General features: G+C 63.8%; 56 protein-coding genes and 1 pseudogene (1 of these 57 running past the window's edge). 26 read left to right on the plus strand and 31 right to left on the minus strand.

Features of this window, described 5'->3' with window-relative positions; genetic code table 11:
- Positions 1-73: 73 nt before the first annotated feature.
- The 6 genes from FJ418_RS05215 to FJ418_RS05240 form a co-directional block, all read right to left on the minus strand.
- On the minus strand, positions 74-1342 hold the full coding sequence (locus FJ418_RS05215; protein ID WP_140650837.1) for a multidrug effflux MFS transporter: 1269 nt from the start codon (positions 1340-1342) through the stop codon (positions 74-76).
- A gap of 158 nt (positions 1343-1500) precedes the next feature.
- Complete coding sequence (grxD, locus tag FJ418_RS05220; protein WP_140710340.1) at positions 1501-1836, minus strand: Grx4 family monothiol glutaredoxin; 336 nt, start codon at positions 1834-1836, stop codon at positions 1501-1503.
- Between the two features lie 151 nt (positions 1837-1987).
- Entirely contained in the window at positions 1988-2221 is a 234-nt protein-coding gene (locus FJ418_RS05225; RefSeq protein WP_140647507.1) for a BolA family transcriptional regulator, read from the minus strand.
- A 101-nt stretch (positions 2222-2322) separates the two neighbouring features.
- Positions 2323-2850, minus strand: a complete 528-nt coding sequence (locus tag FJ418_RS05230; protein WP_140864088.1) for a hypothetical protein — start codon at positions 2848-2850, stop codon at positions 2323-2325.
- Positions 2851-2929: 79 nt separating this feature from the next.
- Complete coding sequence (gene purL, locus FJ418_RS05235) at positions 2930-5161, minus strand: phosphoribosylformylglycinamidine synthase subunit PurL (protein ID WP_140864090.1); 2232 nt, start codon at positions 5159-5161, stop codon at positions 2930-2932.
- Between the two features lie 147 nt (positions 5162-5308).
- Positions 5309-6718 carry a PLP-dependent aminotransferase family protein gene (locus tag FJ418_RS05240; RefSeq protein WP_140864092.1) on the minus strand — a complete coding sequence of 470 codons (1410 nt, stop codon included), beginning with the start codon at positions 6716-6718 and terminating at the stop codon, positions 5309-5311.
- 91 nt (positions 6719-6809) lie between these two features.
- On the opposite strand from FJ418_RS05240, the gene FJ418_RS05245 reads away from it, so the two are divergent.
- Positions 6810-7058, plus strand: coding sequence for a DUF1127 domain-containing protein (locus FJ418_RS05245; RefSeq protein WP_140864094.1), 249 nt, complete (start codon positions 6810-6812; stop codon positions 7056-7058).
- Between the two features lie 3 nt (positions 7059-7061).
- Here the strand turns inward: FJ418_RS05245 and FJ418_RS05250 are convergent, their stop codons facing one another.
- From FJ418_RS05250 to purC, 5 genes are all read right to left on the minus strand, one after another.
- A complete protein-coding gene (locus FJ418_RS05250; RefSeq protein WP_140864096.1) occupies positions 7062-7724 on the minus strand; it encodes a Pr6Pr family membrane protein in 663 nt (220 codons plus the stop codon).
- A 7-nt stretch (positions 7725-7731) separates the two neighbouring features.
- Complete coding sequence (locus tag FJ418_RS05255) at positions 7732-8142, minus strand: hypothetical protein (protein WP_140864097.1); 411 nt, start codon at positions 8140-8142, stop codon at positions 7732-7734.
- 44 nt (positions 8143-8186) lie between these two features.
- Positions 8187-8855, minus strand: coding sequence for a phosphoribosylformylglycinamidine synthase subunit PurQ (gene purQ / locus FJ418_RS05260; protein WP_140864099.1), 669 nt, complete (start codon positions 8853-8855; stop codon positions 8187-8189).
- Between the two features lies 1 nt (position 8856).
- Positions 8857-9099 (minus strand): phosphoribosylformylglycinamidine synthase subunit PurS, encoded by a 243-nt coding sequence (gene purS / locus FJ418_RS05265; protein ID WP_140650819.1) that lies wholly within the window; start codon positions 9097-9099, stop codon positions 8857-8859.
- A gap of 64 nt (positions 9100-9163) precedes the next feature.
- Positions 9164-9958, minus strand: coding sequence for a phosphoribosylaminoimidazolesuccinocarboxamide synthase (gene purC / locus FJ418_RS05270; protein WP_040995384.1), 795 nt, complete (start codon positions 9956-9958; stop codon positions 9164-9166).
- Between the two features lie 274 nt (positions 9959-10232).
- Between purC and FJ418_RS05275 the strand changes: the two genes are divergently transcribed.
- The gene (locus FJ418_RS05275; protein ID WP_140647499.1) at positions 10233-10553 is read left to right on the plus strand and encodes a DUF1476 domain-containing protein; all 321 of its coding nucleotides are present in this window, start codon (positions 10233-10235) and stop codon (positions 10551-10553) included.
- Positions 10554-10555: 2 nt separating this feature from the next.
- On the opposite strand, the gene FJ418_RS05280 is transcribed toward FJ418_RS05275, so the two are convergent.
- Entirely contained in the window at positions 10556-10783 is a 228-nt protein-coding gene (locus FJ418_RS05280) for a hypothetical protein (protein WP_140864101.1), read from the minus strand.
- Between FJ418_RS05280 and FJ418_RS05285 the strand changes: the two genes are divergently transcribed.
- The gene (locus FJ418_RS05285) at positions 10773-11546 is read left to right on the plus strand and encodes an HpcH/HpaI aldolase/citrate lyase family protein (RefSeq protein ID WP_040981238.1); all 774 of its coding nucleotides are present in this window, start codon (positions 10773-10775) and stop codon (positions 11544-11546) included. The two genes, FJ418_RS05280 and FJ418_RS05285, sit on opposite strands and share 11 nt — an antisense overlap.
- A gap of 7 nt (positions 11547-11553) precedes the next feature.
- Here the strand turns inward: FJ418_RS05285 and FJ418_RS05290 are convergent, their stop codons facing one another.
- Positions 11554-12111, minus strand: a complete 558-nt coding sequence (locus FJ418_RS05290; RefSeq protein ID WP_140647497.1) for an alpha/beta hydrolase — start codon at positions 12109-12111, stop codon at positions 11554-11556.
- Positions 12112-12314: 203 nt separating this feature from the next.
- Here FJ418_RS05290 and FJ418_RS05295 point away from each other — a divergent pair, with 203 nt between their 5' ends.
- Positions 12315-13127: a VOC family protein gene (locus FJ418_RS05295; protein WP_140864103.1), complete on the plus strand. Its 813-nt coding sequence runs from the start codon at positions 12315-12317 to the stop codon at positions 13125-13127.
- Positions 13128-13316: 189 nt separating this feature from the next.
- Here the strand turns inward: FJ418_RS05295 and purB are convergent, their stop codons facing one another.
- Both purB and FJ418_RS05305 read right to left on the minus strand, forming a co-directional pair.
- Positions 13317-14624, minus strand: coding sequence for an adenylosuccinate lyase (gene purB / locus FJ418_RS05300; RefSeq protein ID WP_140864105.1), 1308 nt, complete (start codon positions 14622-14624; stop codon positions 13317-13319).
- 62 nt (positions 14625-14686) lie between these two features.
- A pseudogene (locus FJ418_RS05305) lies at positions 14687-15195 on the minus strand (hypothetical protein).
- Between the two features lie 200 nt (positions 15196-15395).
- Between FJ418_RS05305 and FJ418_RS05310 the strand changes: the two are divergent.
- Entirely contained in the window at positions 15396-15653 is a 258-nt protein-coding gene (locus tag FJ418_RS05310) for a DUF2171 domain-containing protein (RefSeq protein ID WP_140647493.1), read from the plus strand.
- A gap of 7 nt (positions 15654-15660) precedes the next feature.
- Here FJ418_RS05310 and FJ418_RS05315 read toward each other — a convergent pair whose 3' ends face one another.
- Together FJ418_RS05315 and FJ418_RS05320 are read right to left on the minus strand one after the other, a co-directional pair.
- Positions 15661-16677: a P1 family peptidase gene (locus FJ418_RS05315; RefSeq protein ID WP_140864107.1), complete on the minus strand. Its 1017-nt coding sequence runs from the start codon at positions 16675-16677 to the stop codon at positions 15661-15663.
- The gene (locus tag FJ418_RS05320; RefSeq protein WP_140864109.1) at positions 16677-17762 is read right to left on the minus strand and encodes an ABC transporter substrate-binding protein; all 1086 of its coding nucleotides are present in this window, start codon (positions 17760-17762) and stop codon (positions 16677-16679) included. The genes FJ418_RS05315 and FJ418_RS05320 overlap by 1 nt, the downstream gene beginning before the upstream one ends.
- Before the next feature lie 192 nt (positions 17763-17954).
- On the opposite strand from FJ418_RS05320, the gene FJ418_RS05325 reads away from it, so the two are divergent.
- The 7 genes from FJ418_RS05325 (at position 17955) to FJ418_RS05355 (ending at position 24304) form a co-directional block, all read left to right on the plus strand.
- Positions 17955-18449 carry a flavin reductase gene (locus tag FJ418_RS05325; RefSeq protein ID WP_140647490.1) on the plus strand — a complete coding sequence of 165 codons (495 nt, stop codon included), beginning with the start codon at positions 17955-17957 and terminating at the stop codon, positions 18447-18449.
- Between the two features lie 29 nt (positions 18450-18478).
- Positions 18479-19402, plus strand: a complete 924-nt coding sequence (locus FJ418_RS05330; protein ID WP_140864111.1) for a MoxR family ATPase — start codon at positions 18479-18481, stop codon at positions 19400-19402.
- Positions 19403-19407: 5 nt separating this feature from the next.
- The gene (locus FJ418_RS05335) at positions 19408-20658 is read left to right on the plus strand and encodes a VWA domain-containing protein (RefSeq protein WP_140864113.1); all 1251 of its coding nucleotides are present in this window, start codon (positions 19408-19410) and stop codon (positions 20656-20658) included.
- Between the two features lie 63 nt (positions 20659-20721).
- Positions 20722-21060 carry an XdhC family protein gene (locus FJ418_RS05340; RefSeq protein ID WP_140647488.1) on the plus strand — a complete coding sequence of 113 codons (339 nt, stop codon included), beginning with the start codon at positions 20722-20724 and terminating at the stop codon, positions 21058-21060.
- Between the two features lie 5 nt (positions 21061-21065).
- The gene (locus FJ418_RS05345; RefSeq protein WP_140864115.1) at positions 21066-21770 is read left to right on the plus strand and encodes an XdhC family protein; all 705 of its coding nucleotides are present in this window, start codon (positions 21066-21068) and stop codon (positions 21768-21770) included.
- Positions 21767-23383: a molybdopterin-binding/glycosyltransferase family 2 protein gene (locus FJ418_RS05350; RefSeq protein ID WP_140864117.1), complete on the plus strand. Its 1617-nt coding sequence runs from the start codon at positions 21767-21769 to the stop codon at positions 23381-23383. Before FJ418_RS05345 ends, FJ418_RS05350 begins: the two co-directional genes overlap by 4 nt.
- Before the next feature lie 33 nt (positions 23384-23416).
- Complete coding sequence (locus FJ418_RS05355; RefSeq protein WP_140864595.1) at positions 23417-24304, plus strand: alpha/beta fold hydrolase; 888 nt, start codon at positions 23417-23419, stop codon at positions 24302-24304.
- A 15-nt stretch (positions 24305-24319) separates the two neighbouring features.
- Here the strand turns inward: FJ418_RS05355 and FJ418_RS05360 are convergent, their stop codons facing one another.
- The gene (locus FJ418_RS05360; protein WP_140864119.1) at positions 24320-25369 is read right to left on the minus strand and encodes a DUF1176 domain-containing protein; all 1050 of its coding nucleotides are present in this window, start codon (positions 25367-25369) and stop codon (positions 24320-24322) included.
- A 141-nt stretch (positions 25370-25510) separates the two neighbouring features.
- Between FJ418_RS05360 and FJ418_RS05365 the strand changes: the two genes are divergently transcribed.
- Positions 25511-26017 carry a DUF1993 family protein gene (locus tag FJ418_RS05365; protein ID WP_140710370.1) on the plus strand — a complete coding sequence of 169 codons (507 nt, stop codon included), beginning with the start codon at positions 25511-25513 and terminating at the stop codon, positions 26015-26017.
- 55 nt (positions 26018-26072) lie between these two features.
- Here FJ418_RS05365 and FJ418_RS05370 read toward each other — a convergent pair whose 3' ends face one another.
- A complete protein-coding gene (locus FJ418_RS05370; RefSeq protein WP_095765222.1) occupies positions 26073-26237 on the minus strand; it encodes a DUF1127 domain-containing protein in 165 nt (54 codons plus the stop codon).
- A gap of 392 nt (positions 26238-26629) precedes the next feature.
- Here FJ418_RS05370 and FJ418_RS05375 point away from each other — a divergent pair, with 392 nt between their 5' ends.
- From FJ418_RS05375 to FJ418_RS05385, 3 genes are all read left to right on the plus strand, one after another.
- A complete protein-coding gene (locus tag FJ418_RS05375) occupies positions 26630-27088 on the plus strand; it encodes a hypothetical protein (protein WP_140864597.1) in 459 nt (152 codons plus the stop codon).
- Between the two features lie 116 nt (positions 27089-27204).
- Positions 27205-28272, plus strand: a complete 1068-nt coding sequence (locus FJ418_RS05380; RefSeq protein ID WP_140864121.1) for an aldo/keto reductase — start codon at positions 27205-27207, stop codon at positions 28270-28272.
- A 34-nt stretch (positions 28273-28306) separates the two neighbouring features.
- Positions 28307-29575, plus strand: a complete 1269-nt coding sequence (locus FJ418_RS05385; RefSeq protein WP_140864123.1) for a cysteine desulfurase-like protein — start codon at positions 28307-28309, stop codon at positions 29573-29575.
- 6 nt (positions 29576-29581) lie between these two features.
- Here the strand turns inward: FJ418_RS05385 and FJ418_RS05390 are convergent, their stop codons facing one another.
- From FJ418_RS05390 to FJ418_RS05410, 4 genes are all read right to left on the minus strand, one after another.
- Positions 29582-30610, minus strand: coding sequence for a histone deacetylase family protein (locus FJ418_RS05390; protein WP_140864125.1), 1029 nt, complete (start codon positions 30608-30610; stop codon positions 29582-29584).
- A 2-nt stretch (positions 30611-30612) separates the two neighbouring features.
- Positions 30613-31104, minus strand: a complete 492-nt coding sequence (locus FJ418_RS05395; RefSeq protein ID WP_140864127.1) for a GNAT family N-acetyltransferase — start codon at positions 31102-31104, stop codon at positions 30613-30615.
- A gap of 222 nt (positions 31105-31326) precedes the next feature.
- Positions 31327-32709 carry an aspartate aminotransferase family protein gene (locus FJ418_RS05405; protein ID WP_140864131.1) on the minus strand — a complete coding sequence of 461 codons (1383 nt, stop codon included), beginning with the start codon at positions 32707-32709 and terminating at the stop codon, positions 31327-31329.
- A gap of 1 nt (position 32710) precedes the next feature.
- Positions 32711-34351, minus strand: coding sequence for a N,N-dimethylformamidase beta subunit family domain-containing protein (locus FJ418_RS05410; protein ID WP_140864133.1), 1641 nt, complete (start codon positions 34349-34351; stop codon positions 32711-32713).
- Between the two features lie 294 nt (positions 34352-34645).
- On the opposite strand from FJ418_RS05410, the gene FJ418_RS05415 reads away from it, so the two are divergent.
- The 3 genes from FJ418_RS05415 to FJ418_RS05425 all read left to right on the plus strand — a co-directional run bounded on the left by FJ418_RS05415 (position 34646) and on the right by FJ418_RS05425 (position 35749).
- On the plus strand, positions 34646-34894 hold the full coding sequence (locus FJ418_RS05415) for a ParB N-terminal domain-containing protein (RefSeq protein WP_140864135.1): 249 nt from the start codon (positions 34646-34648) through the stop codon (positions 34892-34894).
- A gap of 117 nt (positions 34895-35011) precedes the next feature.
- Complete coding sequence (locus FJ418_RS05420; RefSeq protein ID WP_140659981.1) at positions 35012-35407, plus strand: GFA family protein; 396 nt, start codon at positions 35012-35014, stop codon at positions 35405-35407.
- A gap of 129 nt (positions 35408-35536) precedes the next feature.
- Complete coding sequence (locus tag FJ418_RS05425) at positions 35537-35749, plus strand: hypothetical protein (protein WP_140647475.1); 213 nt, start codon at positions 35537-35539, stop codon at positions 35747-35749.
- A 20-nt stretch (positions 35750-35769) separates the two neighbouring features.
- Here FJ418_RS05425 and FJ418_RS05430 read toward each other — a convergent pair whose 3' ends face one another.
- Positions 35770-36699 carry a hypothetical protein gene (locus tag FJ418_RS05430; protein ID WP_140864139.1) on the minus strand — a complete coding sequence of 310 codons (930 nt, stop codon included), beginning with the start codon at positions 36697-36699 and terminating at the stop codon, positions 35770-35772.
- Between the two features lie 204 nt (positions 36700-36903).
- Here FJ418_RS05430 and FJ418_RS05435 point away from each other — a divergent pair, with 204 nt between their 5' ends.
- The 3 genes from FJ418_RS05435 to FJ418_RS05445 all read left to right on the plus strand — a co-directional run bounded on the left by FJ418_RS05435 (position 36904) and on the right by FJ418_RS05445 (position 39879).
- Positions 36904-37776 carry an undecaprenyl-diphosphate phosphatase gene (locus FJ418_RS05435; RefSeq protein ID WP_140856937.1) on the plus strand — a complete coding sequence of 291 codons (873 nt, stop codon included), beginning with the start codon at positions 36904-36906 and terminating at the stop codon, positions 37774-37776.
- Positions 37777-37823: 47 nt separating this feature from the next.
- The gene (locus tag FJ418_RS05440; RefSeq protein ID WP_140864143.1) at positions 37824-38609 is read left to right on the plus strand and encodes a phosphodiester glycosidase family protein; all 786 of its coding nucleotides are present in this window, start codon (positions 37824-37826) and stop codon (positions 38607-38609) included.
- 151 nt (positions 38610-38760) lie between these two features.
- Positions 38761-39879, plus strand: a complete 1119-nt coding sequence (locus tag FJ418_RS05445) for a GH25 family lysozyme (protein WP_140864146.1) — start codon at positions 38761-38763, stop codon at positions 39877-39879.
- A gap of 280 nt (positions 39880-40159) precedes the next feature.
- On the opposite strand, the gene FJ418_RS05450 is transcribed toward FJ418_RS05445, so the two are convergent.
- The 3 genes from FJ418_RS05450 to FJ418_RS05460 all read right to left on the minus strand — a co-directional run bounded on the left by FJ418_RS05450 (position 40160) and on the right by FJ418_RS05460 (position 45109).
- On the minus strand, positions 40160-40531 hold the full coding sequence (locus FJ418_RS05450; RefSeq protein WP_140864148.1) for a VOC family protein: 372 nt from the start codon (positions 40529-40531) through the stop codon (positions 40160-40162).
- Between the two features lie 5 nt (positions 40532-40536).
- The gene (locus tag FJ418_RS05455) at positions 40537-41025 is read right to left on the minus strand and encodes a hypothetical protein (protein ID WP_140864151.1); all 489 of its coding nucleotides are present in this window, start codon (positions 41023-41025) and stop codon (positions 40537-40539) included.
- Between the two features lie 307 nt (positions 41026-41332).
- Positions 41333-45109, minus strand: a complete 3777-nt coding sequence (locus tag FJ418_RS05460; protein ID WP_140864154.1) for a vitamin B12-dependent ribonucleotide reductase — start codon at positions 45107-45109, stop codon at positions 41333-41335.
- Positions 45110-45822: 713 nt separating this feature from the next.
- Between FJ418_RS05460 and gltX the strand changes: the two genes are divergently transcribed.
- Positions 45823-47196 (plus strand): glutamate--tRNA ligase, encoded by a 1374-nt coding sequence (gene gltX, locus FJ418_RS05465; RefSeq protein WP_140864156.1) that lies wholly within the window; start codon positions 45823-45825, stop codon positions 47194-47196.
- Here the strand turns inward: gltX and FJ418_RS05470 are convergent.
- Complete coding sequence (locus FJ418_RS05470) at positions 47114-48307, minus strand: DUF2865 domain-containing protein (RefSeq protein ID WP_246682969.1); 1194 nt, start codon at positions 48305-48307, stop codon at positions 47114-47116. The two genes, gltX and FJ418_RS05470, sit on opposite strands and share 83 nt — an antisense overlap.
- A gap of 251 nt (positions 48308-48558) precedes the next feature.
- Between FJ418_RS05470 and FJ418_RS05475 the strand changes: the two genes are divergently transcribed.
- On the plus strand, positions 48559-49200 hold the full coding sequence (locus tag FJ418_RS05475; protein ID WP_246682946.1) for a DUF1287 domain-containing protein: 642 nt from the start codon (positions 48559-48561) through the stop codon (positions 49198-49200).
- 17 nt (positions 49201-49217) lie between these two features.
- Here FJ418_RS05475 and FJ418_RS05480 read toward each other — a convergent pair whose 3' ends face one another.
- Positions 49218-51542 carry an NADP-dependent malic enzyme gene (locus FJ418_RS05480; RefSeq protein WP_140648085.1) on the minus strand — a complete coding sequence of 775 codons (2325 nt, stop codon included), beginning with the start codon at positions 51540-51542 and terminating at the stop codon, positions 49218-49220.
- Positions 51543-51704: 162 nt separating this feature from the next.
- Positions 51705-52484, minus strand: coding sequence for an SDR family oxidoreductase (locus FJ418_RS05485; protein ID WP_140864161.1), 780 nt, complete (start codon positions 52482-52484; stop codon positions 51705-51707).
- Positions 52485-52605: 121 nt separating this feature from the next.
- Between FJ418_RS05485 and FJ418_RS05490 the strand changes: the two genes are divergently transcribed.
- The gene (locus FJ418_RS05490; RefSeq protein ID WP_140648087.1) at positions 52606-53436 is read left to right on the plus strand and encodes a UDP-2,3-diacylglucosamine diphosphatase; all 831 of its coding nucleotides are present in this window, start codon (positions 52606-52608) and stop codon (positions 53434-53436) included.
- 198 nt (positions 53437-53634) lie between these two features.
- Entirely contained in the window at positions 53635-54849 is a 1215-nt protein-coding gene (locus FJ418_RS05495) for an MFS transporter (RefSeq protein ID WP_140864163.1), read from the plus strand.
- On the opposite strand, the gene dgcA is transcribed toward FJ418_RS05495, so the two are convergent.
- Positions 54820-55349 carry the 3' portion of an N-acetyl-D-Glu racemase DgcA gene (gene dgcA, locus FJ418_RS05500; protein WP_140864165.1) on the minus strand. 454 nt of this gene lie beyond the right edge of the window, so only the last 530 of its 984 coding nucleotides appear in the window; the start codon falls outside the window, past its right edge; its stop codon occupies positions 54820-54822. The two genes, FJ418_RS05495 and dgcA, sit on opposite strands and share 30 nt — an antisense overlap.

A 55349-nucleotide genomic window follows, 5' to 3' on the forward strand; every position in this document is an offset into this window, starting at 1 on the left:
ACCGACCAGAGTTTCAGTGCCATCATCCATCTCGCTGCCGCCGTCATAAACTCACGATGAATCTCAACAAGCCCTAGTGCAGATCGGTGACGTGTCCCGAAACAGGGGGATTGTGGGGCTGGAACATCCTGCCCCGCTCGGCGATCAGGATCATCAGCAAAGCCGCGACCGAGACGCTGCAGAAGCCGGCGGCCAGAGGCGTGACCGTGCCGTTATAGGCCTGGCCGATCGCCGCGCCGATGAGGGCACCGAGGAAGGTCTGCATGAAGCCCAGGATGGATGCCGCCGTGCCGGCGAGCTCGCCGAGCGGCTCCATGGCCAAAGCGTTGAAATTCGCGCCCAGTCCGCCGAATGGCAGCATCGCGCCGGCAAAGAAGGTGACGAAGAGCCAGAGCGGCATCTGTATCTCCAGCGAGACCACCAGCCAGGCAAGGCTGATGCACAGGAAGATGAGCAGCGCGCCTTGCGACAGGCGGCGCATGCCAATCTGTCCGACCAACCGAGAATTGAGATAGTTGGAGAAGGCAAGCACGCCGGCGACGCCGGCAAAGATCAGCGGGAACAATTCGCCGACATGAAAGATGTCGATGTAGATCTGCTGCGCCGAACTGATGAAGCCGAACATGGCGGCGAAAATGAACGTGCTGGCGAAAGCGTAGCAAAGCGTGAGCCGGTTGGTGAGCACGATGCGGAAGCCGCTGACGACGGAGCTTACCGTCAGCGGCCGGCGATATTCCGGATGCAGCGTCTCCGGCAGGCGCAGCAGAGCCCAGGTCGAAACGATCAGCGCGCCGATAGCCATGGTCACGAAAATCCAGTGCCAACTGGCGAACAGCATGACGAACTGGCCGATGCCGGGCGCGATGACAGGGATGGCCATGAACACCATGAAGATCAGCGACATCACCTCGGCCATGCGCCGGCCTTCGAACGTGTCGCGCACGATCGAGACGGCGATGACGCGGGTCGCGGCCGCGCCGATGCCCTGTATGAGACGCCAGGTCAGCAACAGGGTGAAACTGGGAGCTATGGCGGCGGCGGCCGCAGCCACGACATAGACGACCAGGCCAAGGACCAGTGGCGCCCGGCGCCCGAAGCGATCCGAAATAGGCCCGAACAAAAGCTGCCCGCCGCCGAAGCCGAGCATATAGGCGGTGATGACATATTGGCGGTGGTTCTCGCTCTCGACGCCGAGCGAGGCGCCGATCTGCTGCAGCGCCGGCAACATGATGTCGATGGCCAAGGAGTTGAGCGCCATGAGCGCGGCGCAGAGCGCGATGAATTCCCAGCGCGGAATGGGCAAGCTGCTTGCCCGTTGCGACGCTTCTACCTGCTTGTCCACGGCAAATTCCGATCTTTCAAACGAACAGGCGCCGGCTGGCCGGCGCGCTGGTTCGTCTCATCCCCGAGACCCGGGGGTTATGTTGCCGAGGTGGGGGCGGCCCCGAGCGATGCTTGCCGGCCGGAGGGTTAGCCTCCGCGCCGGCGAGCAAAATTGAATCAGGCGGCGCCTTTGACGCTGACGCCCTTTTCGATCAGGAAGTCCTGCAACTCGCCGGCCTGGAACATTTCGCGCACGATGTCGCAGCCGCCGACGAATTCGCCCTTCACATAGAGCTGCGGGATGGTCGGCCAGTTGGAATAGTCCTTGATGCCCTGGCGCAATTCGGCCGAGTCGAGCACGTTGACGCCTTTGTAGTCGGCCCCGATGTAATCGAGGATCTGCACCACCTGGCCGGAGAAGCCGCATTGCGGGAAGCCGGGCGTGCCCTTCATGAAGAGCACGACGTCGTTGCTCTTCACTTCATTGTCGATGTAGTCGTTGATGCCGGTCATGGACGGTCCTTTCACGCCTGTGGGAGTCAGGCTGGAAACATGTCCTTCAAATAAACCCATAGGTTGGCTGAAACAAGACGTTAGCCGCGACGCCGGCCCAATGGCGCAAGGGATAACGCGATTTTGGGCTAAGCCTGAGCGGCGCCGGCGCTCAGTCGGGAATGCTGGTCTGCAGCGCCAGCGCGTGCAGCAAGCCGCCCATATTGCCCTTCAGCGCGTTGTAGACCATCTGATGCTGCTGCACACGGCTTTTGCCCCGGAAGCTCTCGGCCACGACCTCGGCCGCGTAATGATCGCCGTCGCCGGCCAGGTCGCGGATCGTCACCTTGGCGTCCGGAATGCCTTCCTTGATCAATTTTTCGATGTCGTGAGCATCCATTGCCATGGCAAAATCCTGTTTCAAGCGGGCAGGCTGTGTATGTGACTCGGGGTGAGCCTAAAGCCTTTCCAGCCCGGATTGAAGCCGTTCCGTCGGGTGATGAGGCCCTATGGGTTATCCTGGCTCGAATGAACCACACCGTCTTCGGTGATGTCATCGCGCGTCGAATAGGCGCGGCCGAGGCTGAAGACCAGCACGTAGAGCGGGAGGTTGATCAACAGGCTGACGATCGGAAGATAGCTCGTCATCCGCCATGCGGTTGAGAAGAAGGGCTGACCGTAGCCGTCGCAGGTCAAGGACGAGCCATAGTCCCAAATAGCCCCGATCAACGCGGCGATGGCGAAGAGCTTGATGCAGGTCGCGACGTGACTTGCCCGCGCCGGCTCCGGAGAAAGCCTGTTCCAGAGCACCAGGCAGACGACTGGAACGGCGTAGATCAGGGTCTGCAATATCAGCATCGGCAGCGTGCCGTTGGCCGCGGCCAGGAACTCGGCGCGGGTTTCCAGCCGCGGGCAGACCTCGCTCGATGTCGTCGACGACAGGAACAGGACGAACAGCCCGAGAAACCAGAAGAAGAACAGGAACGGCCAGAAGACGACTGCAATCAGCGCCCTGGCGGTTAAATCATGTCGCATATAAAAGGATTTATCTTTATTTTAAGCATGTCTTTTTCCCGAAACGCTGCACGCTTTCGGGAGACATGCTCTAGCCTGGTCAACTGGCCTGATCCATGAAGCGCGGGAACCAGCCCTCATGGGCGGCGGTCAGCTCGCTGACGGGGATCGGCCGGGCCTCGCCGAGCTTCAATTCACGACCGCCGGTGGTGCCGATCCAGGGCGCGAAGATGCCGAGCATGCCCTGCTCTTCGCGGATCCTGTCCCATTCGCCGCTTTGCGGGTCGATCGACAACGTCAGCAGGTAGCGCCCCTGGTCCTCGCCGAACCAGACCGGGATCGGATCGGTGCCGGTAAGCCCCGGAACGACGGCGCCGATGCCGGAGGCCATCGCCATTTCGGCGAGCGCTATCGCCAGGCCGCCGTCGGAGACGTCGTGCGCCGAGGTCACGATGCCGGAGGCGATCAGCGCGCGCACATGGTCGCCAACCCGCTTCTCATGATCGAGGTCGACCGGCGGCGGCGGGCCGTCGGCTCGACCGTGGATGTCACGCATATAGACGGACTGGCCGAGATGGCTGCCCCAGGTGGCGGGCGCGCCGACCAGCACGATCATCTGGCCTTCGGCGGCAAAGCCTATACGCGCCATCTTCGACCAGTCGGCAATCAGCCCGACGCCGCCAATGGTCGGTGTCGGCAGGATGCCGCGGCCGTTCGTCTCGTTGTAGAGCGAGACATTGCCGGAGACGATCGGGAAACCGAGAGCGCGGCAGGCATCACCGATGCCCTTAACCGCGCCGACGAACTGGCCCATGATCTCGGGCCGCTCCGGATTGCCGAAATTGAGGTTGTCGGTGGCCGCAAGCGGCAGGGCGCCGGTGGCGGTCAGGTTGCGCCAGCATTCGGCCACGGCCTGCTTGCCGCCTTCGTACGGGTCGGCCTCGCAGTAGCGCGGCGTGACGTCTGAGGAGAAGGCCAGCGCCTTGGTCGGATGACCCTCGACGCGCACGACGCCGGCGTCGCCGCCCGGAAGCTGCAGCGAATTGCCCTGGATCAGCGTGTCGTACTGCTCCCACACCCAGCGGCGCGAAGAAAGATCCGGCCCGCCCAGCATTTTCAGCAGCGCGTCGGCGACATCGGCCTTCGGCGCATCGTTCGCGGCGAGCGGCGCCAGCTTCTTCGGCTCGACCCAGGGGCGGTCATATTCCGGCGCCTGGTCGCCCAGGTCCTTGATCGGCAGGTTGGCGACCTCGTCGCCCTGATGGATGACGCGGAAGCGCAGATCGTCGGTGGTCTTGCCGACGATGGCGAAGTCGAGGCCCCATTTGCGGAAGATGGCCTCGGCTTCTTCCTCCTTTTCCGGGCGCAGCACCATCAGCATGCGCTCCTGGCTTTCCGACAGCATCATCTCATAGGCGCTCATGCGCTCTTCACGCACCGGCACCTTGTCGAGGTCGAGCTCGATGCCGAGGTCGCCCTTGGCGCCCATCTCGACGGCCGAGCAGGTGAGGCCGGCCGCGCCCATGTCCTGAATGGCGATGACGGCGCCCGACGCCATCAGCTCGAGGCAGGCTTCCAGCAGGCATTTTTCGGTAAAGGGATCGCCGACCTGCACGGTCGGACGCTTCTCCTCGATCTTGTCGTCGAATTCGGCCGAGGCCATGGTGGCGCCGCCGACGCCATCGCGCCCGGTCTTGGCGCCGAGATAGACGACCGGGAGGCCGACGCCCTTGGCCTGCGACAGGAAGATGGCGTTGGTCTTGGCGAGGCCCGCCGCGAAGGCGTTGACCAGGATGTTGCCGTTGTAGCGGGCATCGAAATTGACCTCGCCGCCGACGGTCGGCACGCCGAAGGAATTGCCGTAGCCGCCGACGCCCGAAACCACGCCGGCAACGAGATGCCGGGTCTTGGGATGATCCGGCGCGCCGAAGCGCAGCGCGTTCATGGCCGCCACCGGCCTGGCGCCCATGGTGAAGACGTCGCGCAATATGCCGCCGACGCCGGTCGCGGCGCCCTGATAGGGCTCGATGTAGGACGGGTGGTTGTGGCTCTCCATCTTGAAGACCACGCAGTCGCCGTCGCCGATATCGACCACGCCGGCATTCTCGCCCGGACCCTGGATGACCCGCGGGCCGCTGGTCGGCAGCGTGCGCAGCCATTTCTTCGAGGATTTGTAGGAGCAGTGCTCGTTCCACATCGCAGAGAAGATGCCGAGCTCGGTGAAGCTTGGTTCGCGGCCGACCAGATCGAGGATGCGCTGGTATTCGTCGGGCTTCAGCCCATGCGCGGCGACGAGCTCGGGGGTGATCGGCACGGAATTGGAAATAGTCATGAGCGGCGATTTTTGTCCGTGGGAGAGGGGGCTTCCTTGAGTCTCCTCTTATCGCAAGCTTTCGCGCGATACACCCCACCGGATGACGAAAAACGCCGGAAAACTGCCTATGCGGCGATGCCCAGGGGTCTGGGCTTGCCGGCTTGATCAGGAAAAACTGTCGTAGCCGGCGCGGCCTTCGTCGAGCAGGCGGCGGATGACGGCGACGCCGCCGGCGACATCCTCGCGCCGCCTCGGCTGCGAAATACCGAAGCGCACGCCGTGGAAGACCTGCTCGGAACGGCCGGCCTTGAATTCGTCCTCGTCGTCGATGAGCAGGCCATGTTCGAGACAGGCTTTCTTGAAGGTGCCGGACAGCCATGGGTCGGGCAAGGTGAGCCAGACGAAGGGCACTTTGTCGTGCGACCTGAAGGCGAAGCCGGCCAAGGTCTCGCGCACGATCGCGATGCGAGCGCCGAATTCGGCGATGCTGCGCCGGCGGATGTCGCCAGCCTGGCCGGACAGCACCAGCCGCGCATTCACCTCGGCCAGCAGGAAGGGCATGCCGCCGGTCATCATCTTGTGGGCGACGCGGATGCGATGGCGATAGGCAGGCGGGCACGACAGCCAGCCGCCGCGAAGGCCGGCAGCCACGGATTTCGACAGGCCGCCGGCGACGATGGTGCGCTCAGGCGCGTATTCGGCCATCAGCGGCGTCGGGTCTCCGGTTAAGCCGCCGTAAAGATCGTCTTCTATGAGGACGACATTGTACTCACGCGCGATCCGCGCGATCGCCTCGCGGCGCGACGCCGGCAAGATGGCCAGCGTCGGGTTCTGCGCCGTCGGCATCAGAAAGATCATTTTCGGGTGCTTTTGCGCGCAGACCCGCTCGAAATCCTCGGGATCGATGCCTTCGTCATCCGATGCCACCAGCGCCGTGCGGCGCCCGATCAGGCCGGCGCTGCGGGAAATCTGCGAATAGGTGAGGTGCTCGAAGACGACATAGTCGCCGGGCATGGTCAGCGCCGCGATCGCCGCCATGACCGCGGCGTGGGTGCCCAGCGTCGGCACGATCGAATCGGGCGAGGGGCGGAAGGCATTGCGCGCCAGCCAGCGGCTGCCCGCCTCATACCAGCGTTCGGGAAAATCCCGCGTATAGCTCGAAATGTCGTGCGGATGCTCCAGCGCCGTGCGCGCCAGCATGTCGGCGATCACCGCGCCCTGGCCGACATCGGGCGCGGCGGTGCTGTCGAAACGCAGCTTGCCGCTTGGCGCGTCGATGAAGCGCGTGCCTTGCAAGCCTGGTTCGACATCGGGTTTCGGGGTCTCCGTCCGCTGGCCGAGCACATAGGTGCCGCGACCAACCTCGCCGCTCACCAGACCGCGCTCGCGCAGCAGTTGATAGGCCCTGCCGATGGTGCCGACCGTCGTGCCGATGTCATAGGCGAGGTCGCGCTGCGGCGGCAGTTTTGCACCGGCATCGATGACGCCCTTGTCGATATCTGACTCAATGCTGTCAGCAAGACGCTGATAGAGCGGACCGGAGCCAGAGGAAAGATCGGGGAGCCAATTTGTCATGGTGACAATTTTCTATATTGCACCGCGCGATGAGTCAATCCATATCGAGCTGGCGATTGGAAAGGTGCAATCGAGACAAGGTAGAACGGAAATGGATACAATCGAGACAATTCGCTACGCTCGCCCGACTGTTGGCGCGCAGTCCGAGCCCTTGGCCCATCGCGGCTTCGTCGATCGCCTGGTGGTTGTGCTCCGTTCCATCGCGAGGCAGATCGACCGCATGCTCGAACGTCGGCGCGGCCGCCTTGCGCTGCTCGAGATGACGGACGAGCAGCTCAAGGATATCGGCGTCTCGCGCTGCGACGCCCATCGCGAAGGCATCCGGGCGTTCTGGGAGTGATGCCTATTGGCGGCTCGATTGGATGCCGGTTGCGGGCTTTCCCCGCAACCGGCCGATGCCGTGATCGACAAGCACGGCAAGCACGCTCAATCCGATGAACAGGGCTGTGACGCCCAGGGCCGAAACGGTGACGCTGGCCCCGCCGTTCTTGGCGACATCAAGGAACGGGTAGGGCACTTCGCCGGCGAAGAGCGCGCGTATCAGCGCGTAGGCGAGATACCCCAGCGGATAGATCATCCACCAGGAGATATCGCGCCAGCGTGTGCTGCCGTCGGCGCCTGCGGTAAGCCACCACGCGACGAAGATGAATGGCGTGACGTAGTGGAGCAGGACGTCGCAGAGCAGGAACAAACCCTGCGGCTGCCAGAGCCTCGCCAGAACCGTGGCGTAGACGATGAAAACCAGAGTTATGGCCACCGCCACGCCGGCCCGCGTCCGCTGCCCGGCAAAGGCCGGAAACCAGGCATAGCCGGCGGGTGACAGCAGCGAAGCGTGCACCATCACCGCCGCGATGTTGGTCAGGATGGTGAAGAAGCTGAAATAGAAGACGATCGAGCCGAGCAAGCCACGTCCTGCGGCCATGGATGCCGGCAAGGTGATGGCGAATTGCAGGACAAGCGCAATCAGCCCGACAACCAGCCCCGCGGTCTGCAGGAACCGGCCCATCGCAACCTCAGGCGGCAGCCGCGCAGGACGGATTGCCCGCCTGCCAGCGGGCGATGTCAGAGCCGATGCGCGCGCCGAGCGGCTCATTCATCAGCGGCCCGAACACATCGACGCGGCTGGAGTTGCCCTGCGCCTGCACGACCAGCAGCGGCTTGCCGCCATAGTGCTTGGCGGGCACCAGCAGGAAGCGCGGCGTGCCGCTGTAGGAATTGAGCTCGTTCGCCATCTGGTAGGCCTTGAAGGCCGGATCCTTGCTGGCGATCCAGCATTTGTGCGCGGCGATCGCGACCTGCTCCATGGCAAGCAGAGAGGCGCTCTTGCCTGAGGGAACCGGCGTTGTCTTGGGGCTGGACTGGCAGGAAGCCAAGACGAGCCCGGCGGTGGCCAGGAGGGCAAGGCGAGCAATCGTCAGTCTCATGGTCAGTCCGCCCCCCCCCCGCGTTCCGATAGGATGTTAAAGGATCAAGCCGCGATGCCGAGCGCGCTCTCGAACAGCGCCCGCCCGTCATTGCCGCCATGCGCCGCTTCGATCAGGTTCTCGGGATGCGGCATCAGGCCGAGCACGTTGCCGTTGTCGTTGACGATGCCGGCGATGTCGTTGATCGAGCCATTGGGATTAGTGCCGTCAGCATAGCGGAACACCACCTGGCCTTCGCCTTCGAGGCGGGCCAGCGTCTCGGCATCGGCGAAGTAGTTGCCGTCATGGTGCGCGACCGGCGAGCGGATCACCTGACCCGGCTGGTAGCCGCGGGTGAACATGGTGTTGGCGTTGGCGATCTCAAGCTTCACCTGCCGGCAGACGAATTTCAGCGACGCATTGCGCATCAACGCGCCCGGCAGCAATCCCGCCTCGACCAGGATCTGGAAGCCGTTGCAGACGCCGACGACGGTCACGCCCTTGGCGGCCTTTTCGGCGACCGCACGCATCACCGGCATGCGCGCCGCGATCGCGCCGCAGCGCAGATAGTCACCGAAGGAGAAGCCGCCGGGGATGGCGATCAGATCGACATCGGGGATTTCCGTGTCGGTCTGCCAGACGGTCGCCGGCGCCTGGCCGGAAATCTTGGTCAGCGCCGCGATCATGTCGCGGTCGCGGTTGAGGCCAGGCAGGAGGACGACGGCTGATTTCATTTCAGGCAATCTCCACCGCGTAATTCTCGATCACCGTGTTCGCCAGAAGCTTGTCGCACATGGCCTTGAGGTCGGCTTCGGCCTTGGCCTTGTCGGCTCCGGTGAGCTCGATGTCGAACACCTTGCCCTGGCGCACTTGGCCGACGCCGTCGAAGCCAAGCCCGGAGAGCGCGTGCTCGATCGCCTTGCCCTGCGGGTCGAGGACGCCGTTCTTGAGGGTCACGGTGATACGGGCTTTCATCAATGCTCCTGGGCAGATCGTCGTTTGGCAAAAAAGGCCTGCCATTGTCTGGCAGGCCCGTCAGTACTTAGTGCTTCAGGCCCTTGGGCGCCTCGGAGGAAGCGACGAGCACGGGACCCGTCGGGCGCGGCGGCTCGTTCTCGTTGATGATGCCGAGACGGCGGGCAACTTCCTGATAGGCTTCGACTAGGCCGCCCATGTCGCGGCGGAAACGGTCCTTGTCGAGCTTGTCCTGTGTGGCGACGTCCCATAGCCGGCAGGAATCCGGCGAGATCTCGTCGGCGACGACGATGCGCATCATGTCGCCCTCGAACAGTCGGCCGCATTCGATCTTGAAGTCGACGAGCTGGATGCCGACGCCGAGGAACAGGCCGGAGAGAAAGTCGTTGACGCGGATGGCCAAGGCCATGATGTCGTCGATTTCCTGCGGGCTTGCCCAGCCGAAGGCGGTGATGTGCTCTTCCGACACCATCGGGTCGTCGAGCGCGTCGGCCTTGTAGTAGAATTCGATGATCGAGCGCGGCAGCACCGTGCCTTCCTCGATGCCGAGACGCTTGGACAGCGAGCCGGCGGCGACGTTGCGCACCACGACCTCGAGCGGAATGATCTCGACTTCCTTGATCAGCTGCTCGCGCATGTTGAGCCGGCGGATGAAATGGGTCGGGATGCCCATCCGGTTCAAGTGGTTGAAGATGTGCTCGGAAATGCGGTTGTTGAGCACGCCCTTGCCATCGACCACCTCATGCTTCTTCTTGTTGAAGGCGGTGGCATCGTCCTTGAAAAACTGGATCAGCGTCCCCGGCTCAGGTCCCTCATAGAGGATCTTGGCCTTGCCTTCGTAGATGCGGCGGCGATTTTTCATCTGATTTTTTCTCTGGATCTCCGGGCAGGCGGCAAGTGACCAGTTCCTGTCCGTTTGCCTAAGTTAGTATGGCGAAGGCGGCGTTCAATGCCGGTGTTATCGCAATCGTCCTGTTTGCTCAATCGGCAAATCCCGCGAATCAACCGCTTTCGGAACCGAAATGCCGCAGCGCAGCATGCGACGAAGCATATTGACCGGCTCGCGGCCTTTTGGTTTGTGCTTGCCCATCACACATATTCATCGCCAAGCGAATCGGATTGATCGGAGGGACGTCATGAGCAGCATGAAAGACCGCGAAGAGGGCTTCGAGCGCAAATTCGCCTTCGACGAGGAACTTCGCTTCAAGGCCGCGGCGCGCCGCAACAAGGCGCTGGGGCTGTGGGCAGCCGAGAAACTCGGCAAATCCGGCGCCGATGCCGAAGCCTATGCCAAGGAAGTGGTGGTCTCCGATATCGAGGAAGCGGGCGACCATGATGTCTTCCGCAAGATCCGCAAGGATTTCGATGCCGCCGGCGTCGCTCAGTCCGACCACCAGATCCGCCGCACCATGGACGAGCTGATGGCGCAGGCGATCGAGCAGATCAAGAACAGCTGAGGCTATGTGGGCATGATGTCGCCGGAAAACCGCTTCACGCCTTTCGCCATCATGCCTATCTCTTTGTTTTTACGCAATTCCGGACGGAAAACCGTTACACACTTTTCCTGGAATTTGCTCTGACTGGACCAATCGACCGCCCGGCCAAACCGGGCGGTTTTTCTTTGCCTTAGCGTCGTTTCCAGCTGAAACTGCGGATTGTTAACAAGGAAAGTTCCGATGTCGCTCAAGTCCCGCCTGGCCGCCGACGAAACGCTGTTCACCGCATGGTCGGGCGTGCCGGATGCGCTGACGGTCGAGATCATCGCCAAGCAGGGTTTCGATGCGGTCACCCTCGACATGCAGCATGGCGGCCATCACGAGGACAGCGTGCTGCGCGGCCTGGTGCCGGTGCTGGCCGCCAACAAGCCGGCGCTGGTGCGCATTCCGGTCGGGCGCTTCGACATGGCGAGCCGCGCGCTCGATTTCGGGGCCGAGGCGGTGATCGCGCCGATGGTGAACTCCGTGGCCGATGCAAGGCAGTTCGCCGCCGCGATGAAATACCCGCCGCTGGGCGAGCGTTCCTGGGGGCCGACCTATGCCTTCCCGCGCCACGGCAAGGGCGACCATGCCGAATGGCTGCGCGATACGAACCAGCGCACCATGGCTTTCGCGATGGTCGAAACGCGGGCGGCCCTCGAGGCGCTGGACGGTATTCTGGATACGCCCGGCATCGACGGCATCTTCGTCGGCCCGTCGGATTTCTCGATCGCCTGGTCGAACGGCGCCACCGTCAGTTCGACGCTGGAAAGCATGATGGAGACGGTCGCGTCGATCGCCGAGCGGACACGCAAGGCCGGCAAGCATGCCGCGATCTATGTCATCGAACCGGCGATCGCCGGGCGCGTCGTTTCGATGGGCTTCCGGCTGCTCGCCATGGGCTCGGACCACACGCTGATTTCACTCGGCGCGAAGACGCTGCTGAAGAGCATGCGGGATTCGATCGGCTCCTAGACGCCGATTAGGGTTCTTTCAGTTCCGTCAGAAACTTGGCGAAAGTCATCGAACCCTCGGGCCAGGGGCCGAAGCCCGCGTCGTGGTTGAGATGGCCGGCCTCACCGGCGTCGATGAAGAGCGATCCCCAGGCGGCGGCAATGTCCTCGGCGACCTCGAAAGCGCAGAACGGATCGTTGCGGCTGGCGATCACGATGGACGGAAAGGGCAGCGGATCGCGCGAATAAGGGCCAAAGGTCATCAGATGTTTCGGCCTGATTTCCGGATTGGAGACATCCGGCGGCGCGACGAAGAAGGCGCCCGCGACCGGCTTCTTGAATTGCGAGATGGCCTGCACCGCGGCCGCGACGCCAAGCGAGTGCGCTACGAGAACCACCGGCCGCTCGGCCTCGTTGACGGCGTTCGCTACGCTCGCCGTCCAGTCCTCGCGCACGGGCTTGGTCCATTCCGCCTGCTCGACACGGCGCGCCGTCGACAGTTTCGACTGCCAGCGGGTCTGCCAATGCTCGGGACCGGAATTGGTGTAGCCCGGCACGATCAGAATATCTGCATCTTTGACTTTCATGGCGCGGATGTAGCGAGCGGTCTTCTCGCCTGCAACCCTCATTGCATTTCGACCGAATGCACTTTTGTGAACACCTTGTTCGATTCTTGCTGTCTTGTGTGAACGATTGTAATCGACGAGTTGGAAGAGGAAGAAGGAACAAGAGCTGGCGGCTTTGAAAATCCCATCCCATATCGGGAAGCGTCGTCCGAACGGAGAGTTTGATGAGCGAACTGCCTTTTGCCGCGACCACCCCGGTCAGCGTTTCGCGTGTCGGGTTGAAGGTGCGAGACGCTGAAAGCCTGGCGGCCTATTACCGGGCCGTTGTCGGCCTGCAGGAACTGAGCCGCGCCGATGGCGCGATCACGCTCGGCGCGGCCAACCGGCCATTGCTGGTGCTGGAGCAGGATTCTTCGGCCAAGCCCGACGATCCGCGCGGCGCCGGGCTCTTCCACACTGCTTTCCTTTTGCCATCGCGCGCCGATCTTGGCCGCTGGATCAGCCACGCCGCCGCCAACCGCATCGGTATCGAGGGCGCGTCCGACCATCTGGTCAGCGAGGCGCTTTACCTGACCGACCCGGAGGGCAACGGCATCGAGATCTATGCGGACCGCCGCCCGCAAGACTGGAAGTGGAACGGCGACAAGATCGCCATGGCGACCGAGCGGCTGAACCTGCCGGCAGTGGTGGGCAGCGTGCCGGCGGGCGATGCGGGCTGGCAAGGCGCGCCGGAAAACACCATTGTCGGCCATGTGCATCTGCGCGTCGGCCGGCCGGACGATGCGGAGGCCTGGTGGCATGACCAGTTCGGCTTCGACACCGTCGCCAAATATGGCGGCCAGGCGGTGTTCCTGTCGTCCGGCCATTACCACCATCATATCGGCGCCAATGCCTGGCAGAGCGCCGGCGCCGGCCGCCGCGACCCCTCCCGCTCGGGCCTCACCTGGGTCGAGATGCGCTCGGACAATGTGAAGGAAGAGACGAGCCGAGAGGACCCGTGGGGCACGGTGATCAGGACTGTGCCTGGGAAGGCTTGATCGGGCGTCGGTGACAGCGTCTTCCTCCCCGTCACTATACGGGGGGAAATGCCCGGCAGGGCAATGAGGGGCAGCGCCGGCGTCAGGATGTTTCACGACAGACGGGTGCGATAGTCACCGAAGTCGGCGCCGCCCCTCATCCGCCCTTCGGGCACCTTCTCCCCGTATAGAGACGGGGCGAAGGAAAGATCAAGCTTCCCCGAACACCCGCTTGAAGATCGTCTCGACATGCTTGGTGTGATAGCCGAGATCGAATTTTTCGCGGATCTCGGCTTCGGAGAGCGCCGCCGTCACGTCCTTGTCGGCCAGCAGTTCCTCGAGGAAATCGGCGCCGTGTTCCCAGACCTTCATGGCGTTGCGCTGCACCAGGCGGTAGGAGTCCTCGCGCGACAGGCCGGCCTGGGTCAGCGCCAGAAGCACACGTTGGGAGTGCACAAGCCCGCGGAACCTGTTGAGGTTCTTCTCCATGTTCTCGGGGTAGACGAGCAGCTTGTCGACGACGCCGGTCAGGCGCGCCAGCGCGAAGTCCAGCGTCACCGTCGCGTCCGGCCCGATCATACGCTCGACCGAGGAATGCGAAATGTCGCGCTCGTGCCAGAGCGCCACGTCTTCCATGGCCGGCAGCGCCATGGAACGCACCATGCGGGCAAGGCCGGTGAGGTTTTCGGTCAGCACCGGGTTGCGCTTGTGCGGCATCGCCGACGAGCCCTTCTGCCCCGGCGAGAAATACTCTTCCGCTTCCAGCACCTCGGTGCGCTGCAGATGGCGGATCTCGACGGCAAGGCGTTCGACCGAGGAGGCGATGACGCCGAGCGTTGCAAAGAACATGGCGTGGCGGTCGCGCGGGATGACCTGGGTCGACACCGGCTCCGGCTTCAGCCCAAGCTTTGCCGCCACATGCTCTTCGACATAAGGCTCGATGTTGGCGAAAGTGCCGACCGCGCCGGAAATGGCGCAGGTGGCGATGTCTTCCCGCGCATGCACCAGCCGCTCGCGGCAGCGCGAGAATTCGGCATAGGCCTGCGCCAGCTTGACGCCGAAGGTGGTCGGCTCGGCATGGATGCCGTGGCTGCGGCCGATGGTGACGGTGTCCTTGTGCTCGAAAGCACGGCGCTTCAGCGCCGCGAGCAGGGCGTCGATGTCGGCAAGCAGGATGTCGCTGGCCCGCGTCAACTGCACGGCAAGACAGGTGTCGAGCACGTCCGACGACGTCATGCCCTGGTGGATGAAGCGGGCATCCGGTCCGACGAATTCGGCAAGATGGGTCAGGAAAGCGATGACGTCATGCTTGGTCACGCGCTCGATCTCGTCGATCTTGGCGACGTCGAATTTGGCCGCGCCGCCTTTCTCCCAGATGGTCCTTGCCGCTTCCTTCGGAATGACGCCTAACTCGGCCAGCGCATCGCAGGCATGCGCCTCGATCTCGAACCAGATGCGGAAGCGGGTTTCGGGCGACCAGATGGCGACCATTTCCGGCCGGGAATAGCGAGGGATCATCCGTTTTTTGAGTCCTGATGGGAAAAGCGTTGGCCGCGTCCTAACAGAGGCGGGCCCGATGCTCAACGCCGCTGCCGCGCAAACCAGATACTTGCCGCGACAAGCGCTGCAAAACCCAGCGGAAAATAGAGCCGCATGCCGAGCACGACGAACTGGTAGAGCGCGGTCAGCATGGTGAAGGCGAATTCGAACGCCCAGGTCGGCGTGAACGCCGACGCGTGCCATTCGGCATAGTAGGAGCGATATTGCAGCGCGAACAGGCGAGCGTTGCCGCTAGAAGCGACACGAATGCCGCGGCGAAGGCTGTTTCCCAAAGACGGCCGCGAGAAACCAGTCTGGCCAGCGTCAATCCAACCGGGAAGGCAAGCACGCCGCCAAGACCATAAAGCAGCGCCACGAAACGGATGCTGTCGGGCGTCTCCCAGGCGGCCAGCAGAAGATTTGCCAGCGCACTCGCACCCATGGCGGCGCCCCAGAGCAAAGTTCCAACAACAGCCTCGCTTGCCGACGGAGCGGCGGCGCGCAACCGATCCGTGAGACCGTGGCGCAAGGGAACTTGCTGCAGCGGCATCATGGGCGGCAAGCCGTATCGCGCGTCGGGTGGCCGGGCAGGCTGGGCGTCATCTGCATGACATCTGTCTCATCAGCGTCATGCGTATCACGCCATGGTGAACGAGACGTGCCGTGCGATGCATCCAATCCGGCGTTCATTTGTTATTGTCGGCCGTCTCGCATCCGAAAGGGCAAATCGCCATCCAGTGGAGGACCAGCATGAGCACCGACATCAGCAAGATACGCGGACATATGGAAGTGATCGGCGCCGATGGCGTCCATATCGGCACCGTCGACAAGGTCGAGGGTGACCGGATCAAGCTGACCAGGGCTGACAGCGGCATGGGCTCGCACAAGGGCCATCACCACTACATTTCGCTTGCCCTGGTCGCGGAGATCGACGGGCAGAAGGTATGGCTCTCCGCGAATTCCGATGTTGCGGTCACCTTCGAGGAAGAGAAATCCGATCCGACTTGATTAGCCGTCAACGCGACGACCAGACCGGAAACAGGTCGCCGTTCGCGGGTGTCGCGGCATATACGCCGCGGCTGATCGCGCGCGCCATGGTCGCGCCGGCCGCCGCGAACAGGTCGATCGCGGCGTCGGCGCCGAGTTCGATGCCGCTCGTGCCGGTCGCCAGCGCAAACACCAGATCGCCGTCGGCCGGCGTATGCGTCGGCCAGATGGCGCGGGCGAAGCCGTCATGCGCCGAAATCGCCAGCCGCTTGGCCGCGGCCTTGGTCATGACGGCGTCCGTGGCGATGACGGCGATGGTGGTGCTGGCGGCTTCCCCATGCCCGCCGACGCGCCTGTCGCGGTATTTCAGCAGGATCTTCCTGGCCTCTTCGGGCATCGGCGCGGGATAACCCAGGCCGCCGAACTCGTCGCCGATCTCGAAGGGTGCTGCCCAAAAATGGCGGCTGCGGCCGACCGTCGCCGAGCCGGTCGGGTTGACGGCGGCGAGGGCGCCAATGGTGACGCCGCTGTCGAGCACAGTCGAGGCGGAGCCCAGCCCGCCTTTCAGCCCCGAGGTCAGCGCGCCGGTGCCGGCGCCAGCCGTGCCGATTTCGAAATCCACTGTCGCCGCCTGGACAGCCTCATAGCCGAGGTCGCGATAGGGCGGATAACGGCCCCAATCCTTGTCGCCGCCATTGCGCAGGTCGAACAGGATCGCGGCCGGCACGATCGGCACGCGGAAGCCGCCCACCTCGACACCGATGTTTTTCTCGCGCAGCGCCGCTTGCACGCCGGAGGCGGCGTCGAGACCGAAGGCGGAGCCGCCGGACAGGACGACGGCATGGATCGTCGCGATCGAATTCTGCGGCTCGAGCAGATCGGTCTCGCGCGTGCCCGGCGCGCCGCCCAGCACCTGGAAGCCGGCCACGGCGGGTTCATCGCACAGCACCACCGTGACGCCGGATTTCAACTTGCTATCGGCTGTACTGCCGACACGAAGGCCGGCAACGTCGGTGATGAGGTTGCGCGGTCCGGTGCGGAACATCACTTGTCCTCCAGCGGTACGAAATGCGTGCCGTCGAAGCGGAAGACGCGGAACGGGTTCTGGCTGAGGTCGCCCTTGTCGTCGAAGCGAACGGTGCCGATCGCGGTGGTGAAATCATGGCCGGTCAGCGCATCGGCGAGTGGCTGGCCGGAGCTTTCCGCGCCAGCCAGCGCGGCCTTGGCGACCTCGACCGCCGCATAGGCCGGCAGCGTGTAGCCGTCGGGCACGATGTTCTTCGCGGCGAAAGCCTGCACCACGTTGGGATCGGCGACCTCCGACCATTCCGGTGGGGCGATCATCAGTGTGCCGACGGTGTAGGGCACATCGCCCTGCGGCGTACGCAGGTTCTCGCCGCCGGCAAAGGTGATGCCGGCATCGAGCTGGGCGGCGTCGCGGCCCATGATGGCGATGTCGTCGCCGTCGCCGCCGGCGAACACCTTTGTCGCGCCGGCCTTCTTCAGCCGGCCGACCAGTCCGATCTGGTTGTCGAGCTGCGGCCGGAACGTGTCGACGAAGACAGGTTTCAGCGCCGCCTGCTCGGCCGCGGCGCGAAGGGTTTCGGCCATCTCGCGGCCATAGATGGTGCCGTCGTCGACGATGGCGAACAGGTCGTCGCGCCAGAGCTGGGTGAGCTTGGCGGCGACCGCGTTGCGCTCATCGTCGCCGCGCGGGCCGAGCCGGTAGACCGGCCAGCCGGTCTTGGCGCGCCGGTCGGTCAGGCTTTCGGTGCGCACGCCGACGGTGATCACCGGTATGTTGGCGTCCTTCAGGATCGGCAGCGCGGCTTCGATCGCCTCTGTGCAGAGGAAGCCGACCACGACATTGGCCTTGGCGTCGACGAATTCCCTTGCCGCCGCGGCGCCGCCCTCGGCGGTGCAGGCATCGTCGACGGCCTTGAACGCGATGCCGTTTGCCTCGGCTGCCAGGCCGGCGCCAGCCTCGACCTGCTTGCCGAGGATCGCCGATGTGCCGGAAAGCGGCGCGGCAACGCCGACCAGCGTCTCGGCGTCAGCGTTCGCTGCCAGCCAAAACAACGCGGCTATCGCCGTCGTCAGCGCGGCTATTGTCGTCGTCAGAAGGCGCATTCGGGCGAAGAGGTCCTCCGTGCCGGGCGTATGGTTCCGACACTATTCCAGGAAAGACCTAAAGGCTGGCTAAGCGCCGCGCAACACGCGAATTTGCGGATTGCAGTCAAGCACTTCGCCCGTGCTATGCAACTTGTGGCGTGCAATATGCCGCCATATATAACGAACTGGTTCCGACAGGTGGATTATCGGGTGCTGAAGATCAATGATATCGGGCCGCAGCACTATCGCGATGCGATGGCGCATTTTGCCGGCCATGTGCATGTGGTGACGACGGACGGGCCCGGCGGCAAAAGGGGCGCGACGGTGATCGCCGCCTGTTCGGTTTCGGACACGCCGCCGACGGTGCTGGTTTGCCTCAACCGCGAGAACGCCAAGAACGAAGCTTTCGTCAAGAACGGCAAGTTCGCGCTCAACACGCTCGCATCGGACCAGGAAGCCGTCTCGGTCGGCTTTTCGGGCGTCACCGGCCTGCCGGCGGAGGAGCGCTTTGCGCTTGCCGAGTGGGATGTGATCTCGACCGGCGCGCCGACGCTGAAAGGCGCCCTTGCCGTGTTCGACTGCGAGATCATCGATGCCAAGGACCTTGCCACCCACCGTGTGCTTTTTGGCAAGGTGACAGGCCTGCGCATCGGCGATAATTTGCGCCCGCTGATCTACCACAACCGCGGCTACCATTTTCTTTGAGACGGGCAAGCGGGATCCACGGAGACAAGATGACCGCGCCGCGCCCCGCGCCGAAGACGATCGACGAAACGCTCGATCTTTTGACCGGCGCGGGCTATGTCGCGGACCGTTCGCTGGCGACGGTGCTGTTTTTATCGCTGCGCATGAAGCGGCCCTTGTTCCTCGAAGGCGAGGCGGGTGTCGGCAAGACCGAGATCGCCAAAGTGCTGGCCGACGCGCTCGGCCGCCGGCTGATCCGGCTGCAGTGTTATGAAGGGCTCGACGTCTCCTCGGCCGTCTATGAATGGAATTACGCCGCCCAGATGATCGAGATCCGCATGGAGGAAGCGGCGGGCGAGGTCGTGCGCTCCGACATGGAGCGCAACGTCTTTTCCGAGAAATACCTGATCCGCCGTCCGGTGCTCGACGCGCTGACCGGCAAGGCGGGTGCGGCGCCGGTGTTCCTGATCGACGAGCTCGATCGCACCGACGAAGCTTTCGAGGCGTTCCTGCTCGAGATCCTGTCTGACTTCCAGGTGACTGTCCCGGAACTGGGCACGATCAAGGCGGAAGAACCGCCGATCGTCATCATTACCACCAACCGCACGCGGGAGATCCACGACGCGCTGAAGCGTCGCTGCCTCTATCACTGGGTCGATTATCCGAATGCCGAGCGCGAGCTGGAGATCGTGCGTCGCAAGGTGCCGCAGGCGAACCGACGGCTGTCGGCGGAGGTCGTGTCTTTCATCCAGAAGCTGCGCCAGGTCGAACTGTTCAAGGCGCCCGGCGTCGCCGAAACCATCGATTGGGCCGGCGCGCTGACCGAACTCGACAAGGTGGCGCTGGATCCGGAGACAGTGTCGGACACGATCGGCGTGCTTTTGAAATACCAGGACGACATCGCCCGTATCGGCGAGGGCGAGGGCCGGCGCATCCTCAATGAGGTGAAGGCCGAGCTTTCGGCGGCGGAGTAGGCACGATGCCGTCGCCGCATTCGGAACCCAGAGAGGCGATGGCGGATGGGCGCATCGCCGACAACATCGTCTATTTCGCCCGCGCCTTGCGCAAGGCCGGCATGCGCGTTGGCCCGGCCTCGGTGAAAGACGCCATCGAGGCGGTGCTCGCCGCCGGCATCGGCTCGCGCGACGATTTCTATTGGACGCTGCATGCGGTGCTCGTCTCGCGGCACGAGGATCATCCGGTCTTCGACGAGGCCTTCCGCCTGTTCTGGAAATCGCGAGAGCTGATCGAGAAGCTGCTGGCGATGTTTTCGCCGGTCGCGCCTGACGACCGCGAGAAGCAGAAGCCGCGGGCGGCCGAGAACCGCGTCAGCCAGGCGATGTTCGAAGGCCATCGGAAGAACCAGCCCGTGCGCGAAGTGCCGGAGATCGAAGTCGATGCGCGCCTCACCTTTTCCGGCAACGAGGTGCTGCGCGCCAAGGATTTTGCCCAGATGGATGCGGCGGAGATGGCCGAAGCCAAAAAGGCGATCGCGGGCTTGCGCCTGCCCTTCGATCTGATCCGCACGCGGCGCTTCAAGGCCGCCGCGCAGGGGCGCCGCATCGATCCGCGCGCCATGATGCGCTCGGCCTCCCGCACCGGCGGTGAGCTTATCCTGCCAAAATTCCGGTCGCCGCGCGAAGTGCATCCGCCACTGGTGGTGCTGGCCGACATTTCCGGCTCGATGAGCCAGTACACGCGCATCTTCCTGCATTTCCTGCACGCATTGACGGAAAAGCGCCGGCGCGTGCATGCCTTCGTCTTCGGCACGCGGCTGACCAACCTGACCCGTCAGATGCGCCATCGCGATCCGGACGAGGCGCTGGCCGATTGCTCGGCGGCGGTGAAGGACTGGTCGGGCGGCACCCGCATCGGCGACACGCTCGCCGAGTTCAACCGGTTGTGGTCGCGGCGCGTGCTGGGGCAGGGCGCGGTTGTGCTCCTCATCACCGACGGGCTGGAGCGCGACGACGTCACCGGCCTTTCGCAGGAGGTGGAGCGGCTGCATAAATCCTGCAGGCGGCTGATCTGGCTCAATCCGCTGTTGCGCTTCGGCGGGTTCGAGGCGCGCGCCCGCGGCGTCAAGGCGATGCTGCCGCATGTCGACGAGTTCCGGGCAGTGCACAATCTCGATGCGCTGGCCGATCTTTGCGCCTCTCTCGACCAGCGGCCGGCTGCTTCGGTTGATCCGCGCCGCTGGTTGCGAACTGGCGGGAGGCAGGCCGCGTAGCCATATGTTCGTGAGAGGGAAACTAACGTTTTCCTTGAAAAACAGACTTTGTGAGAAGCGACGATGGATGAGAGCATTTATCTCGATGAGGCCCGCGATCCCCTGATCATCGCGGAAGGCTGGATGAAGGACGGCAAGGATGTCGCCATCGCGACCGTGGTTGAGACCTGGGGTTCGGCGCCGCGTCCGGTCGGCAGCCATCTGGTCATCGACGCCGATGGGAATTTCCATGGCTCGGTCTCCGGCGGTTGTGTCGAGGGCGCCGTCGTGACCGAGGCGATCGACGTCATCGATTCGGGCAAGGCGAAGATGTTGGAGTTCGGCGTCGCCGACGAAACCGCCTGGCAGGTAGGCCTTTCCTGCGGCGGCCGCATCAAGGTCTATGTCGAGCGGCTGGGCTGATCATCGTGGATCCGTATGTCCTGAAGACGCTCAACGAAGAACGCCGCGCCCGACGCGCCGCGGTGCTTGTCACCGAGCTTGGCGACGGCCGAGACCGCATCGTGCGCGAGGGCGACCATGTTGCGGGCGATCTCGGAGCGGCCATCGCTAACGCGTTCCGCACCGGAAATTCGCGGTCGGTGGAGGCGGAAGGGCGGACCTTCTTTCTCAACGCGCATCTGCCGCGCCCGCGCCTCGTGGTGATCGGCGCCGTGCATATCAGTCAGGCGCTGGCGCCGATGGCCAGGATCGCCGGCTATCCGGTCGAGATCATCGATCCGCGCACCGCCTTCGCCACCCCGGAACGCTTTCCCGATGTCGCGCTGCATGCCGAATGGCCGCAGGATGTGCTGAAGCGCGCGCCGCTCGACAGCTATACGGCGCTTGCCGCCGTCACCCACGATCCGAAGATCGACGATTTCGCGCTGAAGGCGGCGCTCGACGCGCGGTGCTTCTATGTCGGGGCGCTTGGCAGCCACAAGACCCACGCCAAGCGTGTCGAACGCCTGCTGGCGCTCGGTGCCGGCGCCGACCAGATCGCCCGCATTCACGCGCCGATCGGCCTCGATATCGGTGCTGCCAGTCCGGCCGAGATCGCCGTCGCCGTCCTGGCGCAGACCATCCACGCCTTCCGCTCGCGCGGTCTCGAAGCGAAAGGCGCCGTGGCGTGAAATTCGGACCGGTTCCGATCGATGAGGCGGAAGGGGCGGTGCTGGCGCATGCGACCGCCGCCGGTGAAAAACGGTTCCGCAAGGCGCACCGGCTGAGCCGTGAGGACATCGCGGCGCTCAAAGCCGCGGGCATCGGTGAAGTCGTCGCCGCGGTTCTTGCCGAGAACGATCTCGGCGAGGATGCCGCCGCCGCGACGATCGCGGCCGCCATGAGCCACCGCAACATCGAGGTCAAGCCGGCCGCGACCGGGCGGGTGAATTTGCATGCGGGAGCCGCAGGCGTCTTTACCGTCGACGCCGGAATGATCGATGCCATCAATGCCGTCGACCCGGCCATCACCGTCGCGACGCTGGCGCAGCATGCGCCGGTCGAGAAGGGCCAGATGGTGGCGACTGTGAAGATCATCCCCTTTGCCGTCGCCGCAAGCCTGGTGGACAACGTGGCGAGGATCTGCGCCGGCCGCGAGATCTTTGCCGTCAACGCCTATCGCCCCATCACCGTCGGCGTCATCCAGACGGTGCTTCCCGGCGTCAAGCCGAGCGTGCTCGACAAGACGCTGCGCGTCACCGAGGCGCGGCTGGCGCGGTCCGGCGGCCGGCTGACGGCCGAACGGCGCACGCCGCACGAGATTGCGCCCGTCGCGGCGGCCGCAACCCAGCTGGCGCGCGACAACGACATGGTGGTGATCTTCGGGGCATCGGCGATGAGCGACTTCGCCGATGTCGTGCCGGCTGCGATCGAGCGCGCAGGCGGTACAGTCGTCCGCGCGGGCATGCCGGTCGACCCCGGCAATCTGCTTGTATTGGGAACGCTCGACGGCAAGCGTGTCGTCGGCGCGCCGGGATGCGCGCGCAGCCCGAAGGAGAATGGCTTCGACTGGGTGCTCGATCGTCTGGTTGCCGGGCTCGAGGTGACCGCGGGCGATATTGCCGGCATGGGCGTCGGCGGGCTTTTGATGGAAATCCCGACCAGGCCGCAGCCGCGCGAACCGGCGCCGCAGCCGGCAAGATCGGCGCTGAAAGTCGATATCGTGCTTCTGGCCGCCGGCCGTTCGAGCCGCATGGGCGGGCCGAACAAGCTTCTGGCGCTGTTCGACGGCGAGCCACTGGTGCGCCGCACCGCCGGTCGTGCGCTGGCCTCGAAGGCCGCCGGCACCATCGTCGTCACCGGCCATCAGCGCGAGCGCGTGCGTTCGGCGCTTGGCGGTTTCAGCGTAACATTCGCGGACAATCCCGATTTCGTCGACGGCCTTGCCTCGTCGTTGAAGACGGGCATCGCGAAGGTCGCGGCCGATGCGGCCGGCGCCATGATCGTGCTTGGAGACATGCCTGGCGTTTCGTCGACAGACCTCGACAGCCTGATCGATGCGTTCCGCCGCTCCGGCGGTCACGCCGTGGTCCGCGCCTCGCATCAGGGCAAGCGCGGCAATCCGGTGCTTTTGCCGAGATCGCTTTTCGCGGCCGTCGCGCAACTCGAGGGCGATACCGGGGCGCGGCATCTGGTCGAAGCCGAGGGTCTCGACGTCATCGATGTCGAGATCGGGCAGGGCGCCTCGATCGACGTCGACACGCGCGAGGCGCTGGAAGGGGCGGGCGGCGTTCTGCAGGATTGACAAAGCGGAGCCGAATTTCGCATGGCTCTCGGCATGGCTTTCCGTTTCCGACTTTTCTTCGCCCTGATCGCCGCGACAGCGCTTTCCCTTTCGGCCGCCGAGGGGCAAACGCTTTCGCTAAAATCGTTCAAGGACGATCTGTTCGCTTATCCGGCGACGCTGTCGACGAGCGATAACGGCGCCTACACCGTCCTCGACTATCGCGAAATGCGCGACATCAACCAGCGCGACGAGGTGCCGGAAAGGCGCGTGCATGCGCAATATACCGACCCCGGGGTGCGCAAGGTGCAGCAGGACCTGATGCTGAAGACCGACGCCGGCGATATCAGGCATGTCGCGGTCGGCAGGACGCAAGGCGCTTCCATCATCGTGCTCTACCTGCACGGACAGGGCGGCAGCCGCAAGCAAGGCGTCGACGACTTCACCTTCGGCGGCAATTTCAACCGCATCAAGAACCTGATGGCCGCCAACAACGGTCTCTATCTTTCGCCCGATTTCCCCGATTTCGGCGACAAGGGCGCGGCGCAGGTCGCGGCGTTGATCGATCACTATGCAGAGCAATCACCGGGCGCGAAAATCTTCGTCGCCTGCGGCTCGATGGGCGGCATGATCTGCTGGAAGCTCGCCGCGCGCAAGGATACGGGCAGCCGCGTCAACGGCCTGCTGCTGCTCGGTTCGCTATGGGACGACAGTTTCCTCACCAGCCCCGCCTTCAAGCGCCGCGTGCCGGTGTTCTTCGGCCAGGGCAGCCATGACGTGGTCTTCCCGGTGGAGAAGCAGGAAGCCTTCTTCCGCTCAATCCTCGCCAGGAAGTCTTATCCGACCCGCTTCGTACGCTTCGAGACCGGCACGCACGGCACGCCGATCCGCATGGTCGACTGGCGCGGCACGCTGAACTGGATGCTGACGAAGGCGCCCTGACTCTTCCGCCGAGGCTCAAGGCGCCGTGTTGTAATCGATGACGGTCTGCGGATTTTGCTCGCCGTCATAGGATGCATCGACGTCATACTGGACGAGCGAGAAATCGCCGTTGCGAAACAGGTAGGTTCCCGATGATGAGGCATCCCCCACACCACGCCATTTGTCGGATGTGGTGATGGTCTTTGTGTTGTCGTCATAGTCCGAGTTGGTCGCCCAGCCGCTGGTCTTGAACCCGATGATGTGGATCGATTCGACCTTGCCCTCGCTGTTGTTGTTCTCGTAGCGGATATCGAGCTCCGGCTCGGTGAACTGCAACTGTGAGACGCCGTTGACGTCATCGGCGACGTAGTAGACCGCCGTCTCGTTGTAGGCGGCCATCGAGCAGAAGAAGCGGAACAACCGCGTCTCGCGCTCCGGGTCGTTGGGCTGGGCGTCCTTGTCCGTGTAATGGATCGAATGAGCCTCGGGCTCGCCGATCGGCTTGCCGTCCGGATCTTGCTTGTCGCACTGGTCGCCATAGGTGGCGAGGAAGGCCTTCTTGGCCTGCTCCAGCGCTTCGTCCTTCTTCGGCGGCGGCGGACCGTCGCCGCAGCTTGCCGGCACGGCGCTGTCGAAATCCTCGGTCGAGGGCTTCAGGGCGCCCTTGTCGATGAAGATCGGCTGAAAGGGCGGTTCCTGGATCTGCGCGTTGACCTGGCGGACCGTGTAGCAGCCGGCGAAAACCTTGGCGTCGCCCTTCTTGTCGGTCGCCTGGATGGCGACCGGGACGCTGTAATAGATGCTGCCGGCAGCGCCGTCCTCCGAGACGGCGCCAGTCTTGACTTCGACGCTGCCGGTGCCGTCGTAACCCTTGACGAAGGCGTTGAAATCCTTTGCCGGCTTCGTATCGCCAAAATAACCCCAGGCGCGGGCGAATTCGTGGCGGTTGATAGCGCTATAAAGCGAGCGGACGACCGCATCGGCGCTTGATCGGTCGTCGATATAGGGCGCATCCGCCGCAGGCGCGGAATGCGTGAAGCCGGCCAGTGAGAAAAAGACAATCGCTGCGAAAGTGGCTCTTTTCATCTAATCCTCCGCTCGGTAACGAAAATACTACCACCGCGATTGCGGCGGCGCGGTGACGCCATGGGCAGGGCCGCTTGAAGAATCGTGGCGGGAGGCGCTAGTTCACGGCCCGCGGCGCTGGGGCCGCGTGGGAGATACCCCGTGACCATTTCCATGTACGACATATCGGTGGGCGTGTTTTCGGCCAGGCTGAAAGCGCTGGCCAGCGTCTTGACGGCGGCGGAGCAGAATGCCGGCGAGCGCAAGATCGATCCGCAAGTGTTCCTCACCGCGCGGCTGGCGCCCGACATGTTCGCGCTGACCAGGCAGGTCCAGATCGCCACCGACCATGCCAAGGGCGCGCCGTCGCGGCTGGCCGGCCGCGAGGTGCCGAAATACGAGGACAATGAAGCGAGCTTTGCCGACCTGCAGGCGCGGATCACCAAGACGCTCGATCATCTGGCGACATTCGCGGCGGCCGATCTGGAAGGATCGGAAGACAGGACGGTCGAACTAAGGCTCGGCGGGCGCGAAGCTACGTTGCCCGGCCTGCAGTATCTGCTGCATGTGGCGACGCCGAATTTCTACTTCCACGTCACAACCGCCTACGACATCCTGCGCCACAATGGCGTGCCGCTCGGCAAGCAAACTTTCCTCGGAAATCGCTGACCTTTGAATGGCTTGGAGGTTTCCCAGGCGTCCTGGGAAACCTCTTTGGTTCAGCTCAGCGGATCGACATCTCGCGCGCGATGCGCGGAAAATCCGCCGGCTTGATGCCGATATCGGCGCGGTCCGCATTGCTCATCGCGTTCAGAAGCGCGAGCGCCGAGCGGTAACGCTGGTGTTCCTGCGGCCGTGGCCGAGCGAACATTTCAGTGAAGAACCCCATGACTCAGTTGCCCCTGTTGGTCCTCCCGACAACACGATATAGATGATTTGTTAAAATTGTGCAGTGCAGCAATTGCATGGCTGCCATGCCGCACGGAATTTTTTCCGCCACAATCGATTTTCCGTGAAACTTTTCGGTGGGCTCGACCGTATGCACTCGTGCCGGCACATGGCTGGCTTTTCCTCGCCACTCCTGGCGATCTTGCCGGACTGCACGAAGAGCAGTCCGGCTTTTTATTTTCGGATGTCGTCTTGCCGGGCGAAAAAGCGGCAATTGTTAGCATCGCCAGCATTCATTTTTAACGAGAGGCTCCTATGTTCGGCGGCATCAATGCATGCCGTCACGACAGGGAGGTTGAGATCGGCACCGGGAACAAGCTCGATTTCGCTTCGTTGCTCGACGACCTGATCGTCGCCTCGGAGAAAGGCGAGGACGAGGGCGCCCGGCCGTCTATCCCGTTCGACTACCTGTCCGTGGCCGATGAATTGCATTCCGGCCGCATCAAGGTCGCCGGCGAGAGCGTCGCCGCCGAATATCGCGAGCAAGGCGCCGACCTTGCGGCCGAGTTCGCGGCACTTCTCGACCAGGCGAAACTGGCTCTTGCCGACGAAGAGCGCCGGCCGGAGGAAAAGCTGCCGCCGATCGATCCCGAAGCGATTGCCGGCGAGCTCGGCCTCGACCGTCCCGCCAAGAACGCCGATCTCGGCCGCATCCGCCGTAACTTCGCCTTCGCCAACCATCCGGACCGGGTCGCGCCGCATCTGCGCCAGCGCGCCATGATCCGCATGCAGGTGGCCAATATGCTGATCGACGAGGCCAAGCGGCGGGCGCTGGCCGGGGCGCGCCGCTAGCCGCGCAATTCACTCAAAAGTCGAAGACAGCGGGCTTGGAGAAACTCCGGCCTTTGCTTTATGCTTGAACTTCCTCCCCGCGCAGCTCGCGCAAAAACTCCCGCCGGAGACATTCCATGCATAAACGCCGCCTCGGTCGGACCGATCTCCTTGTTTCGCAAATCTGTCTCGGTTCGATGACATGGGGCCAGCAGAACAGCGAGGCCGAAGGCCATGCGCAGATGGATCTCGCGTTCTCGCGAGGGGTGAATTTCATCGACACGGCCGAGCTTTACCCGATCCCGCCCAAGGCGGAGACGCAAGGGCGAACCGAGAAGATCATCGGCAGCTGGATGAAGGCCAACGGCAACCGCGACAAGGTCATCCTCGCCTCAAAGGTCGTCGGCCGCACCGCCAACGCGTGGTTCCGGGGCGATCGTCCGTCGAAGCTGGTGCGCGCCGACATTTTCGACGCGGTCGAGAAATCGCTGGCCAAGCTCGGCACCGACTATATCGACCTCTATCAGATCCACTGGCCGGACCGGGACATTCCGTGGGGCTCGAATCCGACGCGCGTTGGAGCAGTGGCGCGGCGCGCGGATGCGGCAGGCGCCCCGGGAGACGGGACGCCGATTGCCGAAACGCTCTCCGTCTTCGAGGAACTGGTGAAGGCGGGCAAGATACGCCATCTTGGCCTCTCGAACGAAAGCTCCTGGGGCGTCATGCGCTTCGTCTTCGAAGCCGAAAAGGGGACCGGTCCGCGCGTCGCCTCGCTGCAGAACGCTTACAGCCTCGTCAACCGCACCTTCGAGGTGAACCTTGCCGAGGTCTGCGAGCGCGAGGAGATCGCGTTTCTTCCCTATTCGCCGCTTGCACAGGGCTATCTCACCGGCAAATACAATCATGGCGCGCGACCGCAGGGCTCGCGCTCGCAGCTCTTCAATCGCGGCCAGCGCTACGAGACGCCGAATGCGGCGGAAGTGCTGCTGGAATACACCGAGCTGGCGCGCTCCTTCAGCATGGAGCCAGCACTTTTCGCCAACGCCTATGTGGCGAGCCGGCCCTTCGTGACCGCGAACATCGTCGGCGCGACCACGATCGCGCAGCTCGATATGGCGCTGTCCTCGGCCGACGTCAGCTGGACGGAAGAGATGCAGAAGGCGGTCGACGCCATCCATCAGCGTGTCGGCAATCCGTGCCCGTGATCGGGAATCGTTAAAAAACAAGGGGATGGACACGATGGCAGAGTTTCCGATCGAGGCCGTGCGCGGCAGATTTCCGGCGCTTTCGCTGGCCGATGACGGGCGCCGGCGCATCTATCTCGACAATCCCGCCGGCACACAGGTGCCGCTGGCGGTGGCGGAGGCGGTGTCGCGCTGCCTGCTGTCGACCAATGCCAATCTCGGCGGTTTTTTCGCAACGACGCTCGCGGCGCAGCAAGTGGTCGACGGGGCGCATGCGGCGATGGCCGATTTCCTCAATGCCGCGAGCATCGAGGAGATCGTCATCGGCGCCAACATGACGACGCTGACCTACCACATGTCGCGCACGCTCGGCCGGACGATGAAGCCGGGCGACGAGATCGTCGTCACGCGCATGGACCACGAGGGCAATGTTTCGCCATGGCTGCAACTTGCCGAGGATCTCGGCCTGGTCGTGCGCTTCCTGCCGTTCGACGAGCGTAGCTGGCAGGTGGAGGAGGCGGCGCTCAAGTCGCTGCTTTCGGAGAAAACGCGCCTTGTCGCGTTGAACTATGCCTCGAACCTCACTGGCTCGATCAATCGCGTGAAAGCGCTGACGGCGATTGCCAGGCAGGCCGGCGCGCTGGTCTATGTCGATGCTGTGCAATTCGCGCCGCACGGGCTGATCGACGTGCAGGAACTCGGCTGCGATTTCCTGATCTGCTCGGCCTATAAATTCTTCGGGCCGCATATGGGGATATTGTGGGGCCGCCGCGACGTCCTCGACGGCCTCGAGCCCTACAAATGCCGCTGCTCTTCGAACGTCCTGCCCGAGCGGTTCGAGCTTGGCACGCCGCAGATCGAGCTGATGGCCGGGCTGACGGCGGCAATCGACTATTTTGCAGATCTCGGCGCTGCCGCCGGCGAGGACGGCTCGCGGCGGCAGCGGATCGCCAAGGCGTTCGAGGTGTCGATAACTTACGAGAACACGCTGGCCCGGCAACTGATCGAAGGCCTGTCCGATATCGAAGGCCTGATCATCCATGGCATCACCGATCCGCAACGGCTTACCGAGCGGGTGCCGACCATTTCCTTCACCGTCGAAGGCATCGAGCCGGAAACGATCGTGCGGCAGATGAACGCCGAAAACATCTTCCTGTGGTCAGGCCACAACTATGCGTGGGAGGTCGTCCACCAGCTCGGCATACCCGCCGAGCAGGGCGTCGTGCGCATCGGCATCGCGCATTACAACACGGCGGCCGAGATCGAAGAGACGCTGGAAAGCGTGCACCGCGTGATCGCGATGCTGCGGCAACAGCATTCCTAAGGCTGTCTAACCCTGCTTGTCGCCGAAGCCGGTCAGGAAAGCGGTGAGGTTGTCGCCAAGCGCGTCGCAGAGATAGCCGCCTTCCTGGACGATGACCGTCGGCAGGCCAAGTCCGGCTATCGCTTCGCCGATGCGCGAGAAGCCCGGCGTCGTCACCGACAGGCCGCCGAACGGATCGCCCTCGAATGCGTCGAGGCCGAGTGCGACGACCAGCGCTTCCGGCGCGAAGGCGCGGATGCGCTGGAAGGCTGCGGCAAGCGCTTCGAGAAAGGCCGCATCGCCGGATTTGCGCGGCAGCGGCAGGTTGAGATTGTAGCCGAGGCCGGGGCCTTCGCCGCGCTCATCGGCATGTCCCCAGAAGAACGGGTAGAAGCGCACCGGATCGGCGTGCAGCGAGACGGTCAGCACGTCGGGGCGGGCGTAGAAGATGCCTTGCGTGCCGTTGCCGTGATGCAGGTCGACATCAAGGATGGCGACGCGCGCAGCGCTCTTGCGCAGCACCTGTGCGGCGACGGCCGAATTGTTGATGAAGCAGAAGCCGCCGGCGACATCGGCGAAGGCGTGATGGCCTGGCGGGCGGCACAGCGCATAGGCCGACGGTGCTCCGGCCATCACCGCTTCGGCAGCCTCCACCGCGCTCCAGGCACTCCACAGCGCGCTGTTCCAGGTCTCGGCCGAGATCGGGCAGGCGGTGTCGGCCATGTGGTAGCCGGCCTGGCCGACAGCCGAGGCCGGATAGGAGCCGTCGCGGGCGATCGGGTGGATGTTCGGGATGACTTCCGCCGAGGCGCCTTCGATGCGCTGCCAGCGCGGAAAAATGTGCTCGAGGAAGTCGAGATATTCGGGCGTATGCACCGCCGCTATCGGGCCAAGCCCATGATTCCCTGGACGCTCGACCGTCAACCCGGCCGATATTGTGCCGGCTAACAATCTCTCGACCCGTTCCGGCTTTTCCGGGTTGGGCTGCGGCGCGCCGCTGGAGAGGAAAGCCTTGGGGTCATGGCGTTTCTGCTCTTCGGCGTAAAAGGTTTTCATCGTCATCCCTCCGGCATATCGGCAAAGGCGAAAAAGGCATCGCCGACGATCTTCTGCACCTGCTCGTAGCTCGACCAGCCGATGCCCAGTCTTTCGTAGAAGGCCTTGGCGGTCTCGTTGTCGGTATCGACGGACAGCCTCAGATAGGCGCCGCCCGCCACGCGGCATTCCTTGGCCACGCGTCGAAGCAGCTTTTCGCCGATCCGGCGGCCGCGGAAGCGATCCTCGACGTATAGGTCCTGCACATAGACGCCGGGACGGCCCATCCAGGTCGAGAAGATCGGAAAATGCAGGCAAAGCCCGGCGAATTCGCCGTCGATCTCGGCGATCAGGATCGAGAAAGCGGGCTTTTCGCCGAAGCCGTAGCGGCGGAGGTCGTCGGGCGTCGATTGGATCTCTTCCGGCGCGCCGATATGGGTGCCGAGACGGAGCAAGGCGGCGTGGATGGTTTCGACGTCCTCGATGCGACCGGGGCGGAGGGTGATTGTACTCACGACAAATACGGTGCCCAGGCACCCCCCTCTGTCCTGCCGGACATCTCCCCCGCAAGGGGGGAGATTGGCAGTTTTGGCCTTGCCGCCAATTCTGCGGCGCTGAAAAATGGCGAAAGCGAAAAACACAGCTGATCTCCCCCCTTGCGGGGGAGATGGCCGGCAGGCCAGAGGGGGGTGCGAACGATTGCAAACATCTCAGGATGGCTCAAACGTTGCCCGGCCTCACCCTTCCACCGGCAGGTCGAGTTCCTCCGCCAGCGCCTTCAACGAGTCGCCGATGATGGCGATCATCTCGCCGATCTGCTCGGCTGTAATGATCATCGGCGGCGCCACCATGAAATTGTCGCCGTCGATACCGCCCTTGACCTTGCGGCCATAGATGATGAGGCCGCGCGCATAGGCGTGGTCGAGCAGGCGCTGCGTCGCCTTGCTGGCCGAGTCGATCGGCTTCAGCGTCTCCGGATCGGCGACCATTTCGGCGCCGGTGAGCAGGCCCTTGCCGCGCATGTTGGCGATGAAGGGGAAGCGCTTTTGCAGCGCCTTCAACTCCGCCATCAGCACGTCACCCATGGCGGCGGCGTTGGCGATGAGATCGAGCCGGTCCATCTCGCCAAGCACGGCGAGACCGGCGGCGCAGGCAAGCGGATTGCCGGCATAGGTGTGGCCATGCTGGAAGCCGCCGGAGGCCAGCAGCGGCTCGACCAGGCGCATGGGTGCTGCCAGAGCGCCGAGCGGCGCGTAGCCTGAGCCCAGGCCCTTCGAAAGAGCGACGATGTCGGGCCTGCAGTTCCAGTGGTCGCCGCCGAGGAACTTGCCTGTCCTGCCGGCGCCGCTCATCACCTCGTCATGGATCAGAAGGATGCCGTAGCGGTCGCAGATTTCGCGGATGCGCGGATAATAGCTGTCGGGCGCGACAAGGGCAGCCGTTGCCGCACCGCCGATCGGCTCCATGATGAAGGCTAAAACGCTTTCCGGGCCTTCGGCGAGAATCTTCTCCTCCAGCATGTCGGCATAGCGGATGCCGCGCTGCTCGATCGAGAGATTGTCGCGGTCGCGCCAGGCGGTCGGCGCCGGCACGGTCGGCATCACCCGCATCATCGGCGTGAAAGTTTCAGCCAGCGCGTCGTCGCCGGTGATCGAAAGCGAGCCCAGTGTGCCGCCGTGATAGGAGGGGAAGCGGGTGATTACTTTCCAGCGCTTGGGCTGGCCGGTGGCGACCGCCCACTGCCGGGCGAGCTTGATGCAGGATTCCGTCGCTTCAGAACCGCCGGAGACGAAGAAGATGCGGTCCATGCCTTCAGGCAGCTTGCCGGCCAATTCCCGCGCCAGTTCCTCGGCCGGCTCGTTCTCGAAATGCAGCCGGTAGGCGAAGGTGGTCTTGTCCATCTGCCGCTTCATGGCATCGAGCACGTTGCGGTTGGAATGGCCGATATTGGCCACCATCGGCCCGCTCGATCCGTCGATGAAGCGGCGGCCGTCCTGCGTCCAGAAATAGATTCCTTCCGCGCGGTCGACCAGCGGCCGGCGCAGGCTGGAGAGATAAAACAGATGCGATGGCGGCCGTGCTTCGGCGTCGGGAGAGGGCTGCACTTCCAGTTTCGGCATGTCAGGACTTTCCGAGATAGCGGTCGAGGACATTCTTGGTCACGCGTTCGACCATTGGATCCTGCCTTAGCAGGCCGGCGACCCATTCGCAGCTTCCGGCGTGGAAGACCTCGCCCTTGCCGCGCGGGAAATTGACGATCATGCCGTTGCCGCGCTTGACCTTGTCGAGATTGGCGTCGCTTGCCTCGCCGAACAGCGTCTCGGCGGTGAAGCGGCCATCCTCGTCGGTGAGGAACTGGTCCTCGATTGGGATATCGGCGCTTTCCTCGACTTGGCTCGCCATGCCGACGGCCAGCACCTGCAGGCCTTCGGGCGCGCCGCTGTCCGGGGTCGGGTAGGGCAGGCCGCCGCGGATCTCGAAATCGAGCCCGTCCACCTCGTAGCCATAGACATGGCTGTCGGCGCCGAGCAGGTCGCCATAATAGATGCCGGTGCCGGCGAAGGCCCAGTGCTCGGGCCGATAGACCGGGAAGCCGCGCACGCCGCGCGGCGCGCAGCCGCCCCAGCCGGCATAGACGCCCCTGGTCGCATTGAGGCCGAAGGTGGCGCTGCCGGGACGGCCGATCTCCGGCGCTTCCCAAGAGTTGGTGGCGCGGGTGACGTCGCCGCCGCGATAGGCCGGGTCTTCCGCCCGCGCCTTGTATTTGTAGCAGACCTGGCGCCGGCCTTGGTCCTCCAGCCGCGTCTGCCACATGAAATTGCCGGCAAAGCGCGCCGCATGCCCGCCGCTGGTCACATAGGCGTCGACCGCGTCGCGCATCTCCCAGGTCCAGTATTCGTCATGGCCGACGAAGACGACGCAGTCATAGCCGTCGAGGATTTCGGGCGAGAAATGCAGTTCGTGCTGGCTGGCAAGGTCGACCGCATAGCCGGCGCGCTCGGCGAAGCGGAAGAAATGGCTGTCATAGCTCGCCCAGCCGGAAGAGGCGTATTTCTTCGAATGTCCGGTGGCGAAAGCCCATTCCATATGCGGGTAACGCGGCACGGCCTTCGGCGGCACCGCGACTTCGAGCGGCACGCGCGGCGCATCCTTGGGCAGCACGATGAAGCCGCGGCACCAGGGACGCTGCGTCGACACCATCGTCGCGTATTGGTCGCGGTTCGCGCCGGTGATGCCCTGATAGTGGTTCGAGCCGCCCCATGTGTTGTAGGCGAGCCACGTGCCGGTGGCGGCGACCTGCAGCAGGCGACCGGGCTTGCGTCCGGGCAGGGGTGTGACGATTAAGAGATGTTGGCTGTGGATCGGCTTGCCGCCACGGCCCTCGGCCGAGAGCGTCACGCGATAGGCGCCTGACGGCCAATCGTCGCCGACACGGAATTCGAACGACGCCTCCCAGCCGCAGCCTTGGACCGAGCATTGGTCGGGCGTGTCCTGCCAGCGCGCCGACAGGCCTGTCTTCTCGAAGACCTTGGTCTCGCTGCCGCCATCGCGGACGATGACCATGCCGAATTGCGGCGCCGTCGAACTCACATGCAGCGTCACCGTTTCGCCCGGGCGATAGGAAAAGCGGCCGCTGTAGCACCAGATCTCGCCGCTCGAGCCATCCATGCCCGGCCATTCGTAGTAATGGCCGCGCACCGCCTCGCGGCGCTGCTCGGGCGTCAGCCCGAAATCGGGGAATTCGGTGGGCAGTTGCGTCAAGGAACACCTGAGATCACGAGGCCGCCATTGAGACCATCGGCCGGCCAAGCGTCAAATGGAAAGCGTCGGGCCAGCCCGCACTTGCGCTTGGCGATGTCCGGCAAACGGACTATCTCATCCTAGGGTCCATCGATATTTCAGGCGAGGCCGGCCTGCGAATGGCAATTTCCCGCGCTTCCGGTGCTCACGTACTTCAAGTACGCTCCGCTCCGGTTCTCGGGAACCGCCTTTCCCGGCTCGGCCTGACCTGAATCTCGACAGACCCTGGCGCAAGATTTCCCACGGGGAGCCGACATGCTGCGTGTGCAAAAGGTCAAGGTCGACGACATCTACGTGCCGACGGCGCGCCGCAAGACGCTGCACCCCGAAACCGTGCGGCATCTCGCCGAGGATATTCTCGAAAACGGCATGAAGACGCCGATCCAGGTGCGGCACGACGGCACGCGTCACGTTCTGGTCGAGGGGCTGCACCGGCTCGAAGCCGCCAAATGGCTGGGCGAGACCACGATCGACGCCTATCTCGTCCAGGCCAAGCGCCATTGATCTCTCGTCCGGGGCTGGCCTATCACCGTTAGCGATCGCGTCCCATCAAAGCTTTTTGATTGACGCCGCCATGCCGGCGGCTAGAGCGTTCCGATACTCGCGAACAGGATGCTTATCATGGCGAAGTATGAGGGCGGTTGCTTGTGCGGCGCGGTGCGGTATCGGGCCGATGCCGAGCCGGTCAACGAACGGGTTTGCCATTGCCGGATCTGCCAGAAGGCGATCGGCGCCGCCTTCAACGCGCGGCTTCTGTTCCGCATCGACGACGTGACGATCGAGGGGCCGGTGGCGACGATCAATTCCACGCCCGACCTCCAGCGCGGCTTCTGTCCGGTGTGCGGCACGACGATGTTTTCGCGCCGCGACTCCAGGGGCATTCTCGGCGTCACGTCCGGCTCGCTCGACGATCCGTCGCTGTTCAAGCCCGACATGCATTTCTGGACTGCTTCGAAGCAGCCCTGGCTGATGCTCGACGATGGCTTGCCGCAACATGAAGGCGCGCCGCCGGCCTGAGTCATTGCGACGCAGGCCTGCACAAAAATTTCATCTTGGATTCACGAGATAGCCGGCAAAGCGTCATTGGCGGGCCATCATTGGCTGCCTATCTAAGCGCCATGCGGGAAGGCATCGAGGAGGCGACGGATGAGCGAGAGCATCAACACCCTGGACGAGCTTTTGAACGACCCGATGGTCCAGCTCGTGATGGCGCGCGACCGCGTGCGCCCGGCCGAGCTTCGCCTGCTTCTGGAAAAGGCTCGCGACAGGGCGGGCGAGGATTCTCGCATCGACCAGGCTTCGGTGCCGCCAGCGCATGTTGTGGCAAGAAGCTGCCTGAAGCAGTGGTTGTACCGTTGAGGCAACTCCGCGGAAAATGGTCAGCTCGAATTCGCGGGTAAGTAACTGTAGTGGCTGCGCAAATAGGCGAGCCTGAAGCCGAGCCGGTCGTAGTTGCGATAGGCCGGTCCATCGCGGTCGGGGCGCGGCGCCTCGATGTCGGCCACAAACAGTTTCGCGCCGGCGGCGATGCCGTCGCGAACCAGCCTTTCGCCGAGCATGGCATCAACATCGAAGCTCGGCGCCATGATCCCCGGCACCGGCGCGTCGATGCCGCTCCAGGCGGTGCTGTTTGAGATGAACAGCGAGCGCACGGCGGCGACCGCGCCCTTGCGTTTCAGCATGTAATGACGCCAGCCCTTACGACCGACAAGCGCCGTGAGCCAGGGCGAGGTGGGAAGTCTGTATTTGGCATCGATGAAAGAAGCCCATTCCGAAGCTGTCTTGGGTGTGACCTCCTCGATCGCCAGATCGTCGACTGGGATCAGCGGGTCGCCCGGGAAAAGCGGCTCGTCCGGCAGCGGCGTCGCGTCGCGAAAGATGCGCTCCCAGCCGCTTTGCTGCTGCATCCCGCGCGCTTCCAGCCAGCATCTCAGCCGCGATGGCTCGGTGTGCGGATTGGTATAGAACCACGGTCGCACGATGCCGGCCGCGCGGTAGTGCGCGAGCAGCGCATCGACCTGTTCTTCCGTCGCCGGGCCATCGACGCCGATATTCTTCACGCAGTTGAAATGGATGAAAGGGATCGTCGTGCAGGTGGTCCAGACAAGGTCGCCGTCCTTGGCGATCGACAAGCCTTGCCGTGCCGCGAAATCGGCGGGCGCCGCCTCGTAAAGGTCGAGCCAGGCAGCAACTTCGGCGCGTTCGATGGCGCGGCTGAAATCGCGCGACACCGCCTCGATCGCGATGTCCGGGACGTGCATTTGCGGCGGCACGACTGGCTGCAGTTCCGAGAGGGCGGCGGTCGACATGGGATGCTCCTCCGATTTGCCTTACAGTGTAAGATTAGAGGAGAATAATATGATGTCGCGTGTTGTCAAGCAGGATTAGCGGCACCTTACAAATCCGTGAGTTGGAATCACGCTGTCGTGAGGCTAAGCCTGTCCCCGATGGGCTTTCGATGACGATTCACTTTTTGCCCCGGAGGACGGCCGGGGCACGGGGAAAGGACCGGGATGACCGACGTCTGCACGCAAGGACTGGATACCGGCTTTGTCGGCCTGGGTTACGCCAAGGTGGCGTTCCTCGGCATCGTGCAAGGCATCACCGAATTGCTGCCGATCTCATCCACGGCGCACATGCGCATCGTGCCGGCCGTGCTGGGCTGGCAGGACCCCGGCTCGGCCTTCTCCGCCGCCATGCAGCTGGCGGCGCTGGCGGCGGTGATCAGCTATTTCTGGAGCGATGTCAGGGACGTGCTGTTCGGATCGCTGTCGGCGATCTCGCGCCGCGATTTCGGCGATCGCTATTTCCGCCTCGCGATCAGCATCGTGCTTGCCACCGTCCCGATCGTCATTGCCGGCCTTGCGCTTTCCGGCGTGCTCAACGCCTGCAATTCGCCCTTGCGCGGGCTCGCCGTCATCGGCTGGGCCTGCATCGCCATGGCGATCCTTTTGGCGCTCGCCGAAATCTTCGCCAGCCACAAGCTCGTGCTGCGCCAGGCATCGATCCTCGACGCGCTGCTGGTGGGCATCGCCCAGGTCGGCGCGCTTATTCCCGGCGTCTCGCGCTCGGGCTCGACGCTGACGGCGGCGATGGGGCTGGGCTTTGCCCGGCCGGAGGCGGCGCGCCTGTCGTTCCTGCTCGGCTTGCCGGCCATCGCGCTGGCCGGCCTCAAGGAGCTCTATGAACTGCACAAGGTGCATCTCGACGCGCATGGCTGGTCGATCCTGGCCGTCGGCCTCGTCGTCGCCTCGATCTCGGCTTTTTTTGCCATTTGGGGGCTGATGCGGGTGCTCGAGCGCTTCTCCGCCTGGCCGTTCGTCATCTATCGCGGCCTGCTCGGCGTGGTGCTGCTGATCGGCGTCGCCACCGGCTGGCTTGTGTAGAGTCTCGACCCAATCCGCTGTATCGACGCCGACGCTCGGGTGCGCTGATGGATCTTGTGACTCTGCTGCAATCCTTGTCGTTGCTGGCGACGCTGGTGAAATCGGCGGCGCCGGCGGCAATTGGCGCCGGCATGGGGCTCGGCCAATGGCTGGCGGCGCTGCCGCCCTGCCGCAATCAGACTTTCGAGAACGCGGCCTATCTGATTTGCGAAGCCGATCCGGAGCATTTTTCCATCGAGCTGTTCTGGAAGAACAAGGACGGCGATTTCTATCGGTCGCTGCATAATCTGCGCAGCGCGCAGCAGGCGACGGGGCGTACCCTGCTCTTCGGCATCAATGCCGGCATGTATCATCCGAACCTCGCGCCGGTCGGGCTTTATGTCGAACGCGGCGAGCAGATCACGTCGGCGAAGACCGGATCGGGAACCGGCAATTTCTCCATGCAGCCCAACGGCATCTTCTATCTCAGCGCCGGCAAGGCCGGCGTTCGCGCGACCAAGGATTACCTCAAGCGTCCGCCGCGCGTGGATTACGCCACGCAGTCCGGGCCGATGCTGGTCATCGACGGCAAGCTGCATCCGAAATTCCGTTACGACGGCACCTCGCGCAAGATCCGCGACGGCGTGGGCGTGCGCGCCGACGGGGTCACGGTCTTCGCGATCTCGGACGATGTCGTGACCTTTCACGAATTCGCGCGGCTGTTCCGCGACCAGCTCGGCTGCCCGAACGCGCTCTTCCTCGACGGCTCGATCTCGAGCCTCTATGCGCCCGCGATCGGCCGCAACGACGATTTCTGGAATCTCGGGCCGATGATCGGCGTGTTCAGGCGCTAACCGAGAACCGCTTCGGCGCCACTCCGAATCATGCGGTAGCGCCAAAGGTAAATTTTGATTCAAACTTTGTTGGTAATTTCTCATTAGGAATGGGGGTTCCGGCGGCGCTGTTCCTGCCTTCGGTCTGTTTTGTTTTGCGTACAGGTCAAAGATGCGGATTTTTGGCGTCGTCAGTTTCGTGCTCGCATCGCTTTGCCTTGCCGGCTGCTCGTCCACGTCGGGCGTCGATGCCTTGCAGATGCCGTCCAACGAGACGACGAGCTCGGTCGTGCGGCCGAGCGCGCCGGTGTCGAAGGGCGTAAGGACCGCCGTCACCGAAAGAACGGTCGAGACCGCGTCGATGTCGGGCGCCGCGCGCATCAAGCCGCCGGCGCCGTTGCTCGACGAGGGTAACGCGCGCCCTGACGACGAGGACACTCGCCCCTTCGGCCTTGCCGAGGAGGAGACGGTGAATTTTCCCGCGACCGAATTGCCGGACAGCGTCGAGCCGCCGGTGCAGGAGGCAGCGCTCGTCTCGCCGCCGAAGCGGCTGTCGCGCGCGGCGCCCGCTATGCTCGCCGGCCCGGTCACCCGTTATGCGTTCCGCGACGCCAAGCCGATCAATTTCGGCCGCTCTTCGCCTCGCCATCTTGCCGTTCACGGCGTCGACGTCTCGCGCTGGCAGGGCAACATCAACTGGCAGAAGCTGCGCGCCCAGGGCGCCAACTTCGCTTATATCAAGGCGACCGACGGCGGCGACCATCTCGACCCGATGTTCATGAAGAATTGGCGCAACGCCGATGCTGCCGGGCTGAAGCGCGGCGCCTATCATTTCTTCTACTGGTGCCGCACCGCCGGCGAGCAGGCCGACTGGTTCATCCGCAACGTGCCGAAGGTCGATGGCGCGCTGCCGCCGGTCATCGACGTCGAGTGGAACGGCGATTCCTCCTGCAAGCGCCGGCCATCGCGCGAAAAGGTGCTGGAAAAAATGCAGGTGTTCATGGACAAGCTGGAGCGCCACTACGGCCAGCGGCCCATCATCTACACCAGCCCCGACTTCTATCGCGACAACCTGCGCGGCGCCTTCCTGGACTATCCGTTCTGGCTGCGCGCGGTGGCGGCGCACCCGTCAAAAGTCTATCCGGGCCGCAGGTGGCTGTTCTGGCAGTATTCCGGCTCCGGCCTGTCGCATGGCGTAAGCGGCCGCATCGACCTCAACGTCTTCCATGGCGACGAGCGGCAGTGGCGCGCCTGGCTGGGCGGCGGGCAGATGGTGGCCGACGCGGATTAGGATTTCTTCTGGAGGCGGCCGGAGAGGAGTGCTCCAGGGAAGGCCGCTCCGTTGAAGAATCGGGCATCGCACGCCTTCGTCATCCACGGGCGGAGCAAGGAGCGAAGCGACGCGCGCAGACCCGAGGATCCATGCCGTGACCTTTATCGTAGGGCGCAACGGCGCAGAATTCTGAACCGTTGCAACGCGTTGATGTAACGGAATGGATTCCAGGGTCTGCGCGCGTCGCTTCGCTCCTTGCTCCGCCCTGGAATGACGAAGCGGAGGACACCGTGCCACACTACGCCTCGTTGATCATCGCCTCGATATTATAACCGTCCGGATCGAGCACGAAGCAGGCGTAGTAATTCGGGCCATAGTCCGGACGCGGCCCGGGCGCGCCATTGTCGGCGGCGCCCGCCGCGATCGCCGCGCGATGAAACGCGTCGACCTCGGCCTTGCTCTTCACCCGGAAGGCGACATGGAGATGGGTGAGCGGCGGCTTCTCGCCCGTGCGCTGGATCTCGAACAGGCAGCCATTGCCGATACTGAAGGCCCAGAAGACGCCTTCCTTGCCGAAGGAGAGGCTGTAGTCCAAGGGCGAAAAAGCCTTTTCGTATAAGAGCTTGCTCTTGTCGAGGTCGCTCACCTCGATGGTGATGTGGTCGATCATGATGCCTATAGCTGCTTCGATTTTGCCAATTGATCGAGCGATTTCGCTATTTTTTCGAGCTGCTCAGGTATTCTCTTCTGGCCCGACGTGTAAAAGTACGCTCTAAGATCTACAGCGAAGTGTTCAGTATATTTACGCTCCCCATAACTATATGAAGCTTCTATAGTGAATTTGTCCGGCGTGATTATTTTCCCGTTGAGTTCTTTGCCAACCTCTGGGCCGGTGCAAAGATCAATCCAAAAGCCATCTCTTGGCGCAAGTGTCGGTAGTATATTTTTAAAAATATACATATCGGCAATATTCTTTGATTCTCCCTTAATTTCGCCAAATCGATAGAAGTCCTTGTCGATAGACAATTTTAGGTTCACTGCAGGAGATGAGCCGTTATTCCATATTCGGACGACAAAAATCGTATGATGGTGAATTTCGATGTTGAAGGAAATTATCGGTCTTGTTTGAACCTCAATCTGCTTCTGAACCTCGATGACCATCATTCTATTTGATCTTGCTATACTATATGTCAACCAAGCGTATATACCGGTAATAATTACCAAGATTGTGGTGAGGATGTCGGTTGGAGTTAGATTAAGAGAGGTTGCCACGATTTTACCCAATCACCGCTAGCGGAGGAAAATTGGTGTGCTGATTCTCAATCATCTGTCCTGCGGCCTAGTTGTTGCCCGGAAGGCGGCCCGGCTAATGTCTTTATGTCTTTGTTTTTGTTTTGTTCTTATTTTAATTTCCCGAACGCCTAGCGTCCGGGAAATCTAAGTCAGTAATTTGCCTAGATGTGATCCGCTCTCAGCTGCACCCGCTCGTGCTTCCACACGTGTCGCACTTCTCGCAGGTGCCGTTCCGGACCATGGTGAAGTTGTGGCACTCGGAGCATTCGTTGCCGGTGTAGCCTTGCAGCAGCGACTGCTGGCGCCTTGTCGCGGCGAGCTTCTTTGCCTCGGCGGCCTCGTTAGCCGCGGCGTCGGTGAAGAGGGCTTCCGCGCCGCCGGCGGCTTCGGCTTCCTCTTCCACCATATCCTCGGCCAGTTCCCTGGCGCGCTCCTCATAGTCGCGCTTGTAGGCGATGGCCTCGTCGCTGGCCGGCTTCAGCGCCAGCACGTTGGAGCCTGAGAAGGCCGTGGGCGCCGCGCGGGCAGGGGCGGTCGACGGCCCCGAGCCGCCGAAGCCCTTCGGGTCTGAACCGGCAGCGGACACCAGCTTCACCGGCGAGGCGCCGCGATAGAGGCCCTTGGAGAAGGGCGTCGCCTTGCCTTCGGTGATGCCGCGGCCGAGCGCGGTCTTGTCGAAGTCCGACTGGTCGACATGGGCGAGGTCGTGGCGGCCGAGATAGGAGACGGCAAGCTCGCGGAACACATAGTCGAGGATCGACGTCGCGTTCTTGATCGCGTCGTTGCCCTGCACCATGCCGGCCGGCTCGAACTTGGTGAAGGTGAAGGCCTCGACATATTCGTCGAGCGGCACGCCGTATTGCAGGCCGAGCGAGATGGCGATGGCGAAGTTGTTCATCATGGCGCGGAAGGCAGCGCCTTCCTTGTGCATGTCGATGAAGATCTCGCCGAGGCGGCCGTCGTCGAATTCGCCGGTCCTGAGATAGACCTTGTGGCCGCCGACGACGGCCTTCTGCGTGTAGCCCTTGCGGCGGTTCGGCAGCTTCTCGCGGTCGCGGTAGAGCCGCTCGATGACGCGCTCGACGATCTTTTCCGTCACCTGCACGGCGCGCTGCGCGGCGGGCGCGGCGATCAGCTGCTCGACCGCCTCGTCCTCGTCCTCCTCGCCATCGGCGAGCAGCGAGGCATTGAGCGGCTGCGAGAGCTTCGAGCCGTCGCGATAAAGCGCGTTGGCCTTCAGCGCCAGCTTCCACGACAGCATGTAGGCGTTCTTGGCGTCCTCTACGGTCGCCTCGTTCGGCATGTTGATGGTCTTGGAGATAGCGCCCGAGATGAAGGGCTGCGCCGCCGCCATCATCAGGATGTGGCTGTTGATCGACAGCGAGCGCTTGCCGATCTTGCCGCAGGGGCTGGCGCAATCGAACACCGGCAGATGCTCGGCCTTGAGGAAGGGCGCGCCTTCGAGCGTCATGGCACCGCAGACATGAATGTTGGCGGCGTCGATGTCCTTCTTCGAGAAGCCGAGAGCCGGCAGCATCTCGAAGGAAATGTCGCCGAGCTGCTCGTCGGTGAAGCCGAGCGTCTCCTTCACCCAGTCGGCGCCGAGCGTCCACTGGTTGAACACGAACTTGATGTCGAAGGCCGACTTCAGCGCCGCATTCAGCGCCGCGATCTTCTCGTCGCTGAAGCCCTTGGCCTTGAGCGAGGACGGGTTGATGCCGGGCGCCTGGTTGAGGTTGCCGTGGCCGACCGCGTAGGCCTCGATCTCGGCGATCTGGCTTTCGGAGTAGCCCAGCGTGCGCAGCGCTTCCGGCACGGCGCGGTTGATGATCTTGAAGTAGCCGCCGCCGGCGAGCTTCTTGAACTTCACCAGCGCGAAGTCGGGCTCGATGCCGGTGGTGTCGCAATCCATGACCAGACCGATCGTGCCGGTCGGCGCGATCACGGTCGCCTGCGCGTTGCGGTAGCCATGTTCCTCGCCGAGTTCGATGGCGCGGTCCCATGCGGCGCGCGCATGCTCGGCCAAAGCCTGCTGCTTCAGGTCGGCAGCGACCAGCGGCACCGGATTGACGGCGAGCTTCTCGTAGCCGTCCTTGTCGCCGTAAGCGGCGCGGCGGTGATTGCGCATGACGCGCAGCATGTTCTGGGCGTTGCGGTCATAGTCCGGGAAGGCGCCGAGCTCGGCGGCCATCTCGGCCGAGGTCGAATAGGCAACGCCGGTCATGATGGCGGTGAGCGCTGCACAGATCGCGCGGCCCTCGTCGGAGTCGTAAGGGATGCCCGAGGTCATCAGCAGGCCGCCGATATTGGCGTAGCCGAGGCCGAGCGTGCGGTAGTCGTAGGAGAGCTTGGCGATCTCCTTGGACGGAAACTGCGCCATCATCACCGAGATTTCGAGCACGACGGTCCACAGGCGAACGGTATGCTCGTAGGCGGCGATGTCGATCGTGCCGTCTTCGCGCCGGTAGGGCAAAAGGTTGATCGAGGCGAGGTTGCAGGCCGTGTCGTCGAGGAACATGTATTCCGAGCACGGGTTGGAGGCCCGGATCGCACCGGCGGAAGCGCAGGTGTGCCAGTCGTTCATCGTCGTGTTGAAATGCAGGCCCGGATCGGCGGAAGCCCAGGCGGCGTAGCCGATCTTTTCCCACAGGTCCCGCGCCTTCAGCGTCTTCAGCACCTTGCCGTCCTTGCGGGCGGTGAGCTGCCAGTCGCCATCGGCCTCGACGGCGCGCAGGAAATTGTCCTTCAGCGACACCGAGTTGTTGGAGTTCTGGCCGGAGACGGTGAGGTAGGCGTCCGAATCCCAGTCGGTGTCGTAGGTCTTGAACGACATCGAGGTGTAGCCCTGGCGGGCGAACTGGATGACGCGGTAGATGTAGTTCTCCGGCACGGCGTCTTTCTTGGCCGCCTTGATCTCGCGCTTCAGCGCGGTGTTCAAAGCCGGATCGAAGCAGTCGTCGTCATGGCCTTCGCAATTGACGCAGGCCTTCATGATGGCTTCGAGATGCTTCTTGACGATCTTGGAGCCGGTCACCAGCGAGGCGACCTTCTGCTCTTCGTTGACCTTCCAGTCGATGAAGTCCTCGATATCCGGGTGGTCGGCGTCGACGATGACCATTTTCGCCGCGCGGCGCGTCGTGCCGCCCGACTTGATGGCGCCCGCCGCGCGGTCGCCGATCTTGAGGAAGCTCATCAGGCCGGACGAGCGGCCGCCGCCGGAAAGCTTTTCGCCTTCGCCGCGCAGCATCGAGAAGTTCGAGCCGGTGCCGGAGCCGTATTTGAACAGGCGCGCCTCGCGCACCCACAAATCCATGATGCCGCCCTCGTTGACGAGATCGTCCTGCACGCCCTGGATGAAGCAGGCATGCGGCTGCGGATGCTCGTAGGAGGACTTCGACTTGGTCAGCTTGCCGGTGAAGGGGTCGACATAGAAGTGGCCCTGGCTCGGGCCGTCGATGCCGTAGGCCCAGTGCAGGCCGGTGTTGAACCACTGCGGCGAGTTCGGCGCGACGCGCTGGGTGGCCAGCATATAGGCGAGCTCGTCGCGGAAGGCGCGCGCGTCGTCCTCGGATTTGAAGTAGCCGCCCTTGTAACCCCAATAGGTCCAGGTGCCGGCGAGGCGATCAAAGACCTGACGGGCGTCGGTTTCCGAACCATAGCGCTCGGCCTCGGGCAGCTTGGCGAGCTCAGCCTCGTCGGCCACCGAGCGCCACAGGAAGGAGGGGACGTCGTTCTCCTCGACCTTCTTCAGGCGCGCGGGCACGCCGGCCTTGCGGAAATATTTCTGCGCCAGGATGTCGGCCGCGACCTGGCTGAACTGCGCTGGCACATCGATGTTATCGAGGCGGAACACCACCGAGCCGTCGGGATTCTTGATCTCCGACAAAGCCTTGCGGAATTCGATCTCCGCATAGGCAGACTGATCTGGCTTGGTGAAGCGACGCTCGATGCGCATTGGTCCCGTTCCTTTGTGTCTATATATAGCGCTTTTCCCCAGGGATTGCTGCCCCACATGGCGAAAAGCGCAGTCCGCCGTTTGCCGGCATCGCGGGCGACGCCGGCACTCTCCTCGTCGCAAGTGCCGGCACGCAGACAGCAAGACGCTTTCCCAAGCATCCGCCCGGGCTGCAGGCCGACCCTTGCGGGTCCCTAAACTGAAACTTTTGTCGATTCCCTCCGTAGAGGGAGGTTCACACTATCTAGCGTCGAGCCTGCCTGCAAACACTAAATATAGTGTTAACAGATCATTTTTTCCAGACCGACAATTCTCCCTTTCGCCCACCCAAGCCCTAAAGATCCCCACGCCTCCGCCGGCCTCGTGAACAGGCGGAAATCCGGGCAAAACGCACAAAATCCGGGAAAAAAGACCGGGCTCGAAACTCTCCGGTCGCGCCCGCAACAGGAGCGCATGGCCTATAAAAAGCGACTCGTTCCGACCCGTCAAGGATTCGTTTTTGTAGCTTTTGTGACCCCAACATCTTGTGTGTCACATATGTGGATAACGGGGACATAGGAAGCTTGGGTTCGCAGGCACTTGACGCGGTTTATCAGTCTGCCGCGAAGCCGTGTCGGGCCGTCGGCTTTTCATTTTAGCTGGCTTGCACTATCTGTTGCGTTCGCGCGGGGGCGCGCCTTGTCAACACCAAAAGCATCCGCTACGCCCCACTCATGACAGTTACTGTACGTTTTGCCCCATCGCCGACCGGCCGCATCCATATCGGCAATGCGCGCACCGCGCTGTTCAATTGGCTTTTCGCCATGAACAACAAGGGCCGTTTCATCCAGCGCTTCGACGACACCGACATTGCCCGCTCGAAGCAGGAATATGCCGATTCCATCCTGTACGACCTGCATTGGCTGGGCATCTTCCCGGATGTCACCGAGTACCAGTCGCGTCGCTTCGAGATTTATGACGCTGCGGTCGAGCGGCTGAAGGCGGCGCGGGTGCTCTATGCCTGCTACGAAACGCCTGAAGAACTTGATCTGCGCCGCAAGGTGCGTCGCACGCGCGGCCTGCCGCCGGTCTATGGCCGCGAGGCGCTGACGCTGACGCCGGAGCAGGTGGCCGAATACCAGTCGGATGGCCGCCGGCCGCATTGGCGCTTCCTGCTGCCCAACTTCACCGGCGATCCGCTGCAGCCCGAACGGACCGACGTGCATTGGAACGACCTGGTGCGCGGCGAGGAGACCGTCGACCTCGCCTCGCTGTCGGATCCCGTCCTGGTGCGCGAGGACGGCACTTATCTCTACACGCTGCCTTCGGTGGTCGACGACATCGATATGGGCGTCAGCCACGTCATTCGCGGCGACGACCACGTCACCAACACCGGCGTGCAGATCGCCATCTTCAAGGCGCTCGGCGCCGAGCCGCCGGTCTTCGGCCACCACAATCTGCTCACCACCGTGTCGGGCGAGGGGCTGTCGAAGCGCACCGGCGCGCTGTCGATCGAAAGCCTGCGCGAGGACGGCATCGAGCCGATGGCGGTGGCTTCGCTGGCGGTGCTGGTCGGTACGTCGGAAAATGTCACCGCCGCGCATGATCTCAACGAGCTCGCCGGCCATTTTGACCCGGCGGCGACGTCCAAGTCCGCCTCCAAATTCGACCCGGACGAGCTCTTCGTGCTCAACCGCACGCTGATCCATCATATGTCGTTCGAGGAAGCGCGCGACCGGCTGATGGTGCTGGGCATTTCCGGCGACAAGGCCGAGCCGTTCTGGACGGCCGTGCGCGGCAATCTCGACCGCCTGTCGGACGCGGTCGCCTGGTGGCGAATCCTGAGCGAGGGCCCGCAGGAGCCGGCCGAGTTTTCCGGCGATGACCGTGATTTCCTCAATCAGGCTTTCGAGCTTTTGCCGGAGGAACCGTGGAACGGCACGGTGTGGAAGGACTGGACCGGCAAGATCAGGGAAGCAACCGGGCGCAAGGGCAAGCCGCTGTTCATGCCGCTGAGGCTCGCCCTTACCGGGCGGACTTCGGGGCCGGAGCTTTCAGATCTATTGCCGCTGATGGGTCGGGAAGGAACGCTGGCCCGACGACCCTGACCTTGCGCTGATCCGGCGGCAGCGCCGAGACCGGCGACACCGGCACCTTGGTGGTCAGCCGCTTGATCGCAGCCTGGTCCAGCCCGCCCTCTGCATTGGCGAGCGTTTCCGGATCGGCGCCGGGATCCGGCTTGGACGCCGGCACGGGAATGAAGGGCGCTGCTTCGCTGTCGGGCTGCGACTGTTCGGGGTTGGGCGGGTTGCCGCCGATGATCGTGAAGTTGCCGGCTTGCGCGTTGCAGCCGCAGGTCGGCGGCCGTGAATAATTGGCCTGCTTGTAGAGATAGGCGGTCGGCAGCTCGCTGTAGGGTTGACCGGTCGCCGACGAGGTCATCGAGCCAGAGTCGTCGTCCATTCCCCGCGAATAGAAGACCTGCATTTCGGTGCCCGGGCAGCTCGATTCGCAATTCTTCTGGTCGCGCTCGAAGTCGCCGATGGAAGCCGCGTTGGACATCGGGAAGAAATAGCCGTCGCAGGTGCGCACGCACATGGTGTGGAACTCGCCGCCCAGTCGCGGCAGGTCCATGCCGTCCGGCTGGTTGATGACGCGGCGGATGTTGCGCTCGCCTGGATCATCGGAAGGCACCTCCGAGTCCGGCATATCGGGGGCATCGGGCGTTTCGAGCTGCTGGTCCTGGCGGCCGAAAAGCTGCTCGAACAGATTGCCGCCGCCATTGTCGCGGGCCGCCTCCCGAAGCGGGGCGCGGCGCGGCGCGATCTCGTCATCGCGGCAGCCATTGGCGTCGAGCGCCGCCAGGATGCGGCTGCGGTCGCGCCGCGTGCCGCCGTCGGCGAGCCGCTCGCGCTTGGCCTGCAATGTGTCGAGGTTGGCGTTCATGCGCTGGATCGAGGCATTGATCGCCGCGCATTGGCTGACATTGCGCGAAAACAGCGTGAAGCCGCAATTGGCGTCGCCCGCCCGACTGCGGGCCTTGGCAAGCTGCTCGCGCTGGCGCTGGATGGCATCATCATATTTGCGCACGATGCCCGGCCCTCCGCCGCCACCGCGTGTCGCGGCGAGTTCGGCTTCGAGCTGCCTGCAAGCGCGCGAGGCCGCCTCGGACTCGGTCACGGCGACGACCGAGCCTGCAAGCGCTGCAAGCAGCGCCATCAGGTGGGTCAGCTTCAACCCCGCGCCTTTCATCCGAAACCCCAAATCGCCTGTTCGACCCGAAGCTACGCTGCCGTGGTTAATCGACTATGCCAGAGTCGGAGCCACCGAGCTCAAGGACAATTCGGCGTGAAACGTTTTCAACCGGAAACACAACCTCCGTCGCCAGCCGCAAAACGCCGAGAGCCTAAAAAAGACGCTTTCGCGCGGGACCAATTGCGCGAATTCGGCTTGCAAGAGAGGGGCGATGCATGATCCCGATTACCCGTCGAAGCGCGCTGCAGCTCGGCCTTCTGTTCCTGGCCGTGCCGTACGCGATGGCCAGAAAAGCCACGCCTGAGGCGATGGCGAAGATCGCCACGCCTGAATGGACCTTCAGGCTGGTCGATGCCGCGCGCAGGCAGATCGGCGTCACCACGCTCTACGATCCGACTTACACCCGCATCCCCTATCCCGGCGGCGATGTCGCGCAGGACCGGGGCGTGTGCACGGATGTCGTGATCCGAGCCTATCGCCACGCCTTCCGGCTCGACCTGCAAAAGCTGGTGCATGAGGACATGCTGGCCGATTTCTCCGCCTATCCCAAGGCCTGGGGTTTGAAATCGACCGATCCGAACATCGACCACCGCAGAGTGCCTAATCTCGCCGTGTTCTTCGAACGGCGGGGGGCTTCGCTCGCCGTCAGCGACGATCCAGCCGACTATCAGCCGGGCGATCTCGTCACCCAGATGCTGCCCGGCAACCTTACCCATATTGCCATCGTCTCGAGCAATCGCTCGGCCGAGGCACCGGAACGCCCGCTGGTCATCCACAATATCGGCCGGGGCGCCCGCGAGGAGGACACGCTCTTTGTCTTCAGGCGGACGGGGCATTTCCGCTTCGCGCCTGCCTAGGGAGGCCTCAACACACCCTAACCCAGATCGACCACCGCCTGCGCCTTGTGCGCCGCCTCGACCACGGCTAGCGCGGTCATGTTGACGACGCCGCGCGAGGTCACCGACGGCGTCAATATATGCGCGGGCTTGTCCGTGCCGAGCAGGATCGGCCCGACATGCAGCGCGTCCATCATGGCGCGCAGCGCCGTCAGCGTGATGTTGGCCGAATCGAGGTTCGGGAAGACCAGCAGATTGGCTTCGCCCTTCAGCCTGGAATGCGGATAGACGCGCTGGCGCAGATGCTCCGAAAGTGCTGTATCGGCATGCATTTCGCCGTCGCACTGCAAGCCGGGCGCGATGCGGCCGAGGATTTCCGCCGCGCGGCGCATCTTCAGCGCGCTAGGGGAATCGCGCGAGCCGAAATCCGAATGCGACAGAAGCGCTGCCTTCGGCTCGATGCCGAAGCGCTGGATTTCCTCCGCCGCCAGCACCGTCATTTCGGCGATCTCCTCCGCGGTCGGGTCGACCGAGACATGTGTGTCGGTGAGGAAGATGATGCCGCGCTGCGAGATCAGCATCGACAGCGTCGACAGGTCATGATCCTTGATGCCGGCGCGCGGCCCGATGATCAGCGTGACATTGCGCAGATGCCGCTCGAAGCGGCCTTCGAGGCCGCAGACCATGGCGTCCGCGTCGCCGCGCTTCAGTGCCAGGGCCGCGATCACCGTGTTGTCGGTACGCACCATGGTGCGGGCGGCTTCCGTCGTCACGCCGCGCCGGCCGGCCAGCTCGATCAGGAGGTCGACATAGTGGCGATAGCGCGGATCGTCCTCCGGGTTGATCAGCGCGAAATCGACGCCCGGCCGGATGCGCAGGCCGTAGCGCTTCAGCCTGACCTCCACCACATGCGGGCGACCGATCAAGGTCGGTTCGGCGATGCCTTCCTCCAGCACCACCTGCGCCGCCCGGAGCACGCGCTCGTCCTCGCCGTCGGCATAGATGACACGCTTGGCGCTTGAAGCCTTGGCGGAGGAGAACACCGGCTTCATCACCAGGCCGGAGCGGAAGACGAAGCGGTTCAGCTTGTCGATATAGGCGGCGAAGTCGGCGATCGGCCGGGTCGCGACGCCGGTGTCGCAGGCGGCCTTGGCCACCGCCGGCGCGATGCGCAGGATGAGGCGCGGATCGAAGGGCGAGGGGATCAGGAAATCGGGGCCGAACATCGGCGTCTCGCCGGAATAGGCGCGCGCCGCGACATCCGATGGCTCCTCGCGCGCAAGGGCGGCGATGGCGCGGACCGCCGCCATCTTCATCTCCTCGTTGATGGCGCTGGCGCCGCAATCGAGCGCGCCGCGGAAGATGTAAGGAAAGCAGAGCACGTTGTTGACTTGATTGGGAAAATCCGAGCGCCCGGTGCAGATCATGGCGTCCGGCCGCGCGGCTCTTGCCGCTTCCGGCATGATCTCGGGATTAGGGTTGGCCAAAGCCAGGATCAGCGGCTTCGGCGCCATATGCTGCAGCAGTTCCGGCTTCAGCACGCCTGCGGCGGAAAGGCCGAGGAAGACGTCGGCGCCGGGAATGACGTCGGCCAGCGTGCGCGCCTCGGTATCCTTCACATACGGGTCTTTCCAGCGATCCATCTCCTCGACGCGGCCCTTGTGGGCGACGCCGAAACGGTCGGTGACCCAGATGTTTTCGACCCTGGCGCCGAGCGAGACCAAAAGGTTGAGACAGGCGAGCGCCGCGGCACCCGCTCCGGACGTGACGATCTTGATGTCGGAGATTGCCTTGCCGGCCAATTCCAGCCCGTTGAGCACCGCGGCTGCAACGATGATCGCGGTGCCGTGCTGGTCGTCGTGGAAGACCGGGATGCCCATGCGGGCTTTCAGCCGCTCCTCGACCTCGAAACATTCAGGCGCCTTGATGTCCTCGAGGTTGATGCCGCCGAAGGTCGGTTCGAGCGCCGCGACGGTCTCGACCATGCGGTCGATCTCGGGCGCATCGATCTCGATGTCGAAGACGTCGATGCCGGCGAATTTCTTGAACAGCACCGCCTTGCCTTCCATCACTGGCTTGGAGGCGAGCGGACCGATATTGCCCAGCCCAAGCACGGCGGAGCCATTGGAAACGACGCCGACGAGGTTGGCGCGCGCGGTGTAGTCGGCGGCGGTGGCGGGATCGTCGCGGATCTCGAGGCAGGGCGCGGCCACCCCCGGCGAATAGGCAAGCGCCAGGTCGCGCTGGTTGCCGAGCGGCTTCGTGGCCTGGATTTCGAGCTTTCCCGGCGTCGGGTGCTTGTGGAAGAAGAGGGCGGCCTCGTCGAGGTCCGACCGGGCCGTTTTCTTGCTCTCGCCGTCCATCCGGCCCTCCCTCTGTTCCTGATTTGGAGCCTTTTAGCATGCGCCGACGAGTTTTCGCGACGGCAAATCGCGGACCCCGGCCTTCACAATGCCGGAGCGAAAATAATCAACCGATTCCAGACGGTTGGCTCGGAAGCCTCAGGCGTATTGGATTGGCGGCGGTCAGAACGCGCTGACGTAGAGACCGCCGTCGACCGGGATGTTCTGGCCGGTGAGGTAGCCGGCATGGACGGAGCAGAGGAAGGCGCAGATCTGACCGAATTCCTCCGGCGTGCCGAGCCGTTTTGCCGGCACGTCGGCGCTGATGCGGGCCTTGCGCGCGGCGGCCGCGGCCGGATCTTCCTTGGTGCCGGCCTCATGCGGGCCGCGCAGCCGGTCGGTATCGAGCTTGCCGGGCAAGAGGCTGTTGATGGTGACGTTGCGGTCGATCACCGTGCGCGCCACGCCGGCGAGGAACGAGGTCAGGCCGGCGCGCGCGCCGGAAGACAGGTCGAGGCCGGGGATCGGCACATAGACTGACAGCGAGGTGATGTTGACGATGCGGCCGAAGCCGCGCTTGGCCATGCCGTCGATCACCGCCTGGACGAGTTCGATCGGCGTGACCATGTTCTGCGTAACGCCCTCGAGGATCTTTGTGCGGTCGAGCTCGCGAAAATCGCGCAGCGGCGGGCCGCCATTGTTGTTGACGAGGATGTCGGGATCGGGGCAGGCGGCGAGTATCGCTTTCTGCACGTCCGGCTTCGACACGTCGCCGGCAACTTCGATGACCTTGACGCCGAACCGGTCGCGGATGTCCTTGGCGGTCTTGGCCAAGAGTTCGGCGTTGCGGCCGTTGACGACGAGATCGACGCCGGCTTCGGCAAGTGCAATGGCGCAGCCGCGCCCCAGTCCCTTGCTCGAGGCGCAGACGATGGCCTTCTTTCCGCGAATGCCGAGATCCATGACGGTTTTCTCCTGATTGACTTGCGCGCAAGCTAGCGCCTGGGCTGGACCAACCGCAACCGTCATACGGTTGTTGCATGAATCGGGGCATAGGCACGCGAAAGCAAAGGGTAAAATCGTCATGTCAGACCCAGAGCCCCGCACTTTCCGCGCCCTGTTCATTTCCGACGTGCATCTCGGCTCGAAAGCGGCCAAGGCCGATTTCCTGATCGACTTCCTGCGCTATCACGACGCCGAAATCATCTATCTGGTCGGCGATATCGTCGACGGCTGGCGGCTGCGGCGCAGCTGGCACTGGCCGCAGAGTCACAACGACGTGGTTCAGAAGCTGCTGCGCAAGGCGCGCAAGGGCGCTTCGATCACCTACATCGCCGGCAATCACGACGAATTCGCCCGCCAGTTCCAGGGCGTGCATTTCGGCGGAATCGTCGTTGCCGACCGTGCCATCCACGAGACCGCCGACGGCCGGCGCCTGCTGGTTATCCACGGCGACCAGTTTGACACGGTGGTGCACAACCAGCGCTGGCTCGCCTATCTCGGCGACTATGCCTATGACACGGCGATGGTGATCAATCGGGTGGTGACCAAGCTGCGCCACCTGCTCGGCCTGCCTTACTGGTCGTTCTCGTCATGGGCGAAGGTCAAGGTCAAGAAGGCGGTGAACTTCATCGGCTCGTTCCAGACCGTGCTTTCAGAAGAGGCACGGCGCTCGCATGTCGACGGCGTGATCTGCGGCCACATCCATCACGCGGCGATCGAAAGCTATGGCGACGTGCAATACATCAACACCGGCGACTGGGTGGAAAGCTGCACGGCGGTGGTCGAGCATTTCGATGGCCGCATGGAGATCCTGACTTGGGCGCATGTCCTACCTGAGACCACGGCAGGCAGCGACGTGCTGGTGCCAGTCGACATCATCGACCTGAAAGGCAGGGCGGCTCAGGCGGCTTGAATGCAGCTGCCTTTTCGCGGTTCCGCCTGCTTCCCTGGTCGCGCTGACATGGGGCGCGAGCCGCGCTCGCTCCCAGGCCCGTCCGTCAACAGCTTTGCTCTTGATCGATTGACCCAGCCAGTTCCGCCGCGCTTTGCTGCATGTTAGGGATCGAGACACGTTGCATGCGTGTCGTATGCAGCGAAATTGGATCGATTCATGTCGCTGCCGCCGCTATCGCCAGAACAACTTGTCAAGCCAAGCCATTTCGAACTGCGCATGAGCCTGATCTTCGCGACCTTGTTCGTGTCGCAGGGCACCCATCTGCCTTATTTTCCGCTCTGGCTGCAGGCGAAAGGTTTTCATGCCGAGCAGATCGCGGTCATCCTGGCGGCGCCAATGTTCCTGCGTGTCGTGACGACGCCGGTGCTGACCGCGTTCGCCGACCGCGCGAATGACCGCGCCAATGTCTATATCGCATTGGTCGCCGGCTCGATGGTCGTCTCCGCCGGCTATTTCCTGCCGGCCACCTACGCCATAGTGCTCGCCGTGTCGCTTTTGCTGACGATCGTCTGGACGCCGCATTCGCCGATGGCCGATTCGCTGGCGCTGTCAGGCGTGCGGCGCTTCGGCTCGAATTACACGGCGATGCGCAAATGGGGCTCGATCTCGTATCTCGGCGCCAATGTCGTGGGTGGCTTCATCCTGGCGGCCACGGGTCCGCGGGCGGTTCCGGTCATCATCTTCTTTGCGCTCGGCGCGGCCCTGGTCACGGCGCTGCTGTCGCCACGCATGGGGCGGCCGCGCAAGGCCTCGCCGCTTTCGGCAACCGAGATCCAGCATAAGGCGCCGAGCCTGTTCAACGCCTATTTCCTCTATTTCACGCTTGGCGTCGGCATCATCACCGCCAGCCACGCCTTCCTCTACGGCTTCGTCTCGATCTACTGGAAATCGATCGGTATCGGCGACTCCGTCGTTGGCCTGCTATGGGCTTGGGGCGTGGTCTCCGAAGTCTGCATGTTCCTGTTTTTCAACCGTATTTTTGCGTCCATCTCGGTCGTCAGGGTGATGGTGATCGCCGGTATCGGTTCGATCGTGCGCTGGATCGCCTTTCCGCTGGTCTGGCCGCTCGGCCTGGGCGTCGCCGGCTTCTTCCTTGTCCAGACGCTGCATTCGGTGTCGGTGGCGATGGTGTTGATCGGCCTGCAGAAGATGATCGGCGAGACGGTCTCCGAAGAGCGGACGGGCGCCGCGCAAGGCATCGCCTATTTCTTCAACGGCTTCTTCATGGCAGCGGTGACGCTCGCTTCCGGCCCCCTTTATGAGCGGCTTGGCGTCGACGGTTTCCTGGCGATGATCCCGATCGCGATCATCGGCATGGTGCTGATAGGCCTCGCTTCCCGCTCAGCCCCAAAGCACCCGCTCAGGGGGTGAAACCAGCGATCCCCGGTAGACAAGGCCGGGCTCGCGATCGCGCGCAAGCAGCAGCGGGCCGTCGAGATCGACGAAGTCCGCGTCCTGCGCCAGGAGCACTGCCGGCGCCATGGCGAGCGAGGTGCCGACCATGCAACCCACCATGATGCCGAAGCCAAGGTCGCGCGCGCGGTCGCGCAGCTTCAACGCCTCCGTCAGGCCGCCTGACTTGTCGAGCTTGATGTTGACGGCGTCGTAGAGGCCGACCAGCGCATCGAGGTCGTTTGCGGCGTGCACGCTTTCGTCGGCGCAGACCGGCACCGGATGCGCGATCCGGCGCAGGATGTCGTCCTTGCCCGCCGGCAGCGGCTGCTCGACCAGCGCTATGCCGTGCTGCGCGGCGAAAGCGAGGTTCGCCTCGACATTTTCGTCGGTCCAACCCTCATTGGCATCCAGGATGATGCGGCTTTCGGGAGCGGCTTCCGTCACCGCGCGGATTCTGGCCATGTCATTGTCGCCGC

This window comes from Mesorhizobium sp. B2-8-3 (genome assembly GCF_006440815.1).
Lineage (GTDB): Bacteria > Pseudomonadota > Alphaproteobacteria > Rhizobiales > Rhizobiaceae > Mesorhizobium.

What these genes read in the sequence shown, in the direction of transcription:
- FJ418_RS05290 (WP_140647497.1), bottom strand. Translation starts at nt 12,111, where the DNA reads ATGAAAGTCAAAGATGCAGATATTCTGATCGTGCCGGGCTACACCAAT.
- FJ418_RS05315 (WP_140864107.1), bottom strand. Translation starts at nt 16,677, where the DNA reads ATGTTCCGCACCGGACCGCGCAACCTCATCACCGACGTTGCCGGCCTT.
- FJ418_RS05310 (WP_140647493.1), top strand. Translation starts at nt 15,396, where the DNA reads ATGAGCACCGACATCAGCAAGATACGCGGACATATGGAAGTGATCGGC.
- FJ418_RS05475 (WP_246682946.1), top strand. Translation starts at nt 48,559, where the DNA reads ATGATCCCGATTACCCGTCGAAGCGCGCTGCAGCTCGGCCTTCTGTTC.
- FJ418_RS05340 (WP_140647488.1), top strand. Translation starts at nt 20,722, where the DNA reads ATGGATGAGAGCATTTATCTCGATGAGGCCCGCGATCCCCTGATCATC.
- purB (WP_140864105.1), bottom strand. Translation starts at nt 14,624, where the DNA reads ATGATCCCTCGCTATTCCCGGCCGGAAATGGTCGCCATCTGGTCGCCC.
- grxD (WP_140710340.1), bottom strand. Translation starts at nt 1,836, where the DNA reads ATGACCGGCATCAACGACTACATCGACAATGAAGTGAAGAGCAACGAC.
- FJ418_RS05415 (WP_140864135.1), top strand. Translation starts at nt 34,646, where the DNA reads ATGCTGCGTGTGCAAAAGGTCAAGGTCGACGACATCTACGTGCCGACG.
- FJ418_RS05470 (WP_246682969.1), bottom strand. Translation starts at nt 48,307, where the DNA reads ATGGCGCTGCTTGCAGCGCTTGCAGGCTCGGTCGTCGCCGTGACCGAG.
- FJ418_RS05405 (WP_140864131.1), bottom strand. Translation starts at nt 32,709, where the DNA reads ATGCCGAAACTGGAAGTGCAGCCCTCTCCCGACGCCGAAGCACGGCCG.
- FJ418_RS05445 (WP_140864146.1), top strand. Translation starts at nt 38,761, where the DNA reads ATGCGGATTTTTGGCGTCGTCAGTTTCGTGCTCGCATCGCTTTGCCTT.
- FJ418_RS05320 (WP_140864109.1), bottom strand. Translation starts at nt 17,762, where the DNA reads ATGCGCCTTCTGACGACGACAATAGCCGCGCTGACGACGGCGATAGCC.
- FJ418_RS05385 (WP_140864123.1), top strand. Translation starts at nt 28,307, where the DNA reads ATGGCAGAGTTTCCGATCGAGGCCGTGCGCGGCAGATTTCCGGCGCTT.
- FJ418_RS05250 (WP_140864096.1), bottom strand. Translation starts at nt 7,724, where the DNA reads ATGGGCCGGTTCCTGCAGACCGCGGGGCTGGTTGTCGGGCTGATTGCG.
- FJ418_RS05425 (WP_140647475.1), top strand. Translation starts at nt 35,537, where the DNA reads ATGAGCGAGAGCATCAACACCCTGGACGAGCTTTTGAACGACCCGATG.
- FJ418_RS05330 (WP_140864111.1), top strand. Translation starts at nt 18,479, where the DNA reads ATGACCGCGCCGCGCCCCGCGCCGAAGACGATCGACGAAACGCTCGAT.
- FJ418_RS05495 (WP_140864163.1), top strand. Translation starts at nt 53,635, where the DNA reads ATGTCGCTGCCGCCGCTATCGCCAGAACAACTTGTCAAGCCAAGCCAT.
- FJ418_RS05455 (WP_140864151.1), bottom strand. Translation starts at nt 41,025, where the DNA reads ATGATGGTCATCGAGGTTCAGAAGCAGATTGAGGTTCAAACAAGACCG.
- FJ418_RS05450 (WP_140864148.1), bottom strand. Translation starts at nt 40,531, where the DNA reads ATGATCGACCACATCACCATCGAGGTGAGCGACCTCGACAAGAGCAAG.
- FJ418_RS05275 (WP_140647499.1), top strand. Translation starts at nt 10,233, where the DNA reads ATGAGCAGCATGAAAGACCGCGAAGAGGGCTTCGAGCGCAAATTCGCC.
- FJ418_RS05490 (WP_140648087.1), top strand. Translation starts at nt 52,606, where the DNA reads ATGTCAGACCCAGAGCCCCGCACTTTCCGCGCCCTGTTCATTTCCGAC.
- purQ (WP_140864099.1), bottom strand. Translation starts at nt 8,855, where the DNA reads ATGAAATCAGCCGTCGTCCTCCTGCCTGGCCTCAACCGCGACCGCGAC.
- FJ418_RS05240 (WP_140864092.1), bottom strand. Translation starts at nt 6,718, where the DNA reads ATGACAAATTGGCTCCCCGATCTTTCCTCTGGCTCCGGTCCGCTCTAT.
- gltX (WP_140864156.1), top strand. Translation starts at nt 45,823, where the DNA reads ATGACAGTTACTGTACGTTTTGCCCCATCGCCGACCGGCCGCATCCAT.
- FJ418_RS05360 (WP_140864119.1), bottom strand. Translation starts at nt 25,369, where the DNA reads ATGAAAAGAGCCACTTTCGCAGCGATTGTCTTTTTCTCACTGGCCGGC.
- FJ418_RS05435 (WP_140856937.1), top strand. Translation starts at nt 36,904, where the DNA reads ATGACCGACGTCTGCACGCAAGGACTGGATACCGGCTTTGTCGGCCTG.
- FJ418_RS05255 (WP_140864097.1), bottom strand. Translation starts at nt 8,142, where the DNA reads ATGAGACTGACGATTGCTCGCCTTGCCCTCCTGGCCACCGCCGGGCTC.
- FJ418_RS05460 (WP_140864154.1), bottom strand. Translation starts at nt 45,109, where the DNA reads ATGCGCATCGAGCGTCGCTTCACCAAGCCAGATCAGTCTGCCTATGCG.
- FJ418_RS05225 (WP_140647507.1), bottom strand. Translation starts at nt 2,221, where the DNA reads ATGGCAATGGATGCTCACGACATCGAAAAATTGATCAAGGAAGGCATT.
- FJ418_RS05480 (WP_140648085.1), bottom strand. Translation starts at nt 51,542, where the DNA reads ATGGACGGCGAGAGCAAGAAAACGGCCCGGTCGGACCTCGACGAGGCC.
- FJ418_RS05430 (WP_140864139.1), bottom strand. Translation starts at nt 36,699, where the DNA reads ATGTCGACCGCCGCCCTCTCGGAACTGCAGCCAGTCGTGCCGCCGCAA.
- purC (WP_040995384.1), bottom strand. Translation starts at nt 9,958, where the DNA reads ATGAAAAATCGCCGCCGCATCTACGAAGGCAAGGCCAAGATCCTCTAT.
- FJ418_RS05485 (WP_140864161.1), bottom strand. Translation starts at nt 52,484, where the DNA reads ATGGATCTCGGCATTCGCGGAAAGAAGGCCATCGTCTGCGCCTCGAGC.
- FJ418_RS05390 (WP_140864125.1), bottom strand. Translation starts at nt 30,610, where the DNA reads ATGAAAACCTTTTACGCCGAAGAGCAGAAACGCCATGACCCCAAGGCT.
- purL (WP_140864090.1), bottom strand. Translation starts at nt 5,161, where the DNA reads ATGACTATTTCCAATTCCGTGCCGATCACCCCCGAGCTCGTCGCCGCG.
- FJ418_RS05355 (WP_140864595.1), top strand. Translation starts at nt 23,417, where the DNA reads ATGGCTTTCCGTTTCCGACTTTTCTTCGCCCTGATCGCCGCGACAGCG.
- FJ418_RS05245 (WP_140864094.1), top strand. Translation starts at nt 6,810, where the DNA reads ATGGATACAATCGAGACAATTCGCTACGCTCGCCCGACTGTTGGCGCG.
- FJ418_RS05285 (WP_040981238.1), top strand. Translation starts at nt 10,773, where the DNA reads ATGTCGCTCAAGTCCCGCCTGGCCGCCGACGAAACGCTGTTCACCGCA.
- FJ418_RS05295 (WP_140864103.1), top strand. Translation starts at nt 12,315, where the DNA reads ATGAGCGAACTGCCTTTTGCCGCGACCACCCCGGTCAGCGTTTCGCGT.
- FJ418_RS05440 (WP_140864143.1), top strand. Translation starts at nt 37,824, where the DNA reads ATGGATCTTGTGACTCTGCTGCAATCCTTGTCGTTGCTGGCGACGCTG.
- FJ418_RS05230 (WP_140864088.1), bottom strand. Translation starts at nt 2,850, where the DNA reads ATGCGACATGATTTAACCGCCAGGGCGCTGATTGCAGTCGTCTTCTGG.
- FJ418_RS05420 (WP_140659981.1), top strand. Translation starts at nt 35,012, where the DNA reads ATGGCGAAGTATGAGGGCGGTTGCTTGTGCGGCGCGGTGCGGTATCGG.
- FJ418_RS05370 (WP_095765222.1), bottom strand. Translation starts at nt 26,237, where the DNA reads ATGGGGTTCTTCACTGAAATGTTCGCTCGGCCACGGCCGCAGGAACAC.
- FJ418_RS05380 (WP_140864121.1), top strand. Translation starts at nt 27,205, where the DNA reads ATGCATAAACGCCGCCTCGGTCGGACCGATCTCCTTGTTTCGCAAATC.
- FJ418_RS05335 (WP_140864113.1), top strand. Translation starts at nt 19,408, where the DNA reads ATGCCGTCGCCGCATTCGGAACCCAGAGAGGCGATGGCGGATGGGCGC.